Origin of the sequence: Rubellimicrobium arenae, from assembly GCF_017916275.1 — a bacterium.
GTDB classification, from domain to species: Bacteria; Pseudomonadota; Alphaproteobacteria; order Rhodobacterales; family Rhodobacteraceae; genus Rubellimicrobium; species Rubellimicrobium arenae.
The window spans coordinates 217,798-258,886 of record NZ_JAFMST010000008.1; the positions used below are offsets into that span (position 1 = coordinate 217,798).

Genomic DNA, 41,089 nt, shown 5'->3' on the forward strand with positions numbered 1-41,089 from the left:
AGAGCCACAGCCAGGGAGAGTACATCTTCGACTGGTCCTGGGCCAATGCCTGGGAACGGGCGGGCGGAAGCTACTATCCCAAGCTCCAGATCGCGGTGCCGTTCACGCCGGTGACCGGCCGGCGCTTCCTCTGCCGGCCCGGGCACGAGATGGCCGGGCGGTCGGCCATCCTGCAGGCGGCGGTCAAGATCGCGGCGGACAACGAGCTGTCCTCGGTCCACGTCACCTTCTGCACCGGGGAGGAGGCCGAGGCCGGCGAGGCCATGGGCCTTCTGCCGCGGGCCTCGCAGCAGTACCACTGGGAGGACAAAGGCTACGGCAGCTTCGACGGCTTCCTCGAGGCCCTGTCCTCGCGCAAGCGCAAGACCATCCGCAAGGAGCGGGCCGAGGCGCAGGGCTTCGGCGGCGAGATCGTCGCCCTGACGGGGGCCGGGATCGAACCGCGCCACTGGGACGCCATGTGGCGGTTCTACCAGGATACCGGCGCGCGGAAATGGGGCAGCCCCTATCTGACGCGCGCCTTCTTCGACCTTGCGGCCGAGCGGCTGGCGGACGACTGCCTCCTGTTCCTCGCGCTCCGGAACGGGCGGCCGGTGGCGGGCGCCTGGAACTTCTGGGGGCGCGACACGCTGTTCGGCCGCTACTGGGGCGCGACCGAGCACATCCCGATGATGCATTTCGAATTGTGCTACTATCAGGCCATCGACTGGGCGCTGGCGCACGGCCTGACCCGCGTGGAGGCCGGGGCGCAGGGCGAGCACAAGATCGCGCGCGGCTACCGCCCGGTGATGTGCCATTCGCTGCACTGGATCGGGGATGAGCGGTTCCGCGCCGCCATCGCGGATTTCCTGGACCGCGAACGCGAGGCCGTGGGAGAAGAGATCGAGGTGCTCACGGCCTTGGGTCCCTTCCGGCGCGAGGCCCATATCGAACAGGACTGATGCCATGGCGCTGACGCTCTACACCAACCCGATGTCCCGGGGCCGCATGGCCCGCTGGATGCTGGAGGAAGTGGGCGAACCCTACGAGGCCCGCATCCTCGACTATGGCCCGATGATGAAGGCGCCGGAGTACCGGGCCATCAACCCCATGGGGAAGGTTCCCGCGCTGGTCCACGACGGAATCGTGGTGACCGAGGTGCCGGCGATCCTGTCCTACCTGGCCGAAAGCTTTCCCCAGGCGGGGCTGATGCCCGAGGACCGGGCCGGCTTCTACCGCTGGATGTTCTTCGGGGCCGGTCCGCTGGAATATTCGGTGGCCAATGCGTCGATGGGCTTCGAGGTCCCCCGGGACCGGCGCGGCATGATGGGCTACGGATGCCTCGAGGATGTGGTCGCGACCCTGGCCGCCCATCTCGAGGGACGGAGCTACTTCTGCGGGGACCGCTTCTCGGTCGTGGACGTCTACGTGGGGTCCCAGATCGGGTTCGGGCTGCGCTTTGGCACGCTTCCGTCCGAGCCCGCGCTCGCAGCGTACTGGGAGGGGATCAAGGACAGGCCCGCCGCCGTCAAGGCGGCCGAGATCGACGATCGGCTGCTGGCGGAAAAGAAGGCCGAACATGCCTGACCTCCTCACCGCGGCGGAGCGGGAGGCGCTGCTGCCGCCTTTGGGCGAGACCGGCTGGGGCGCGGACCCGGCGACGGACTCGCTCAGGAAGATCTGGAAGTTCCGCAGCTTCTCGGAGGCATGGGCCTTCATGAGCCGGGTCGCGCTGCTTGCGGAAAAGCGCAACCACCATCCGGACTGGCGGAACGTCTACAACGTGGTGGACCTGCGGCTGACCACCCATGACGCGGGCGGGCTCACGCGGCTCGACACCGACATGGCGGTCGCGATCGACCGCTACGCCGGGGCCGCGGAGGTGCAGCGGGACCAGACGGAGGAGATCCGCTGCCTCTGCCAGGCGAGGCCCCGCTAGCCTCCCTCTCAGGCCATGGCGGCCAGCATTGCCTCGCCCGCCGTGGCCTCGCAGACGCCGGGGGCGGCTTCTTCGTTCCAGAGCTTCACCACGCCGTCCTCAATGAGCGCCGAGAACCGCTTGGCGCGGCGGTACAGCCCCACGGGCGGGGCCGTGAACAGCTGGTCCATGGCCTCGATCCACTCGCCCGAAGGATCCGCGAGCAGCGTGATCCCGGCCATGGTCGCGCCGGTCGCCTCCCCCCAGGCCTTCATGACCCAGGGGTCATTGACCGAGACCCCGACGATCTCGTCCACGCCGCGGGCGGTGAGCTTGGCCATGGCGCGCATGTAGCTGGGCACGTGGGCGGTGGAGCAAAGGCCCGTGAAGGCCCCCGGCACTCCGAAGAGCACCACGCGGCGTCCCGCAAAGAGGCGGCGGGTATCCACCGTTTCCGGTCCTTCGTTTCCCATCCGCATCAGAGTTCCCTCGGGCAGCCGCCCGCCCACCTCGATCGCCATGCCGAATTCCCCTTTTGCGATTGCGTGCGCAGCAAGGGACGATAGGGTGCCCGCCGTCAAGCGGGGAGGGCTGTGATGACCCATGTCGTGGTGGTGGGGGCCGGTCAGGCCGGACTGGCGCTCGTGGCGCGCCTGAGGGCGGATGGCTTCGAAGGCCAGATCACCCTGATCGGGGCCGAGCCGCATCCGCCCTACCAGCGCCCGCCCTTGTCCAAGGACTACCTCCTGGGCGAGCTGGAGCGCGAGCGGCTCTACCTGCGGCCCGAGAGCTTCTACGCCGAGCAGGGCATCGACCTGCGCCTGGGCGCGGAGGTGGCGGCCATCGACACCGGCCGGCAGGAGGTCAGCCTCGTGACCGGGGGCGTCGTCCCCTATGACGAGCTTGTGCTGACCACCGGCTCCGCGCCGCGCCGGCTGCCGGCGGCGATCGGCGGCGACCTGGACGGCGTGCTGACCATGCGCGACATCCGCGACGCCGACCGGCTCGCCCCCGAGCTGGTGGAAGGGCGGCGCGTCCTGGTCGTCGGCGGGGGTTATATCGGCCTGGAGGCGGCGGCGGTCTGCGCCAAGCGCGGGCTTTCGGTCACCCTGATCGAGATGGCACCGCGCATCCTGCAGCGGGTCGCCGCGCCCGAGACCTCGGACTACTTCCGCCGGCTCCACAGCGAGATGGGCGTGACCATCCGCGAAGGCGTCGGCCTGGACCGCCTCCTGGGCGAGGACGGGCATGTGCGCGGCGCGGCGCTGTCCACCGGGGAGGAAATCCCGGTCGACCTCGTGCTCGTGGGCGTGGGGATCGTGCCCAACGCCAAGCTGGCCGAAAGCGCCGGGATCGAGGTGGACAACGGCATCCGCACCGATGAGCTGGGGCGCACCTCGGTCCCGCATGTCTGGGCCGCGGGGGACTGCGCCTCCCTGCCCCATGGCGACGGGCGGATCCGCCTGGAAAGCGTGGGCAACGCCATCGACCAGGCCGAGGCGGTGGCCCGGAACATCATGGGCGCCAACGAGCCCTATGTGCCCCAGCCCTGGTTCTGGTCGGACCAGTACGACACCAAGCTGCAGATCGCCGGGCTCAACACCGGCTATGACCGGGTCTTCGTGCGGCAGGCCGGCGACGGCCCCGACGCGCCCCTCTCGCACTGGTATTACTGCGGCGAGAAGCTGGTCGCCGTGGATGCCATGAACGACAGCCGCGCCTACATGATCGGCAAGCGGCTCCTGGAGGCGGGCAAGTCGCCCCGGCCCGAGGTCGTGATCGACCCTGCGACGGATCTCAAGGCGCTCCTGAAGGCTTCGTGAGGCCGGGCGATTGCGGATCGTCGGCGGCATCAACCGGGGGCTCAGGCTCGCCGAGGTGGGCGGGGGCGACGCCGCGGCCCACCTGCGCCCCACGAGCGACCGTGTCCGCGAGGCGGTGTTCAACCTGCTTCTGGGCGGACGCTTCGGAGACCCCGTCGCGGGCGCCCGCGTGCTGGACCTGTTCGCCGGGACCGGGGCGCTGGCCCTGGAGGCACTGTCACGCGGCGCCGCCGAGGCGGTTCTGGTCGACGACGGCCGCGTGGCCGCCCGGCTGATCCGGGAGAACCTCCGCCTGGCCCGGCGCGAATCCCAGGCGCGGCTCCTGCCGGCGGACGCGGCCCGGCTGCCGGCCAACAGCGGAGAGCCCTTCTCCCTGGTCTTCCTGGATCCGCCCTACGGCAAGGGCCTTGGCCAGCAGGCTCTGGCGGCGGCAATGGCTGGGGACTGGATCGCCCCCGGCGCAATCGTGGTCTGGGAAGAGACGGCCCCGATGATGCCGCTGCCGGGGACCTCGCTGCTCGACCGCCGGAGCTATGGCGGCACGACCGTGACCCTGCTGCGCGCGGACCCTTAGGCCAAGGCGCGAAGTTGCCCGTCCACCTGCGCGGCCCAGTCGGCATCGGGGCTCCAACCCGCCAGTTCCGCCGCACGACGAAGACCACCGCCCAGGGCGGACAGCCGGGGCTCCTCTGGCGGACCCAGCTCTTCGCCCACCCCGGTGAGCAGGGTCCGGCTTCGGAAGGCGCTGCCTGCATGGCTCCACCGGAAGGGCTCTGACAAGCCTGCCTGCCGTGCGGCTGTCCGAGCCTGCCAGACAAGATCATCGGCGGCTTCGTTGAGGATGATCCGGGCTTCGACGAACCCCTCCTCGGCCAGGGCATCGACCTCCCTGGCAAGCCCGGCGATGGCCGCGCGCGCCGAACCGGGCTGGGCCATGAGCCAGGTGAGCGGCGCGAAAGCCCCCTGGGCGTGCTCCCCCAGCCGGGCGCTGAGCGCCTCGGCGAACCCCTCGCCCCGGGGCAGCCGGCCATCGAGGATGCGGGAGGCCACCAGCAGGGCTTCGCGGCCGATGGCGAAGGCCGATCCCTCGTCCCCGAACGCGTTGCCCCATCCACCCACCCGAGCCTGCCCCTGCGGACCACGCGCCACGGCCATGGAGCCGGTGCCGGAAAGGATCAGGACGCCGGAGTCCCCGCCGAAGGCCCCAAGATGCGCCAGGAACACGTCGTTCATGGCCTCGAAGGGCAGGCGGAGGAGGTCGTGCAGCAGGGCAAGAGCCGCCGCGTCATGGGCCGGCACCTCGCCATGGCCGGGAAGCCCGAGGACAGCGGCGGCCAACCCCCCGGGCACGGCAAGCGCCGAGGTCAGCACTTCGCGCAGGACCCCGTCCCAGCCGGGGCCGTCCTGCGGGTTGCAGCCCGCGCCCCGAGGCAGGATCGTGACCTCGCCGTGCTGGTTGGCAAGGGCGGCCGCCGTCTTGGTGCCCCCGCCGTCCATCGCGGCGACCCATTTCCCGTCGTCTGCCATCCCTGCTCCCGGCGCTTGGGCTGGGTCGGTCCGATACCGGCCCGTGCGCATTCCGAAGCTCGCGCGCGATCTCGGACCCGTGCGCCCCGTCAGCCCGCCTTGCCATCCTCCGGCCGGGCCTTGGGACGCTGGCGGGCCGCAGCGTCCAGTTCGACCGCCGTTTCCTTGGCGATGGCCAGCGGGGCGGACGACGTGGACAGGCGCTCCACCGGCACGAGGCTGGACGCATCCACCATCCGTGGGCGCGCCTCGGGCCGGATATGCGGCGGCTCGCCCCGCAGGAGGCGCGTGAACTCGACCGGACCGGCCTCGCCCGTCAGGCGGGCCCGGTAGATCGGGATCGATTCGGACACGCGCATGACGTAGGTCCGTGTCTCGGCAAAGGGGATGCTCTCGATCCAGTCCACCACGTCCACGTCGGCGTCCCGGATATCGCCGCGCTGCGACATCCATTGCCGAGGCCGGCCGGGGCCTGCGTTGTAACCCGCCGCGATCAGGACGGGAGAGGTGCCGAACATCTCCTCTAGGGTGGCGAGATAACGGGTCCCGAGCGCCGCATTGTACTTCCAGTCGGTCAGGCGCGCGCGCGAATAGCTCATGCCGAGCTGGCCCGCGACCTCGCGCGCCGTGGCCGGCATGAGTTGCATGAGGCCCTGCGCGCCCACTGGCGAGGCGACGCCGGCGTTGAACTCGGATTCCCGCCGGGCGATGGACAGGGCGAGGTCGGCCTCGACCGGCCAGTTGTCGCGGGCCATCGGGTGCAGCGGGAAATAGGCCACGGGCACCACGATGCCCCGTTCGGCCGCGGCCTTGCCGGCCAGCACCGCGAGGTAGGGCTCCTGCATCTCCTCGAGGAGGTTGCCAAGCTGGCCCACCCCGTTGCGGTCGAGCGTGCGGGCCAGTTGGAGCGTGAAGCGCAGCGCATCGTCCCGGTCGCCGGCCGACATCAGCAGCAGCATGGCCTGCGCCAGGTCGCCCGACATCGCGGGCGATCCGCGCCAGTCGCCGAAGTCCTCGCGTCCCGTCAGTCGGGGATCGAGCGACAGGCCCAGCTTCTCGGCGGCCAGCAGGCCGTAGAACGCGGTCTGGTTCTTGGCGGCGCGGTCGTAGGCCTCCCGGGCTTCGTCGGGGCGGGCCAGCACGTCCAGGGCCCGGCCCTGCCAGTAGGCGGAGCGGGAGCTGGAGATCGGCCCCGACACGGCCCGTTCGGAGGCGCGGAAATGCAGGAACGCGGTTTCGGGCCGGTCGAGGTAGCGCAGGGCCAGGTAGCCCGACAGCCACTCAAGATCGGCGTAGATGTCGCTGTGCTCGCTCAGCCGGTGGCGCGAGGCGATCTCGTAGGCCTCCTGCGGCTGTCCCTCGCGCATGAGCCAGCGGGCGATCTGCGCCCGCCAGGCGGCCCAGCGGAAGGGCTCGCCCAGGCTGTCGGCCGAGGCGGTCCGGCTGCGGAGGATGGCAAGGGCCTCCTCGTAGTCGCCCGCCTCGGCCAGATGGTTGTAACGGTCATAGGCCAGGCCAGGGTCGCCCCGCAGGCTGGCGGGAAGATCGGCCAGAAGGCTGTCGAGGTTGCCGCGCTGCCGGATCAGGGCGACGCGGGCGCGAACGAGCGCCCGACGCTCATCGGGAAGGAGCGCGAGCATCCGCTCGGCGTCGGAGGTGCGCCAGCGCCAGAGCATCGCGTCGGCCCGGGCCGCATGGAGCGGCGCGAGCCAGTCCGGAAAGGCCTCGAGCAGGATGGCTTGCCCCACCTCGTTGAGCGGCTGGGTCAGCCAGACCTTCTCGACGATGGCGCGGGCCTCGGCCTCGCGGCCCTTGGAGGTCAGGGCGCGGGCCAGGGCCCGGGTGCCGCGACCGGTCTCGGGCATGGCGTCGCCGAAATAGGCCAGCACCTCGTCCGGGGACGCGCCGGAGGGAATCGAGGTCTCGCCGTTCACCCGCAGGTCGTCGATGTCGGGCCAGTCGGGATGCGTCGTGATGAAGGTGGCGTATTCGTGGAACTCGCCCCCCGAGTCGCGCAGGGCCTGCCAGTCCAGGATCGTCTCGACGAGGGGTCCGCCCGCCTCGGCCGCGGCGAAGGCGCTCTCCCAGTCGCCGGACCGCGCTTCGTGCACCGCGTCGCGCAGGGCCGACACGGCGGTCGTTTCGGCCAGGGCCGCGCCCGCAGCCAGGGACACGGCCAGGACAGAGGCCGCGAGGCGGCGGACGGCCGTGGCCGAAAGGTCCGAGAATCGCATGAAGGCGCCAGATCCGGATGGAGGATTCAGGGAAAGTCCATCGCAGGGTCGCAGGCAGTTTGGCAACGGACAAGTCACTAACTTGGCAGTCGGCGGAAAAGCGTCTAGGGGTTCCCGCGCCGTGATGCCGGGGCAGCCCGCCCCACCTTGTCCGGTGAATCAACGGAAAGGACCGCCGAAATGTTCCAGGGCTCGCTTCCCGCCCTTGTCACACCGTTCCGCGACGGAAAGCTGGACCTGGATGCGCTGAAACGGCTGGTGGAATGGCAGATCGCGGAAGGATCGCACGGGCTCGTGCCCGTGGGCACCACCGGTGAGAGCCCCACCCTGAGCCATGAGGAACATGACTTCGTGGTCGAGACGGTGGTCCGGCTGGCGGCAGGCCGCGTCCCGGTGATCGCGGGCGCGGGCTCGAACAACACGATCGAGACGGTGCGCCTGGTCGAGGCCGCCAAGAGGGCGGGCGCGAACGCGGCGCTGGTCGTCACGCCCTATTACAACAAGCCCACGCAGGCCGGCATGATCGCCCATTTCTCGGCCGCCGCCGAAGTGGGCCTGCCCATCGTGATCTACAACATCCCCGGCCGATCGGTCGTGGACATGACGCCCGCGACGATGGGCGAACTGGCCAGGCACCCGATGATCGTCGGCGTCAAGGATGCGACCGGCGACCTGAGCCGCGTGCCCAAGACGCGCATCACCTGCGGCACGGAGTTCTGCCAGCTGTCCGGCGAGGATGCGACCGCCCTGGGCTTCAACGCCCACGGCGGGCGTGGCTGCATCAGCGTCACGGCCAACGTCGCCCCGCGCCTCTGCGCCGAGTTCCAGGAAGCGACCCTGCGCGGCGACTACGGGACGGCCCTGGAGTACCAGGACCGGCTCATGCCGCTGCACGAGGCCATCTTCATGGAGCCGGGCGTCGCCGGGGCGAAATACGCGCTATCCGTCCTGGGGCTCTGCTCCGAGGAGGTCCGCTCGCCGCTGCTGCCGCCGACCGACCGGGTCAAGGACGCGATCCGGGCGGCCATGCGCCACGCGGGCCTGATCAACTAGAACGGCGCGGGCGAGGTGATGCGCAGGCTCCGTCCCCCGTCGGGGTGGCGGACCTGGAGGCTTTCGGCGTGGAGCATCAACCGCTCGTAGTTCTCGCGTGCGGGGCCTTCGGCGTAGAAGGGATCGCCCAGGATCGGGTGGCCCAGCGCGGCCATGTGGACGCGCAGCTGGTGGGATCGCCCGGTCTCCGGGCTCAGCCGCACCCGGGTTTCGCCGTCGCCGCGCTTGAGAACCTTCCAATGGGTGACGGCGGGGCGACCGTCGGGGTGGATCATCTGCTTGGGCCGGTTGGGCCAGTCGACCATGATGGGACGGTCCACGGTCCCGGCCTTGTCGGTCATCTCGCCCCAAAGACGGGCGACATAGGCCTTCTTGGTGGTCCGCTCCTCGAACTGCCAGCCCAGGTGACGCTGTGCGAGAGGGGTCAGCGCGAAGACCATCACGCCCGACGTGTCGCGGTCAAGCCGATGAACAAGGAGCACGGTCGGGAACACCCTTCGCACCCTCTCGATCAGGCAGTCGGCCAGGTGCTCCCCTTTGCCGGGGACGGAAAGCAGGCCTGCAGGCTTGTCCACGAAGACCAGCTCGTGGTCGTCGTGAAGGATCTTGAGCGGGTCCTGGGGCGGGTTATAGGCGGCATCCATATGGCGCATCTGGCCGAGAGGGGCCCCGGTGGCAAGGGCGGTCGGGTTTCCCGAGGTCCGCCGTCAGGATGGCAGGTCAGTCCGGCCCGGCGCCAGGATAGGCCGAGGCACCCTCCGGCAGGTCGTAGTAATCCCCCTTGTCGGCCGTGAAGATGTGCAGGTCGGGCGCGCGGCCGGCGAGCTGGTCGAAAAGCCCGGCCTCGAGCGACAGGAGCCCGGAAGGGCCGTCGAAGGCGACCTTGGTGCCGCAGATGGGGCAGAAGCTCCGGACGGCGCCCCCGGGGCTCGTGAAGGTCGCGACCCTGCCCGCGATCCGGGCGACGCGATGGGGATCGTCGAAGCTGTGGGGCACATGGCCGGAGATCTTGCGGCATTGCGTGCAATGGCAGGCCGTGATCTCGCCCGGGGTCGGATCGAAGGTGACCGTCACCCCGCCGCAAAGGCACGAATCGTGCAGCGGCCCCGCCGGGGTCGGCGCCGGGTCGGGCACGTGGATGCCGGGGGGATCATGGAACCCCGTGGGCCCATCCACCGCGCCCAGGGCGAAGGCGATGCCTGGGCTGCCGTCGGCCTGCCAGAACAGGAACGCCCCGCAGACCGGGCAGAATCCCCGCCGGGCCGATTCGCTCGCGCGGAACCAGCGGACCTCGCCCTCGATCGACAGGTCGGCGGCGGGCAGGTTGGCCGAGGCCCAGAGCCCGCCCGACTGGCGGCGGCATTGGCCGCAATGGCAGATCGACGCATCGCCGGGCGCGGATCGCGTCTCGAACCGGACGGCGCCGCAATGACAGGCCCCTCTCACGCGAGTCGCCCGAAGGTGTCGGCCAGAATCGACCGGAGCGCCTGGACATCGGCCTCATCGAAGGCATCCGGCTGATCGCTGTCGATGTCGAACACGCCAAGGAGCCGCCCGGACCCATCCCACACGGGCAGGACGATCTCGCTTCGGGTGGAGGAGGAGCAGGCGATGTGCCCGGGAAAGGCCTCCACGTCGGGAACGAGCTGCACCTCTCCGGTGCGGGCGGCGGCTCCGCAGACTCCGCGATCGAAGGGAATCACCAGGCAGCCATGGCCGCCCTGGTAGGGCCCGATCTTCAAAAGGCGCGGCGCCACGAGGCGGTAGAATCCCGTCCAGTCGAAGCGGTCGTCGGCGTGATGCACCTCGCAGGCCAGCGTGGCCATCAGGGCGACCGCATCGTCCTCGCCTTCGGTCAGCGCGGCGATGCGTCGCCGCAGGTCGTCATAATCCGCGCGCATGGACTCCTCCGTCTTGGGAGCCGCATGACGCCCCGGCGCCGCGGCAAAGACAAGGGATCAGGAACGGCCGGCGCAGGGCGCCCTACCCTGCTCAGTTCATCTGCGCCTGAAGCTCGTAATGTCCGTCCTCGAACGGGCCGAAGAAATCCGGCAGGTCGGGATGATCCACCGGTTCGCCCGATGTGTCGGGCTCGAGGTTCTGCTCCGAGACATAGGCGAGGTAGGCCCCGTCCTCACGCTCCGCAAGGAGATGGTAGTAGGGCTGGTCGCGCCGCGGGCGGCTGCCCTCGGGGATGGCGTGATACCAGTCCTCGGTGTTCGAGAAGGTGGCATCGACGTCGAAGACGACGCCCCGGAACGGATGACTGCGATGACAGAGAACCTGGCCGATGGTGTATTTGGCGAACGTGGCCTGCATGGCTTTCCCCCTTGGTCTGGCTCGAATAAGGCCAACAGATGGCTCAAAAGTCCACAAATTTGCCTCAATCTCGCCCCTAAACAGTCGGTTTCCAGTAAATGGACAATTGGCGTGGAACCGCGGCCCGGTCGACATCCGGTCACGACCCCGTTCCCTGATCCGTCGGCTTGCGCTAGAATGGCCCCAACAACAGCGGGGACGACCCCGCGGTCGAGTCGAGGGACGTCGAGCAATGAGCAAGCAACTGCGCGCCTTGGCGCTTGTCCTACTCGTGGCCGCGTGCGGAGGCGAACGAGAGTATTCCGCACCGCGCGACCTGGACAACGCCTGCCGCATCCTGGACCAGCGTCCATCCTACCTGCGCGCCTTCCGGGCGACCGAACGGCGGTGGGGCGTGCCGGTGTCGGTGCAGATGGCCATCATCTACCAGGAATCCAAGTTCGTGGGGAACGCCCGCACCCCCCACCAATATGCGCTGGGCGTGATCCCGGTCGGCCGTCAGAGCTCGGCTTACGGCTACAGCCAGGCGCTCGACGGCACCTGGGCCGAATACCAGCGGGCGCGGGGGCGCGGCCGGCGGGACGACATCTTCGATGCGACCGACTTCATGGGCTGGTACATGGCCCAGACCACGGCCGAGCTGGGCATCCCGCTCAACGATACCACCAACCAGTATCTCGCCTATCACGAGGGGCGCACCGGCTACTCCAACCAGAGCTACCAGGACAAGGCCTGGCTCATGCGCGTGGCGCAGGACCTGGGGACCCGGGCGGCGATGTACGACGCGCAGCTCCATTCCTGCCGGCGCGCCTGACCCCCGGACCAAAGGCCGGTCCCCGTTCCCCTTTGGCCCGACGCGCGCCATAACGGCGGCATGACCGCCGCGATGACCAGCCCAGGCCTGCGCAATGGACTAAGCGCCCGCTGGGCGGGGCTGTCGCTGGCCACGCGCTTTGCCGCGGCGGCCGGCGTGGTCCTGGTCCTGGCGACCCTGGCCATCGGCGCCGTCGTGACGGCCCGCCTCGAAGAGGCGGTGGTCCGCAACTCGGCCAACGCGACGGCGCTCTACATGGACAGCGTCATCGCGCCGATCAGCCAGCAGCTGGCCGAATCCCCCGACCTGTCCCCCGGCGCCCGCCGCGCCCTCCATGAGATCTTCGCGAGCACGCCGCTCGGGGAGCGTGTGGTGTCCTTCAAGTTCTGGAGCGGCGACGGCACCGTCATCTGGGCCGAGAACGACGCCATCGTCGGCCGGACCTTTGGCCTGACCGACGACCTCCGCCGCGCCTGGGGCGGCGAGGTGGTGGCCTCCTTCGACGACCTGTCCGAGGAGGAAAGCTCGGCCGAGGCGGCCCTGGGGCTGCCGCTGCTGGAGATCTACTCGCCCATCCGCGAGGTCTGGTCGGGGCGGGTGATCGCGGTGGCCGAGTTCTACGAGGTCGCGCCCGAGTTGGCGGACGACCTGGCGGCGGCCCGGGCGGGGGCCTGGGGGGCGGTGGCGGCCACCACGCTGCTGCTGGGCTCGATCCTTTACGTCATCGTCCTGGGCGGCAGCCGCACGATCGAAGCGCAGCGTCGCGCGCTCGATCAAAGGCTCGAGGACCTGAGGGACCTGTCGGTCCGCAACCAGGAGCTTCGACTCCGGGTGCAGGCCGCCGCCGCGCGTGCGGCCGAACAGGCCGACCGGACCATGCGCGGAATCGGGGCGGACCTGCACGATGGTCCCGCGCAGCACCTGGCCTATGCCGCCCTGCGGCTGGACGCCCTGCGCGAACGGATGGGCCGGGAGGCCGAGGACGACCTGACCCGGATCTCCGGCGCGGTGAGCGAAGCCATGGCCGAGGTGCGCGCCCTGTCGCGGGGGCTCCAGCGGCCGGACATCGCGGACCAGCCGCTGGCTGCGATCGTCGAAGGCGCGGTGGAGGCGCACGAGACGCGGACCGGTCATGCCGTGGAGGTTCGGGTCACCGGGACGGAGCGGCCCGGCCTGCCCCCTGCGGTGAGGGTCTGCGTCTTTCGGTTCGTGCAGGAGGGACTGGGCAATGCGAGCCGCCATGCCGGCGGGACCGGGCTGGAGGTGGAGATGACCGCCTCGCCCACCAGGCTGGACCTGGCCGTGCGCGACCGCGGGCCGGGGTTGCCCGGCCAGTCCCGAAAAGGTGGGATGGGGCTTGCAGGCCTGCGCGACCGGGTGGAAAGCCTGGGCGGAACCTTCGTGGCCCGCACCCGCCCGGACAGCGGCACGGAGATCGCGATGACACTCGAGACCGGAGGACCGGCATGGACCTGATCCGCATCGTCGTGGCCGATGACCATCCGCTCTACCGTGAGGGCGTCACGCGCTCCCTGGCCGAATCGGGGCGCTTCTCGATCGTGGGCGAGGCGGCCTCCGGACCCGAGGCCGAGGCCCTGATCGCGCGCGAGCGGCCGGACGTGGCGCTGCTGGATATCTCCATGCCCGGCGGCGGGATCGAGACGCTGCGGCGGGTCATGGCGGCTGGACAACCGCCCAAGATCGCCATGCTCACGGTGTCCGAGGAGGACAGCGACGTGATGCAGGCGCTCAAGGCCGGGGCGCTCGGCTATATCCTCAAGGGCGTCGGCGCGCGCGAGCTGGTGGGGATCGTGGCGGATCTGGCGGAAGGACGGACCTACGTCGCCCCTTCGCTGGCGATGAAGGTCCTTGCCGCCATGAACGCCCCCCGCGCGCCGAAGGCCGCCACCCCGCTCGACGACCTGACCAAGCGCGAGGAGGACATCCTCCGCCGGGTGGCCGAGGGCAAGAGCAACAAGGAGGTCGCGCGGGAGCTCGACCTCCAGGAAAAGACCGTCAAGCACTACATGACGGCGATCCTCCAGAAGCTGCACGCCCGCAACCGGACCGAGGCGGCGCTGATCGCGCGCGAAGGCTGGCCCGAGCGCAAGTCCTAGCGGAGCGCGACCAGCCGGTCGAAGTCGGCGGCCGTGGCCAGACGACGAACCACCAGCCGCCGCTGGCGGTCGATGAGCTCGTAGCGGCCGTCGACGATCTGCTCGACCCAGCCGTCCGAGTAGCGGACCACGACATCCCGAGAGCTGGCCTGGGACGTCGTCCGGGACGCGCCGGATCCCTGCCCCGAACTGCGACCGGCCTCGCCCCGGCTGCCGCCCCTGCCGCCGGAGCCCTGGCCTTCACGGTCATCGTCGCCGCCGCCACGGTCGTCGTCGCGCCTGCTGTCCCCGTCCCGCTCCCCCGAGCTGTCGTGGTCGCCCCCACGCCCACGGCCACGACCTCGCCCCCGTTGGTCGCCACCGTCCTCGCCGTCGCGGGCCCAGGCGGCGCCAGGTGCCAGGAACCCACTCTCCCCCATCCCAAGACCCAGGGGTGACAGGCCTCCTGCCACGCCCCAGGCGAGAGCGGCCAAGATGCGGCGTCGGGTCGGAAACTGATCGAAGCTCATGTCGGCATGCCTTGGCAGCATCGGGCTTGGCTCAGACTAGCACCCGCATGGACGGGGCGCATGACGGACCAAAGTCCCCCGCGCGCCGGAGGACGGCAGGACCGACCAAGGTCCGGGACCTTCGCCGACGCAGGTCCTGCCATCGGAGGCCTGTTCGGCGGACCGGGGTCGGTGCCGGGACCGAGCGGATCGGAGGAAGGTGCAGCCATCGAACCAACCGATCGAAAGGATCACTTCGATGAAAACGCTCGTTCTTGGTGCTACCCTCGTCGCTCTGGTGATCGGGACCCTTCCCGCCTCGGCCGCCGTATTCGAGGCCGGGTCGCGGATCGCCGGAATGCAGGCCTTCGACGGTCCGGGCCACGGCGACAGCGTCGCGGAGCGCCGCGGCCGGGGCCGGGACGACCGGGGCGGCGACGACCGTCGCGGGGACCGGCGCGGCCGGGGCGCCGACGACGACCGCCGCGACGATTCCCGCAGCGGCGGACGGCATGGTGGACGGGCCCGCGTTCCGGGCGGTTCGGGCTGTGACGATGCCCATGACATCGCCGAACATCCCCAGTGCCGGGGCTGAGCGGGACCCGCTCCAGTCCCGTCCGCCTGAAATGAAAGGCCCCGGTCCTTGCGACCGGGGCTTTTGCGTCAGGGGCGCCCGGGGCTCACTGGCCCCAGGTCGACATCTCGGCCTGGATGTTGAAGGCGCGGTCGCCGATCTGCACGCCCATCTGCAGGTCGTTCAGGACCACGGTGGTCTGGCTGCCGCTGCCATCGGTGATCACCCACTGCCGCAACTCGGTGGGATTGGCCGTGAAGACCAGCTGGATCGACCCGTAGTCCGGATGCTGGGGATCCTGCGCCGTGACCGTGGTGGTGGTTCCGTCCGAACTGTGCCCCGTCACCATGCCCGCGCGCCCAAGGTCCACGTTGTCGGCAAGGATGATCGACAAGGGGGTCTCGCTCAGCGGAAAACGTTGCGGGCCTTCGTTGGACGCGGCGTCGAACACCGCGACCTGTCCCCCGCCCGCAAGAAAGAGCGACCGGTCCGGCGGGGCGTATTCAAAGCGGATGCGGCCCGGTCGCTTGATGTAGACCGAGCCGGTCGAGATGCTTCCGTCCGCATTGACCTGCGTGAACCCGCCCGCCGCGGTCCGGATCGAGTTGAGATAGTTCGAGATCTCCCCCAGCGAGAGCTCCTGGGCCGCAGCCGCCACGGGCGCAAGCGCGACAAGGGCGGCAATGGCAAGGCGGCGCATCATGTCGAGGTCCTTTCAAGGCACTTGGTCGTCGCGGTTCATATAGCGCCGTGCTGCCCGAAGCCCGAGCGACAAGCGATAACAACGGATCGAAAGGTGGTGACGTCAGCCGACGCTCGAACGCAAACGGCGCGCCGGGTGGGCGCGCCGTGCAGGACAGGACAGGATCGCGTCGCCTCAGTGCGGCTCGGGCACGAGGATCTCGCGCTTGCCGACGTGGTTCGCCGGGGTGACGACGCCCTGCTCCTCCATCTGCTCCACGAGGCGAGCGGCCTTGTTGTAGCCGATGGCCAGCTTGCGCTGGATGTAGCTGGTGGAGCACTTGCGGTCGCGCGCCACGATCTGCACCGCCATGTCGTAAAGGGCGTCCTCGGTCTCGTTGCCGGTGGGTGCGGCCGCGGCGCCGCCATCGCTTTCCTCCGCCGGCTCCTCGAGCACGGAGCCCACGTAGTCGGGCGGCCCGAAGGTCTTGAGGTAGGTCACGATCTCCTCGACCTCCTCGTCCGAGCAGAAGGGACCGTGGATGCGGGTGATGCGCCCGCCGCCCGCCATGTAGAGCATGTCGCCCTGCCCCAGGAGCTGCTCGGCCCCCTGTTCGCCTAGGATGGTGCGCGAATCGATCTTGGAGGTCACCTGGAAGGAGATCCGTGTCGGGAAGTTGGCCTTGATGGTGCCGGTGATGACGTCCACGGACGGGCGCTGCGTCGCCATGATCAGGTGGATGCCCGAAGCGCGCGCCATCTGCGCGAGGCGCTGGATGCAGGCCTCGATCTCCTTGCCCGCGACCATCATCAGGTCCGCCATCTCGTCCACGATGACCACGATGAAGGGCAGGATCTCGGGCATGAACTCCTCGGTCTCGAAGACCGGATCGCCCGTGTCGTCGTCAAAGCCGGTCTGGACGGTGCGCGAGAACATCTCGCCCCGTTCCAGCGCGTCGCGCACGCGGCCGTTGTAACCTTCGATGTTGCGGACGCCCATCTTGGACATCTTGCGGTAGCGCTCCTCCATCTCGCCCACAACCCATTTGAGGGCCACGACGGCCTTCTTGGGGTCGGTGACGACCGGCGACAGCAGATGCGGGATACCGTCGTAGACCGACAGCTCCAGCATCTTGGGGTCGATCATGATGAGCCGGCACTCCTCGGGGGTGAGCTTGTAAAGGAGCGACAGGATCATGGTGTTGATCGCGACCGACTTACCGGAGCCGGTGGTCCCCGCGATCAGAAGGTGGGGCATCTTGGCGAGGTTGGCCACGACCGGCTCGCCCCCGATGTCCTTGCCCAGCGCCAGCGGCAGCCGCGCCTGCGCGTCGTCGAACGCGTGGGAGGCCAGGATCTCGCGCAGGACGACCTTCTCGCGCCGGTCGTTGGGCAGCTCGATGCCGATCACGTTGCGGCCGGGCACCGTCGAGACGCGGGCCGACAGCGCCGACATGTTGCGGGCGATGTCGTCGGCAAGGCCGATCACGCGGCTGGCCTTGAGGCCCGGAGCGGGCTCCAGCTCGTACATGGTGACGACCGGTCCCGGGCGGACCGAGGTGATCTCGCCCTTGACGCCGAAGTCGTCGAGCACCTGCTCGAGCGAACGGGCGTTCTCGGACAGGGCCTCGTCCGGCAGGTGGTGGCGCTGCACCTCGGACGGGTCGGTCAGGAGATCGAGGGGCGGCGCAGCATAGGCGATGGCCGGCTGGGGCCGCGGCACGGGCCGGGGGGCAGGCGCAGCCACCCGGGGCGCCGGAGCCGGAATGGCCACGGGGGCCGGCCGGGCCACGACGGGTGCCGGGGCGGGGGAGATGAAGGCGTCCTCCTCGAGGAAGTCATCCTCGAACGCCTCGGGCTCGTCGATCACCACCGGGCTGGCCGGTGCAGGGGCTGCCATGCGGGGCGCGGGAGCCGGAGCCGGAGCCGGATCGGGCCTTTTCGGCATCGGGGGCTCGTCCTCACGAACCGGAGCCGCGGCTTCGGCCACGATGCGGCGGGGCGCCGGCGCGAGGTATTCCACCGGCTCGACGGGGTCGGCCGGGGGCGGAGCCTGCGTGCGGGCGCGGATCGCGTCGCCGATCCGGGCCTTGATCCGGTCGCCGTGGGTCTGATCCTCGGGCCCGGCGACGGGATCCGCCTCGCCCCGGGCGCGCCGCAGGAGGTTGCTGAGGAAGGCGGGCGCGAGCGACAGGGCCGAGGCCGCCGGGGCCGGGGCATGGTCCGGGGCCGGCATGGTCAGGAAGGCCGGGGCCGGCGGGATCGAAAGCTGGGCGGGGGTGGCCTCCTCCCAGATCGATTCGTCCTCCAGATCGTCGAATCCGGGCGCGGGCTCGGCCATGGCGCCGGCCTGCGAGGAGCCGAAGGGCGGCGGCATGATGAGCGTACGCGGCGTCGGGGTCGAGCCTGCGGGCTGGGTCCGCAGGATGGCCGCGCCGCGGGGGGTGCCCGGCATGAGCCGCTCTGTCGGCCCGGGCAGGAGCTGGGCCGCGCGCTCCTCCTCCTCGAGGCGCGCGCGCTCGGCGGCCGCGCGGGCGGCACGCTCGGCCATGGCGGTCCGGGTTCGGTGCAGGAAGGCCTCGTAAAGGTCGAGCCCATGAAGCAGGCCGCGGGCGCCGGTGCGCAGGGCCCAGGCGTAGCCCAGGACCGCCCCGAGCACGGCGCGGTGGCGGGCGATCCGGATCTCCTCCTTGGTGACGCCCAGCACGAACAGGCCGAGCGCAACGGCACCCGCCGTGACCAGAAGGGAGACGATCACGCTGCCCAGCGGCAGCACGGTCAGCAGGAAGCCCAGGGCGGTATCGCCGAAAAGCCCGCCCTGTCCGTAGCTCTGGGTCCAGCCGGCGCCCGACGGCAGGGTCGCGAAGGCCGCGGCCAGCGCAGCCACGAAGATCGGCGCGAAGACCGAGCGCGCCCGCTCCTCGGCACGGTGGGTAGCGAGGCGCGCGCCCCAGACCAGCAGAACCAGCGGGATGCCCCAGGACGCCCGGCCCACGATCATCATGAGGGGATGCGCGATGGAGGCCCCGAACCGCCCGAGCCAGTTGTGGGTCGGCGCATCCGAGGCCAGGAGCCAGTTCGGGTCGTCCGGCGAATAGCTGGCGAGCATCACCGTGGCGAGCAGCCCCAGGGCGATCAGGGTCAGCCCGAGAAGCTCCTTGCCGCGCTTTTCCAGAGCCGCCTGGGTCTCGCTGTCGAGAAGGGGCGCGCGATCGCGTGTCTGATAGGCCATGTCGCCTCCTCCTTAGGTGTAGAGCACGTCGCGGATCAGCCCGAGCCCGCGCCGCACGTCGTTGGCGCCGGCCACGAGGGCGACGCGGATGTAACCTTGGCCGGGATTTCCCTGCCCCGCATCCTTGGCGAGGTAGGCCCCAGGCAGCACGCGCACCCCGGCCGCCTGCCAGAGCTTCAGGGCCGCCGCCTCCCCGTCCTCGACCGGAAGCCAGAGGAAGAAGCCCGCCTGCGGCGGCGCATAGCCGGGCACATCGCCCAGCACCTCGTCGGCGATGCGGTACTTGTCCTGATAAAGCGCGCGGGACGCGGCCACATGGCCCTCATCCGACCAGGCGCGCTCGGCCACGCGCTGGAGCGGCAAAGGCAGCGGCGCGCCCGCGTAGGAGCGGAGCTGGCGCATCCGGGCGATGGCCTGCGGGCCGCCGGCGGCAAATCCGGAGCGCAGCCCGGCCAGGTTCGACCGCTTGGACAGCGAGTGGAAGGTCACAACGCGCTCGGCGTCGATCCCGAGGTCGCGGGCGACGGTCAGGACCCCCTCGGGCGGCGCATCGCGATACACCTCGGAGTAGCATTCGTCGGCCAGGACGAGGAAATCGTGCCGCTCGGCCAGGCGGAGGAGGCGGCTCCAGTAGTCCCGGTCGGCCACGGCCCCCTGGGGATTCGCGGGCGAGCAGATGTAGGCCATCGCCGTGCGGTCGAGGATCTCCTCGGGCAGGGCCTCGTAGTCGGGAAGGTGGCCCGTGGCCTGCGTGGCGGGGACGAAGACGGGCTCGGCCCCGACGGACAGGGCCGCCACCATGTAGACCTGATAGAAGGGGTTCGGGATGAGCACCACCGGGCGCTGGCCCTGCTTTGCCTCGGGGCAGAGGGCCATGGCGACGTTGTAGAGCCCTTCGCGCGTTCCATTGAGCGCGAGAAGCCGCTCGGTCCCGACCTCCACGTCGTAGCGGCGCCCCAGCCAGCCGGAGATGGCGGACAGAAGCTCGGGCGTGCCCTCGTTGGGGGGGTAGGAGGAGAAGCCGCCCAGGTTCGCGGCGATGACCTCGCCCACGAAGGGGGGCATGGGATGGGTCGGCTCGCCAATGGACATGGCAATGGGCTCGCCGCCGGGGGCGTGCGGGTCCAGGAGTTTCCGCAAACGCGGAAATGCATAGTCCGGTAGGTCCGAGAACCGCGCGGGAGCCGCCATCACTGCCTCATAATCCAGGGTCGTCGCGCGCCCCGGCTTGGCTGCAGAGTATCGTCCGGCAGACCGAGCTGTCCAGAAATCCAGCAGCGAATCAGCCGGGCGGAGCCGGGGTGCTGTGACATTTAGGCCAAGCTCGTTAACACGGCCTGCGCCAATCTTAAGAGATATCCGTCACGTGCGGGCAAGGTGCTCAGCATCACGCCGCAGGACGGACGCCCCGTGGGCACGGAGATCGAGGCGAGGCCCAGAAGGTTCGCCATCCGGGTGTTCCGAAGCGCCTTGAGATTCGTGACCCGGAACCGCTCGTGGTCGGCCTCCATCTCGGCGGCGACAGGGGGAAGGATCGGCGAGGTGGCGCACAGGATCGCGTCGAAGCCGGACATGGCCTCCCAGGCGCGGCGGCGGATGCGGCCCAGCTCGGCCATCGCGTTCAGGTAATCGGCGGCCAGGACGTCACGCCCGGCCCTCACCCGCGTCAGCACCGGCGCGAACACCCGGTCGGGCGTGGGCTCGATGAACTCGCGCCAGGAGGCCCAGGCTTCGGCGGCGTAGATCGTCGAGCCGATCTCATAGGCCCGGGGGAGGTCCGGCAGATCCAGATCCTCGACCTGGACGCCCGCCCGCCCGAGGACCCCTGCGGCCTCGGAAAGGGCCTGGGCGGGCTCGGGCTCCAGCTCGTCGCCGACCACGGTGCGCAGGAGGCCGATCCGGAGGCCGCCGAGCCGCGTGCCCGCCAGATCCGTCCGGGGACCGCCCAGCGCTTCCCAGATCAGCGCGGCATCCTCGACGCTGCGCGCCAGCGGCCCGACCGTGTCGAAGGACGGGCAGAGCGGCACCACGCCCTCGACGGACAGGCTGCCATGCGTCGGCTTGAAGCCGACCAGGTCGTTCCACGCGGCGGGCAGCCGGATGGAGCCGCCGGTGTCGGACCCGATCGCGCCCACCGCGAGGCCATAGGCCAGGGACGCCGCCGCCCCCGAGGAGGACCCGCCCGCCAGCCGCCCGGGGTCGTGCCGGTTGGGCGGCGTCGCGGTGACCGGGTTCAACCCCAGCCCCGAGAAGGCCAGCTCCGTCATGTGGGTCTTGCCGAGGCAGATGGTCCCGGCCAGGGTCGCCCTCTCGAGCACCACGGCATCCCGCGCGGGGGTGCGCCCGGCCAGCAGGGCGGTGCCGGCCTCGGTCCGCACCCCGGCGGTGTCGTACAGATCCTTCCAGGACAGGGGCACGCCGTCCAGCGGGCCGCGCCGCAGGCCGGCCCGGGCCCGGTCGCGCGCGGCCTGCGCCTCGGCCCGCGCGCGGTCGGGCGTGACCCGGGCATAGATCCGGTCGCGCAGCGGATGCCGGTCGATGGCCTCGAGGAGCGATTCGGTCGCCTCCACGGGATCGGCCCGCCCGTCCGCGATGGCGCGGCCCAGATCGGCCGCCGTTGCTGTGCTGAAATCCATTCGTCTGCCCCTTCTGGCCATCCGCGCCGCGGAACGGTTCGCTCCGTTGCGACGTTCGGCCCCGTCATTGTTCACGAGGAGACCGCCATGGCCAAGGCCCTGGGCTACGCCGCGAACCATTCCTTCAGCCGTCTCAAGCCCCAAGAGTTCGAGCGCGAGGAGCCCAGGGAGGGCGAGGTCGAGATCGAGGTCCTCTACTGCGGGGTATGCCATTCGGACATCCACCAGGTGAAGAACGAATGGGGCAACACGGTCTATCCCTGCATGCCCGGCCACGAGATCGTGGGGCGGGTGTCGCGGCTGGGGCCGGGGGCGAGCCGGCATGCGGTGGGCGACCTCGTGGGCGTGGGCTGCATGATCGACAGCTGCGGCCTGTGCGAGTCCTGCCTCCACGGCGACGAGAACTACTGCGAAGGGCCGAACAGCTGGCTGGCCACCTACAACGGCCCGATGATCCCCAAGGCCAAGGCGCCGGGCAAGGCCAACATGTACGGGCGGGACAACACCTTCGGGGGCTACTCGACCTCCATCGTGGTCAAGGAGTCGTTCGTCCTGCGGGTGCCCGAGGGGCTCGACCCGGCGGCGGCCGCGCCGATCCTGTGCGCCGGCGTCACGACCTGGTCTCCGCTGCGCCACTGGGGCGTGAAGGCCGGGGACCGGGTGGGCGTGATCGGCCTCGGGGGCCTTGGCCACATGGCGGTCAAGCTCGCCAAGGCGATGGGCGCGCAGGTCACGGCCTTCACCACGACCACCGAAAAGCTGGTGGAAGCCAGGAAACTGGACGCCGAAGGGCTGATGTGGAGCGACAAGGACGCCCTGAAGGCCCTGGAGGGGCAGTTCGACTTCATCCTGTCCACCGTGCCCGAGAAGCATGACCTCAACAGCTTCGTGCCGCTGCTGCGGCGGGACGGGGCGCTGGTGGTGGTGGGGGCTCTGGAGCCGCTCGCCCCTGTCAACAACATGGAGGTGGCGTTCCATCGCCGGACGCTGGCCGGGTCCCTGATCGGCTCGATCCGCGAAACACAGGAGGTGCTCGACTTCTGCGCCGAGCACGGGATCGCGCCCGACATCCAGGTCATCCCGATCCAGGAGGTCAACGCCGCCTACAAGGCGGTCGAGAAGGGGGACGTCCGCTTCCGCTACGTGATCGACATGGCTTCGCTCCGGCAGGAGATGGCCGGGGCCTGAAGCTCCGGCCCGCTGCGTGACAACCGGGACCGGCCGCGCCATATCAGCATCATGACCAGCGATTCTCCCCCTGCCCTGCCGGCGCATGACGTCCTGATCGTCGGGGGCGGCCTGGCCGGCCCGGCCCTGGCCCTTGCCCTCGCCCGCGAGGGGATGTCGGTCGCCCTGATCGACTCCCTGCCTGCGGTTGCGGGGAACCCGAGGTTCGATGGCCGGTCCTACGCCCTGGCGCTGGCGTCGCGCCGGCTCCTGACCAATCTGGGCGTCTGGGCGCGGCTCGCGAACCAGGCGCAACCCATGCTGGCCATCAAGGTGGCGGACGGGCGTCCGGGCGAGGCCCCCTCCCCTCTCCATCTGGCCTTCGACCACGCCGAGATCGAGGAAGGCCCCATGGGCCACATGGTCGAGGACCGGCATCTGCGCGCCGCCTTCGACGCCAGCCTCGCCGAGCAGGCGCGCGTCACCGTCCTGCGCGGGGCCGCCGTGGTGGCGCAGGAGGCCGGGCCGTCCTCGGTGTCCGTGACCCTCGCCGATGGACGGCACCTGCGGGGCTGCGTCCTTGTCGGGGCGGACGGACGTGAGAGCGGCACCGCCCGGCGCGCGGGGATCGGCCGGATGTCCTGGGGCTACGGCCAGACCGCCGTGACCTGCACCGTCGCCCACGAGCGTCCCCATCGCGGGACGGCCTTCCAGCTCTTCCTGCCCTCGGGGCCACTGGCCATCCTGCCGCTGATCGGCAACCGTTCCTCGATCGTGTGGAGCGAGAAGGATGAACGGGCCAAGGCCCTGATGGCCTTGACCGACGAGGAGTTCCTGACGGCGCTGCGGCCCGTCTTCGGCAGCTTCCTGGGCCACCTGTCCCTCGATGGGCCGCGCTTCTCGTACCCGTTGGGGCTGACGCTGGCCAAGAGCTTCATCTCCGCCCGCCTCGCGCTGGTCGGCGACGCCGCCCATGGGATGCACCCGATCGCCGGACAGGGCCTGAACGCGGGTCTTCGCGACGTGGCGGCCCTGGCCGATGTCCTCGCCGAGGCCCGCGCGCGCGGGGAGGATATCGGGGGCGCCCCGGTGCTCGATCGCTATGCCAAGTGGCGGCGGTTCGACACGGCCACGCTGGCCCTGGCCACGGACGGCTTCAACCGGCTCTTTTCCAACGACTCGCGCCCCCTCCGGATCGCGCGGGACCTGGGGCTTGGCCTCGTGAACCGCCTGCCGCCCCTCCGCCGCGCCTTCATCCGCGAGGCGGCGGGCCTGACCGGAGACCTGCCCAGCCTGATGCGCTAGTCGAGACCTCGCGCCTCGGAGGCGAGCATGATCGGGATGCCGTCCCGGATCGGGTAGGCCAGGTGCGCCGCGCGGCTGATGAGCTCCTGGCGCTCGGCATCGTAGACCAGCACGCCATGGGTCTGCGGGCAGACCAGCGCCTCGAGCATGCGAGGATCGAAACCGGGTGCCTTGGGCTCCGTGGCGGGGGTGGTCGGATCGGGGGTGTCGGTCACTGCATCACCTCGCCCGTCTCGCCGCCCCTGAGCGCGAACTCGATCAGCGTGATCAGGGTCTCGCGGCGGGTGGGCAGCGTCGGGGCTTCCAGAAGGGCCTGCTTGTCCTCGGGCGGAAAGGGACAAAGCATGGAGATCGAGTTGATCAAAAGTTCGTCCTCCGCCTCCCGGACGGCGTCCCAATCCGTGTTGAGACCCTGGTTCTGGAAGAACCGGTTGAGGAGGTCAAGGAACGGCGTCCGGTCAAGTCCCGGGTCCTTCTCGGACGCCCCCCGGTCGCGCTCGAACCCCGACCAGGACACCTCGCAACGCCGGTAGGGCGGGAAGCCCTCGATCTCGCGCACGACGCGGAATCGGGACACGCCGGACAGCGTGATCATGTAGCGCCCGTCCTCCGTCTCCGAGAAGGCGGTGAGCCGGCCCGCGCAGCCGATGCTGTGCAGCCGGTCAGCGCCGGTCGGAGTCTCGAAGGGCTGGATCATCCCGATCAGCCGCGCCTGCGTCTTCAGGATGTCGTCGATCATCGCCAGGTAGCGCGGCTCGAAGATATGGAGCGGGAGCCGCGCCCGGGGCAGGAGAAGCGCCCCGGGCAGGGGGAAGATCGCGATCGTCTCGGGCAGCTCAGCGGGCAATGACATAGGGCGCGATCTAGGACGCCTGCGCCTTAGGCAAAGATGAGGGAGGACAGTTTCCTGCGTCCCGCGAGCGCGATGGGGTCCTTGGCCGGCAGCGCGTCGAAGATCGTGAAGAGCTGCGTCTTGGCCGCGCCGTCGTTCCATTCCCGATCACGCCGGAAGATCTCCAGAAGCTGGTCCACCGCCTCCTGCACCTGGCCCGAGGCGTGAAGGGCCGTCGCCAGGTCGAAGCGGGCCTGGTGATCGTTCGGATCGGCCTGGACCCGGGCCTGGAGGTCGGTCACCGGCCCCGCCTTGGCGGCCTGCCGCGCGAGGCCGATCTGCGCGCGCACGGCCTCGAGCTCGGGCTTGGTGGAGATCGACGCGGGGGCGCCGTTCAGGATGGCTTCGGCCTGGTCCAGATCGTCGGCCAGGATCATCGCGCGCACCAGGCCCGCATAGGCGCGCGGGTTCTCCGGCTCTTCCTGCAGGATGGCGGCAAAGGTCTGGGCGGCGTCCACGGCCGCACCCTCCTCGAGCATCTGCTCGGCGGCCTCGATCGCCTCGCCGAGGCCATCGTCGCCGGCGAGCGCGGCCACCTGCTGGACGAACTGCTCGACCTGCGACGGGGGCAGCGCCCCCTGGAAGCCGGGCGAGGGCCTGCCCTGCCAGAACAGCCAGACATTCGGGATCGACTGCACGCCAAGCTGGCCCGCATAGGCCGGGTTCTTGTCCACGTCGATCTTCACGAGACGGACCTTGCCGTTCTGCTTGGCCACGGCCGCCTCGAGCGCCGGCCCGAGGGTCTTGCAGGGACCGCACCAGGTCGCCCAGAAATCGACGATGACGGGCACCTCGCGCGAGGCCTCGACAACGTCCTTCATGAAGCCCGCATCGGTGCCTTCGATGATGTCCCGCGCCTGCTCCGCCTGCGCCATGATGTCCCTCCTGATGGGTTTGGCCGATATATGTGTGTCTCCGGTCGGAAGGTGAAGGGGCGTTTGACCGGCCGCGGGCCGCAGCCTAGCCTGACCTCCACCCATGGAGGAGACACGAATGACCCGCACCCTGCTCTGTTTTGGCGACAGCAACACCCATGGCTCGCCGCCGATCGTCACGCGGGGAGAGGCCTACTGGCGCTTCGACGATCAGACGCGCTGGACGCGGGTGGCGGCGGGGCTCCTGCCCGACTGGGAGGTGTTCGAGGAAGGCCTTCCCGGCCGGACCGCGCAGTTCCCCGATCCGGTGATGGGATCGCACATGGACGGGCGCGAGGGGATCAAGATCGCGCTCCAGACGCACGGCCCCATCGACGCGATGACGATCATGCTGGGCACCAACGACACCAAGACCCGCTTCGGCGCCGATCCCGAACGGATCACGGCCGGCATCGCCGGGCTCCTCGACATCGCCATGAGCCTGGAGATGCAGGAACGCCATGGCGGCTTCGGCATCCTGCTGATCTGCCCGGCCCCCGTGCTGGAGCAGGGGCCGATCCGCTCCGAGTTCACCGGCGCCCGGGAGAAGTCGCTCCGGCTCCCGGCGCTCTACCGCGCGCTGGCCGAGGCCCGGGGCGTGGGCTTCCTCGACGCCGGGACGGTGATCGAGGTCAGCCCCACGGACGGCATCCACTTCGAGCCCGAGGCGCACAAGTCCCTGGGCGAGGCCGTGGCCGAGGCGATCCGCCGGCTCTGATCAGAGATCGAAGGTCGCAAGGACCGGGACGTGGTCCGAAGGCCCGTCCCATCCACGGACGTCGCGCAGGATGCGGCTTCCGTGGCTTGCCGCCACGAGGTCGCGGGTGGCCCAGACATGATCGAGGCGGCGGCCCCTGTCGGCGGTGTGCCAGTCGGCGGCGCGGTAGGACCACCACGAATAAAGCTTGCCCTGCGGCTGGTCGAGCCGCGTCACGTCCGCCCAGCCGCCAGCATCGCGGGCCTCCTCGAAGTGCTCGACCTCGATGGGGGTGTGGCTCACCACCTTGAGCATCTGCTTGTGGCTCCAGACGTCGTCCTCCAGCGGCGCGACGTTGAGATCGCCCACGAGGATCGCACGCCTGGGACGGTCGGCCCGGAAATGGTCCCGCAGGTGCGTGAAGAAGTCGAGCTTCTGGCCGAACTTCTCGTTCTGCTCGCGGTCCGGGATGTCCCCCCCGGCCGGGACGTAGACGTTGTGGATCACCGCCCCGCATTCCAGCCGGGCCGCGACGTGGCGGGCGTGGTTCAGGCCCGCGAAATCCACGGAGCCCGCATCCTCGATGGGCCGCCGGGAGAAGATCGCGACGCCGTTGTAGCCCTTCTGCCCCCGCATCACGACGTGGTGGTAGCCCAGGGCGGCAAAGGTCGCGACGGGGATCTTCTCGACCGGGCTCTTGCATTCCTGGAGGCAGAGGACGTCCGGCGCCTCCTCCTGCAGGAGGCGCGCCACCAGCCCTTCGCGCAGGCGGACGGAGTTGATGTTCCAGGTGGCGAGGGTGAGGGGCATGGGGATCTCCGCGGATGCACGCCGTCTTATCGGCAAGGCCGTCCGGAGGGAACCCGGCCGGTGCGTGGCGAACCCCAAGGGGGGCGTCTGCCCCGGGGTTCGCGACCCTCAGCTCGATGGCGGTCCCGGGCGCAGCGCCTCGGCCGATTGCCGCACGATGTCCGCGATCCGGGTGAGCTGCCGGGCCAGGGGACTCGTCCGGCGCCACACCATCCCGATCGTCCGCGCGGGCGGGGAGCCTTCGAACCGGGCGACCGACACCGGGGCCGAGCGCGTCTCCACCCCCACGGCCATCTCGGGGATCAGGGTCACGCCGATGCCCGCTCCCACCATCTGCACCAGGGTCGAGAGCGAGCTGCCGTCCAGCAGCTCGCGCGGGAGCGCCGACCGGGCATCGCAGAAGGACAGCGCCTGGTCGCGGAAGCAATGCCCCTCCTCCAGGAGCAGGAGGCGCATCTCGCGCAGCATCTCGGGATCGGGAACAGGCTTGCCCTCGTCCTCGCCCGGGCGCACCAGGACGAAGGCCTCGGAGAACAGCGCCACCTCGGTCAGGGACGGCTCCGACACGGGAAGGGCCACGATGGCGGTGTCCAGCCGCCCTTCGGCCAGTTCGTCCAGCAGCCGGGAGGTCACCGTCTCGCGCACATGGATGTCGAGATCGGCATGCGTCCGCGTCAGGTTGCCGATGATCGAAGGAAGCAGATACGGCGCGATCGTGGGGATGACGCCGATCCGCAGCCGCCCGGACAACCGGTCGCCCGAGGCGCGGGCCAGGTCGCCCAACTCATCCAGCGATCGCAGGATGTCGCGCACGCGGGGCACCAGCGCCTCGCCCAGGGCGGTGAGCCGCACCTGCCGGGCGCCACGTTCCACCAGCCTCGATCCCAGGGTCTCCTCCAGGTCCCGGATCTGCATGGACAGGGCCGGTTGCGAGATGGCGCAAGCCTCGGCTGCGCGGCCGAAGTGACCATGACGGGCCACGGCGTCGAAATAGCGGAGCTGCTTGAATGTGAAGTTCGTCATAAGAATATCTTATCAAGACGATCAGAACATCCAACTCGAACTGATGGAACCGATCTGCTATCGGGTCTGCAACCGAGCGGGCCGTCGTCGATCGACCACGCGCGCCAGCTTGGAATCAGGATCAGACCATCAAGGATCGAGGGACGATATGGACGGAAATGGTGTGGGCGAGGTCGGCAAGTGCCCGGTGATGCACGGGACGCCCAAGCGCGCGACCTTCGGAGGCCGGACCAACCGTGACTGGTGGCCCAACGCGCTCAACCTCAAGGTCCTGCACCAGCACACCGCCCTGGGCAATCCGATGGACCCGGCCTTCGACTACGCCCAGGAGTTCCAGAAGCTGGACCTCGGGGCGGTGAAACAGGACCTCCGCGCCCTGATGACGGAATCGCAGGCCTGGTGGCCGGCGGACTGGGGCCACTACGGGCCGCTGTTCATCCGCATGGCCTGGCACAGCGCCGGCACCTACCGCACCGCCGACGGCCGAGGCGGCGCCTCCTCGGGCACGCAGCGCTTCGCGCCGCTGAACTCCTGGCCGGACAACGGCAACCTCGACAAGGCCCGCCGCCTGCTCTGGCCGATCAAGCGCAAGTACGGCAACCGCCTGTCCTGGGCCGACCTGATGATCCTGGCCGGCAACGTCGCCCTGGAATCGATGGGATTCAAGACCTTCGGCTTCGGCGGGGGCCGCGTGGACGTCTGGGAGCCCGAGGAGGACATCTACTGGGGCGACGAGGGCGAATGGCTCGCCACCAGCGAAAAGGAGCACAGCCGCTATTCGGGTGAGCGCCAGCTGGCCAACCCGCTGGCCGCCGTGCAGATGGGCCTGATCTACGTGAACCCCGAAGGACCGGACGGGAACCCCGACCCGGTCGCCTCGGGCCGCGACATCCGCGAGACCTTTGCCCGCATGGCCATGAACGACGAGGAAACCGTCGCCCTGGTCGCCGGCGGCCACACCTTCGGCAAGGCGCACGGCAACGGCCCCGCCGCCGCCGTGGGACCCGAGCCCGAGGCCGCGCCGATTCAGGCCATGGGCCTGGGCTGGCTGTCCTCGCACGGGACCGGCAACGGCTACGACACCATCACCTCGGGCATCGAGGGCGCCTGGAAGCCCAATCCCACGACCTGGGACATGGGCTACTTCGACGTGCTCTTCGGGTATGAATGGGAGTTGGTGAAGTCCCCCGCCGGCGCCAAGCAGTGGGTCGCCAAGGACGTCCGGCCCGAGCACATGATCCCCGACGCGCACGACCCGTCCAGGATGCATCGCCCGATGATGACGACGGCAGACCTCGCGATGCGCTTCGACCCGATCTATGGGCCGATCTCGCAGCGCTACCACCAAGATCCGGAACTCTTCGCCGACGCCTTTGCCCGCGCCTGGTTCAAGCTGACCCACCGCGACATGGGACCGAAGCGGCTCTACCTCGGCTCCGAGGTTCCGGCCGAGGACCTGATCTGGCAGGACCCGATCCCCGCCGTGGATCATGTCCTGGTCGATGCGGCCGACATCCGTGACCTCAAGGCGCGGATCCTTGCCTCCGGCCTGCCCGTCTCGGACCTCGTCGCCACGGCCTGGGCCTCGGCTTCGACCTTCCGGGGTTCGGACAAGCGGGGCGGCGCGAACGGCGCTCGCATCCGCCTGGCTCCGCAGAAGGACTGGGAGGTCAACCAGCCCGCCCGGCTGGCGCAGATCCTGGCCGTGCTCGAGGGCATCCAGGCCGACTTCAACGCCCGCGCCACGGACGGCAAGAAGGTGTCCCTGGCCGACCTGATCGTGCTGGCTGGCACCGCGGCCGTGGAACAGGCGGCCAAGGCAGCGGGCTTCGACGTGGAGGTGCCCTTCGCACCGGGCCGCATGGACGCGACCCAGGAACAGACGGACGCCCATTCCTTCGAGCCGCTGGAGCCGCAGGCCGACGGGTTCCGCAACTACCTGAGCCAGGTCTTCAGCCACTCCGCCGAGGAGATGCTGGTCGATCGGGCCCAGCTCCTGACTCTGACCGCGCCCGAGATGACGGTCTTGGTGGGGGGCCTCCGGGCGCTGGACGCGAACCACAACCGGGTGCCCCATGGCGTCCTGACCAAGCGTCCGGGTGTGCTGACGAACGACTTCTTCGTCAACCTGCTCGACATGGACACGGCCTGGACGCCGGTGTCCGAGGCGGCGCAGGTCTTCGAGGGACGCGACCGCGCCACGGGCGATGTCAAATGGACCGCGACGCGCGCCGACCTGGTCTTCGGGTCGAACTCGCAACTGCGGGCACTGGCCGAGGTCTATGCCCAGGACGACAATGCCCCCAAGTTCGTGGCCGACTTCGTCAAGGCCTGGACCAAGGTCATGAACCTCGACCGCTTCGACCTGGCCTGATCGCCTTTCCCACGACATGGAGCGGCCCCGCCCCCAACAGGGCGGGGCCGTTTCATCTGGTGGAATGGCCTTGGCCCTGAAGGCCTCCGCCGGACGCCACGATCGGCCCGAGGACCGGGAGGGAGCTTCGCTCACCTCACGGGGCGGACATGACGGTCGTCGATCAATAGATGTTGTATTGGGAATAAGAGCACAGGTCGAAGGTGTCGGTTTCCTGATACCCGGATTCCCACTGGATCAGCACGTCGTAATAGCAGTTCGATACGTTATGGATGATCACGTCCAGCCCCTGCCCCGGATAAAGGACGTTCGAGCCCAGGAGATCCTGCTCCCAGTTCGAGTTGCTCGTCGGGGAGGAATAGATCCGGTACACGGTCGCGCCGGACTGGTTCTGAAAACGGATCGAGTAGGTCTGGGCGTCGGCCGGAAGGGCGGCGGCGGCGCCGAGGGCAAGGGCGGTCGCGAAAGCGGCGAAGCGGCTCATTGAAATCTCCTGGAACTAAATGCGTTGCAATGACCCTGTTTTATCCTCTGCCAGCCCCATTCGTCAGGTGAGGAAATCCGGAACCCGGGCCTGAACATCCCGCTTTGGCCCCGGACATGCAAAAGGCGCCGGACCTTTCGGCCGGCGCCCCGGATCGGATCAGGAAATGTGGCGTCAGGCGGGGCTGAGCGTATAGCTCGCCGTGTCGCAGATGTTGACGCGGTCGATCATCTCCGAGCCATCCTCGAAGACGAAGCGGAGGTCGCGGTCGCATTGCTGGTCGCCGTTCGAGATGTCGACGGTGCCGCTCTCGCCGGAGGCGAGCACGTTGGCCACGAGCAGGTCATCGCCCCAGGAGCCTTCGTCGGCGGGCGAGGTGTAGAACTCCATCAGGGTCAGACCGCTGTCGTTGACGAGTTGGAAGCTCACGTCCTGCGCCATCGCGGGCGCGGCCAAGGCGGCGATCACAAGGGCGGAAGCCAGGCGAGTCGAAAGCATCGTCGGTCCTTTGGGGTCCACGGCCCCGTCGGGGGACGCGCCATGCGCCCCTCGCCCTGTCATATACGTAAACCGGCCGGCCATTGCACCGCCACAACAACCCCGCCGTGCAAAAAAATCCGCACCGCAGAAAAAAGGCCCGGGACGAAGCCCGGGCCAAGTCCAACAGGGAGGGATGATGGCCTTGCCCCGCCATCGGGGGACATAGATGCAACTAGGCAGGAGGCCCCGGGTTCCCGCACGTCAACTAAAAAGTGTGGGATCAGGCGACGAGGCGATAGCCCCCCGCTTCGGTCACCAGCAGCCGGGCGTTCGAGGGGTCGGGCTCGATCTTCTGGCGGAGCCGGTAGATATGGGTTTCCAGCGTGTGGGTAGTCACGCCGGCGTTGTAGCCCCAGACCTCGTGCAGGAGCACGTCGCGCGGCACCACGCCGTCCTGCGCGCGGTAGAGGAACTTGAGGATGTTGGTCTCCTTCTCGGTGAGCCGCACCTTCTTCTCGTCCTCGGTGAGGAGGAGCTTCTGGGCGGGCCGGAAGGTGTAGGGGCCAAGCTGGAACACCGCGTCCTCGGACTGCTCATGGGTGCGCAGCTGCGCGCGGAGCCGGGCCAGAAGGACTGGGAACTTGAAGGGCTTGGTCACATAGTCGTTTGCGCCGGCGTCCAGCCCCAGGATCGTGTCGCTGTCCGAGTCGTGCCCCGTCAGCATGACGATCGGGCATTTCACGCCCTGCTTCCGCATGACCCGCGCCAGCTCCCGCCCGTCGGTATCGGGCAGGCCCACGTCGAGGATCACGAGGTCGAAAAGCCCCGCCTTGGTCTTCGTCAGGGCGTCCTGCCCCGTGGCGGCTTCGAAGACGTCGAAATCCTCGGTCATCACGAGCTGCTCGGACAGCGCCTCGCGCAGGTCGTCATCGTCGTCCACCAGGAGAATCTTCTTGAGCTGCGCCATTGCGCCCTCCGCTACGATCACTGTCGATCACGGGTCGAAGATGGGAAGTAAGCACCGCAAAACCAATGCTTTGCAAGATTTCTCACGGCCATGTGTCGGGGCGGGGCCTAATGTTTCAATCCGCGCCCGCCCGGAGTATCGAAGGGAACCATGACCCACGATCCCCTTGCCTTCGATGACGCCGAACGGCTTGCCCGCGCACGCTCCGACCTGAGGATCGGCCTCCCCGTCCTCCTGACCGGGCCGGACGGCACCGCATTCGCCCTGGCCGCGGAGACCGCGACGGCCCGCCGCCTCGATGGGCTGCGCCGCCTGGGGGAGGTCACGCTGGCGCTCACCGCCCGGCGTGCCGAGACCCTGCGCGCCCGCGCCTATGACGGTGACCTGGCCCGCGTGCGGGTGCCGTCGGACGCGGACCTCACCTGGGTCCAGGCCAGCGCCGACCCGGCCGAGGACCTCGTTTCCCCGATGAAGGGCCCGTTCGCGACCCTGCGCGGGACCGAAGGGGTGCCCCCGATGCTCGCCCGTGCGGCGATCCGGCTGGCCAAGTCGGCCCGCCTGCTGCCGGCCGCGCTGCTCGTATCCGCCGACGGCCCCTTGCCCGAGGGCGTCGCGCGCGTTCCCGCCGCGCTGGCGCTCGATGTCCCTCTGGCTCCGCTGTCCAAGGTCGTCTCGGCGCGCGTGCCCCTGGCGGTCTCGCAGGCCGGGCGGGTCCATGTCTTCCGCTCCCCCCTCGACGAGGCCGAGCACGTCGCGGTCGAGATCGGGAGCCCGCCGCGGGACGCCCCGGTGCTCGCCCGGCTCCATTCGGCCTGCTTCACGGGGGATCTGCTGGGAAGCCTGAAATGCGACTGCGGCCCCCAGCTCCATGCCGCGCTGGAACGCATGGCCACGGACGGGGCCGGGGTGCTCCTTTACCTCGACCAGGAGGGGCGCGGGATCGGGCTTGCCAACAAGATGCGGGCCTATTCCCTGCAGGATCAGGGCTTTGACACGGTGGAGGCCAACCACCGCCTGGGCTTCGAGGACGACGAGCGCGACTTCCGCGTGGGGGCGCAGATCCTGCGCGCGCTCGGGTTCTCCTCGGTGCGGCTCCTGACCAACAACCCGCGCAAGGTGGCCCTGATGGAAGAGGCGGGCGTCCGGGTGACGGAGCGGGTGCCCCTGCGGGTCGGGCTCAACGACCACAACGCCGCCTACCTGGCCACCAAGGCCGCCAAGTCGGGGCACCTGCTGTGAGGGCGACGCGGGACGACCTCGTCGTGACGCCCCGGGGCGTGCGGTTCAGGGGGCGGATCCTGCCATGCACCCGGGGACGGCGAGGGCTCACCTCGGACAAGCGCGAGGGGGACGGCTGCACCCCGCGCGGCGCGCATGCGATCAAGGGGGTGCTCTACCGGCCCGACCGACTGCGCCGGCCCACGCCCGGAGCCTGTCCGATCCACCCGGGCGACCTTTGGTCCGACGATCCGGCGGACCCCTGCTACAATTCCAAGGTCCACGCGCCCCATGCCCTGTCGCATGAACGCCTGCGACGGCCGGACCCCCTCTATGATCTCGTGCTGGTGACCGGCTGGAACACGGCCCCCGCCATCCCCGGCCGGGGCTCGGCGATCTTCATCCACCGCTGGCGACGTCCCGGAGCCCCGACGACCGGGTGCATCGCGCTGTCCGCCCGGGATCTGCTCTGGATCGCGCGGCGGCTCACGCGCCGGTCGCGGCTGGTGGTGCGCTAGCCCGCGCGCCGAAGATCGCCGAACCGACGCGGACATGCGTGGCGCCCTCGGCGATCGCCGCCTCGAAGTCCCCGCTCATCCCCATCGACAACCCGTCGAGCCCGTTGTGCCCGGCCATGTCGCGCAGCATCCTGAAATGCGGGACCGGGTCCTCGCCCTCGGGGGGGATGCACATGAGTCCCCGGACCGGAAGATCCAGCGCCCGCGCCCGCGCCACGAGCGCATCGGCCTCCTCGGGCAGGCAGCCGGCCTTCTGCGGCTCGCGGCCGGTGTTCACCTGCACGAACACCTCCGGCGACCTGCCCCGTTCCTGCGCGAGCCGCGCAAGCGTTTCGGCCAGGCGCAGCCGGTCGAGCGTGTGGATCGCGCCGAACAACTCCACCGCCGCGCGCGCCTTGTTGGTCTGGAGCGGGCCGATGAGATGCAGGCCGACGCCGGCGAACTCGGCGCGTAGAGGCTCCCACCTCGCCTGGGCCTCCTGGACGCGGTTCTCGCCGAAGATGCGCTGCCCGGCCGCCAGAACCGCGCGGACGCGCTCCTCGGGCTGGACCTTGGAGACCGCGATCAGCGTGACCGACCCGGGGGTCCGGGCGGCCCGCGCCTCGGCGGCGGAAAGGCGATCCCGGATCGCCTCCAGTCCCAGTGTTTCCATGCCGTCCGTCCTTGTTCTGCGGACGAGCGTCCCCCTGGCCGGGGCCAGCCGCGCGTCCTAGCTGGTCAATCACGGCGCATCGCATTACACGCCCACTGGCCGCTTTCCACCTGTGTGGCTCGGCTGCATCAATTTTGTGGCTGGCCTCCCTCACAAGTCCGAGACTGTTGAATGTGGCCCCTCAAGGGCGCAAACACGCATCAATGCTAGTTGGTCTGGCATTCTCGGGAATGCACAACACGAGGGAAACCATGAAGAGCATCCTGTTGGCCACGGCGTCGATCTTGGCCTTCGCGGGCGCCGCGGCTGCCGATGTCACGTTCGGCGGCACCGCCACCCTGGGCTTCAACGACGATAACGGCATCGAGCCCCGCGACACGCAAACCCAGGTCGCGCGGGATGACGACGGCAATGTGATCACTGACGCCGACGGCAATCCGGTCCTCGAGGAAGTTGCCGACGATGGCTTCTTCTGGGAAGTCGACCTCGGCGTGACGCTGACGCAAGAGCTGAACAACGGCCTCACCGCCGCTGCCAGCTTCACGCTGAACGTCACGGATGAGGACGCCGACGAAGGCGGCGACGGCAGCTCGGTGGACGTCGATGACGACTTCCTCCTCTCGCTGACCACCGAGAACGGCGGTCTGTTCTTCGGCGACATCACCTTCGCCGCCGAAAGCAAGTGGGACGCTGCTGGCAACATGCTGGCTGACGACTTCTCGGAAGCCGATGGCGAAACCGTCCTGCGCGGCGACACCATCTATCGCGGCATCGACGCCTCGGTCTCGGCCGTCATCGCCGACGAAGGCAACGACACCCCCGACGACGACAGCTTCGATCAGTTCTCGTTCGGCGCCAAGGGCGTGATCTCCCGGTTCACCTACTCGATCGCGTACCAAGAAGAGTCGGAATCGGCTGACAGCGGCCAAAACAACGGCACTGCCGACGCCGGTTACGACCCGGTCGACGAGAATGACGACTTCGACGTGTCCGAAGTGTTCGGTATCTCGGCTGGCACCACCTTCGGTGGCCTCGACGCTCAAGTCGCCTATGCCAAGAACTACACCCAAGACGCTGACTCGCTCGGCTTCGAAGTGACCTACCCGGTCGGCCCCGTCACCCTCGGCGCCTACTACGTGCTCGAGAACGACGACAACTACGACGATCTGAAGAACTCGGCCGGGATCTCGGCTGACTATGCTTCGGGCCCGCTCGCTGTTTCGGCCTTCTATGAAATCGAAGACGACGGCAACGACTTCGACAATGCCGAGTCCGATACCGACTTCGAAAACGACGGCGACGACGACGACGAAGACTCCAACTACGGCCTCGAAGTCGCCTACGACTCCGGCGCCGGCATCGAAGTCTACGCCGGCTACATCCAAGAGGATGGCGGCTACGTCGGCGTCGAGTACGACCTGGGCAACGGCGCCGAGCTGATCGCCTCCTACGCCGACGAGGACGAGGAAGGTGCTCGCGAGTACGAAGCCGGCACCACGGTTGCGGTCTCGCTCGAGTTCTGATCCCTCCCGGGACCGAACGAAATTGGGGGGCGGTCCTTCGGGACCGCCCCTTCTTCTTTTCCCGGACTGGACAAGCGATACCCGCTCGGCCATGACCGGAGCCGCCTCCAGATGCCCGAAGGAATGTCCATGTCCCGCTACGATGCCCCCACGATCGAAGCCCGTTGGCAGGCGGCCTGGGAGGAGGCGGGCTGCTTCCGTGCCAAGGCCGACCCCGAGAAGCCGAAATACTATGTGCTGGAGATGTTCCCCTACCCGTCGGGACGCATCCACATGGGGCACGTCCGCAACTACACCATGGGCGACGTCGTCGCGCGCCACCGTCGCGCCACCGGGCACGCGGTCCTGCATCCGATGGGATGGGACGCCTTCGGCCTCCCGGCCGAGAACGCGGCCATGGCCTCGGGCGGGCATCCGAAGGACTGGACCTACCAGAACATCGCCGACATGCGCGGGCAGATGAAGCCCTTGGGCTTCTCCATCGACTGGAGCCGGGAGTTCGCGACCTGCGACCCCGAATACTACGGGCAGCAGCAGGCTCTGTTCCTGGATATGCTGGACGCGGGTCTGGTGACGCGCAAGGCCGCGGTGGTGAACTGGGACCCCGTGGAGATGACCGTGCTCGCCAACGAGCAGGTGGTGGACGGCAAGGGCTGGCGCTCCGGCGCCGACGTCGAGCGGCGCGAGCTGACCCAATGGTTCTTCAAGATTTCCGATATGGCCGGGGATCTGCTGGACGCCCTTGATGGGCTGGACGACTGGCCCGCCAAGGTGAAGCTGATGCAGGCCAACTGGATCGGCCGCTCGCGCGGGCTGGAACTGTCCTTCCCGCTGACGGAGCCCGCGCAGGGCTTTGACGCGATCCCGGTCTACACCACCCGTCCCGACACCCTGCTGGGGGCGAGCTTCGTCGCCGTCTCGCCGGACCACCCGCTGGCCAAGGCACTGAGCCAGTCGCGGCCCGAGATCGCGGCCTATTGCGAGGAGGCGCGCAAGGGCGGCACCACCGAGGAGGCCATCGAGACGGCCGAGAAGACAGGGATCGACACCGGCCTGCGTGTGCGGCACCCGCTCGACGACTCGTGGGAGCTGCCGGTCTGGATCGCCAACTTCATCCTGATGGATTACGGCACCGGCGCGATCTTCGGCTGCCCGGCGCATGACCAGCGCGATCTGGACTTCGCGCGCAAGTTCCGCCTGCCAGTCGTGTCGACCTTCGTCCCCGCCGCCGGCGAGCATGTGCGCCCCGAGGAAGGGGCCGACGCCTTCACGCCCCAGAAGACCGAGTCCGTCCGGTACGTGAAGCTTTTCGCCGGCGAGGAGTTGCAGACCTCCGATCAGGGTGTCGAGGCGGCCATCGCCTTTGCGGAACGTGCGGGCTGGGGCAAGGGCGTCACCCGCTTCCGCCTGCGCGACTGGCTGCTCTCGCGCCAGCGCTACTGGGGCTGCCCGATCCCGATCGTCCACTGCCCGGCCTGCGGCGCGGTGCCGGTGCCGCGGGACCAGTTGCCCGTGCGCCTGCCCGAGGATGTGACCTTCGACCGTCCGGGCAATCCGCTCGACCGCCATCCGACCTGGGGCAAGACCCCCTGCCCCAGCTGCGGCCAGGAGGCCCGTCGCGAGACGGACACGATGGACACCTTCGTGGATTCGTCCTGGTACTACGCCCGCTTCACCGCCCCGCACGCCGTCACGCCCACCGAGCGGGACGAAGCCGCCTACTGGATGAACGTGGACCAGTACATCGGCGGCATCGAGCACGCGATCCTGCACCTGCTCTATTCCCGGTTCTTCGCACGGGCCATGGTCAAGACCGGCCACCTGCCCGGCAGCGCGCAGGAGCCGTTCGATGCCCTGTTCACGCAGGGCATGGTGACGCACGAGATCTACCAGACCCGGGACGAGAGCGGCCGGCCCGTCTACCATTTCCCCGAGGAGGTGGAGGGCGGCAAGCTCAAGGCCACGGGCGAGCCGGTCGAGATCATTCCCTCGGCCAAGATGTCGAAGTCCAAGAAGAACGTCGTGGACCCGATGCACATCGTGGCGACCTACGGCGCCGACACCGCGCGCTGGTTCGTGCTGTCCGACTCCCCGCCCGAACGGGACGTGGAATGGACAGCGGCTGGCGCGGAAGCCGCTTACAAGCATCTGTCGCGCGTCTGGCGGCTGGCCCAGGAGGCCGCCCAGTCTGAAGCTGCCGCCAATTCGGCGGCCGACGCAGCACTGGAGCGGGCGATGCACAAGACGATCCACGACGTCTCCCAGGGGATTGAGAGCTTCGGCTTCAACGCCGCCCTCGCAAAGCTCTACGGCTTCACCAACATGCTGGCGAAGTCCGAAGCCGGAGCGGAGAGCCGGCGTGCGGCGGCGCGCGCCCTTGTCCAGCTCATGGCTCCGATGACGCCGCATCTGGCCGAAGAGCTGTGGTCCCTGCTCGGCGGAGAGGGGCTGGTGGCCCAGGCGCCCTGGCCCAAGGCCGACCCGGCCCTGCTGATCGAGGACAGCATCACGCTCCCCATCCAGGTCAACGGCAAGCGTCGGGGCGAGATCAACGTGCCCCGCGACCTTGCGGTTGCCGAGATCGAGCGGCTGGCCCTTGAAGCCGTGGCGCGAACCCTGGAGGGGGCGGCCCCCAAGAAGGTGATCGTGGTCCCCGGGCGGATCGTCAACGTTGTGGCCTGACGCGCCCAGCCGCCGGACGATCCTGCTGGCGCCGCTGGCTCTGGCAGCCTGCGGCTTTACGCCGGTCTATGCACCCGGTGGCTCCGGCGACCGGTTGCGGGGCCGCGTGGCCTTTGATCTGCCCGACACCCCGGATGGCTACCGCCTGCGCTCGCGGCTCGAGGACCGGCTGGGTCGCCCCGAAGCCGTCGAAGCCACGCTCGCCGTGGTGCCCGAGGTCGAGACCAAGTCGGCGGCCGTGACGCCGGACGGGGCGATCACGCGCTACAACCTTGAGGGCCGGGCCAGTTGGCGGCTCCTCGAGGCGGCGTCGCAGGCGACGCTGGCCGAAGGCGAGGCCACGGCCTTCACCGGTTATTCTGCGACAGGTTCCATCGTTGCCACCCGCGCAGCCGAGGAGGACGCCCGTCGGCGGCTGATGATCCTGCTGGCGGATGAGGTGGTGACGCGGCTTCTTCTGCTTCCGCCAGGATCGATCAGGTGAAGCTGTCCACTCGCGACGCCAAGGCCTTCCTGCGGCGGCCCGATCCGGCCGCGGCCGGGGTGCTGATCTCCGGCGACGATGGCGCACGGGTCGCACAGGCCCGCGCGGATCTGATCGCCACGCTGATCGGTCCCCAGGGCGAGGCCGAGATGCGGCTGGATCGCATTGCCGCCGGCGATCTACGGCGGGACGGCGCCCTGCTCCTGGATGCCGTGAAGGCGGTCGGCTTCTTCCCAGGCCCCAGGGTGGTGCTCGTGGAGGATGCCACCGATGGGATCGCTCCGGCGCTGGTCAGCGCGCTGGAAGCCTGGACGCCCGATGACGCCCGCGTGGTCGTGACGGGCACGAGCCTGACCGCCAAGGGGGCCCTGAGGAAGCTGTTCGAAGGCAGCAAGGTGGCCGTGGCCATCACGCTGTACGATGATCCCCCGACGGATGGCGAGGTCCTGGAGATGCTGCGTGACGCGGGCCTGACCCGCGTCGATCCCGATGCGCGCGATCAGGTGCTGGGCTTGGCGCAATCGCTGCCCCCAGGGGATTTCCGTGGCCTTCTGGAGCGCCTTTCGCTGTTCCAGCTTGATTCGGAGGCACCGCTCAGCGGCGCGACCGTGGCCGCGCTGGCGCCACAGACGGAAGACGCTGAGGTGGACGACCTGCTGGCCGCCATCACGGAGGGGCGCCGGGACATGGTGGCCCCGCTGCTTGCGCGGCTGGCGGCGCAGGGGGTCGGGCCGGTAACGGTCACCATCCAGGCGCTCCGGCATATTCGGGCGCTGCTCACGGTGGCGAGCGATCCGGGAGGCGTTCAGTCCGGCTTGGCCGCCCTGCGCCCACCGGTTGGAGGGCCGCGGCGGCAGGCGTTGGCCCGTGCGGCGGAGTCCTGGCGTCGGGAGCGGATCGAGGACGCGCTGCGTCTTTTGGTGGAGTTGGACCTGACGCTCAGGTCCGGCGGGCCGACGCCGGATCATGCCGTTCTCGAACGTGCCCTGATGCGGCTGGCCAGTTGAGGGACCCGCACCGCCGTAGGCGGTGCGGGCCGAAACAAAGATCAATCGTTCTCGGTCGAGTCGTCGTCTTCGTCGGCCGCAACGGCCAGGGCGACCAGGCCGCCGAGCAGCGCGAGCGGCAGAAGGATGCCGAAGGTCGAACGGGGAGCGGTCGGCTCCACGACGGTCACGGGAGCCACAGGCTCGGGCGCGGCCACGACGGGGGCGAAACCACCGGCAACAGCTTGGCTGGCCAGGGTCGCCGTCGCAACGGCGAGAACGAGGGACTTGAGGTGCTTCATAGGACTGCTCCTTGGGTTGTGCACGGCGCGAGCCGTCCTCACGACCATGGCACTCTGACGTGAATGAAACAAGGCAGGCCCGGGGGCCTGCCTTGCATGATTTCCGCACAGTGTGGCGGAAGAGACGATCAATCGTTCTCGGTCGAGTCGTCGTCTTCGTCGGCCGCAACGGCCAGGGCGACCAGGCCGCCGAGCAGCGCGAGCGGCAGAAGGATG

The 41,089-nt window shown here is 69.6% G+C and carries 42 protein-coding genes (1 of these 42 cut by a window edge); 20 read left to right on the forward strand and 22 right to left on the reverse strand.

Translation table 11 applies throughout. The features are described from left to right. The 3 genes in view from J3P31_RS14650 to J3P31_RS14660 are tightly spaced (at most 4 nt apart) and all read left to right on the forward strand, a layout consistent with a single transcriptional unit that may run on beyond the window. Positions 1–941, forward strand: the 3' portion of a protein-coding gene (locus tag J3P31_RS14650; protein WP_210529223.1) for a GNAT family N-acetyltransferase. It extends 241 nt beyond the left edge of the window; the window shows 941 of its 1,182 coding nt (coding positions 242–1,182); its start codon lies off the left edge, out of view; it ends in the stop codon at positions 939–941. A 4-nt stretch (positions 942–945) separates the two neighbouring features. Then, on the forward strand, positions 946–1,566 hold the full coding sequence (locus J3P31_RS14655) for a glutathione S-transferase family protein (RefSeq protein ID WP_210529224.1): 621 nt from the start codon (positions 946–948) through the stop codon (positions 1,564–1,566). Next, complete coding sequence (locus J3P31_RS14660; protein ID WP_210529225.1) at positions 1,559–1,918, forward strand: 4a-hydroxytetrahydrobiopterin dehydratase; 360 nt, start codon at positions 1,559–1,561, stop codon at positions 1,916–1,918. Before J3P31_RS14655 ends, J3P31_RS14660 begins: the two co-directional genes overlap by 8 nt. An 8-nt stretch (positions 1,919–1,926) precedes the next feature. On the opposite strand, the gene J3P31_RS14665 is transcribed toward J3P31_RS14660, so the two are convergent. Further along, positions 1,927–2,418 carry a peroxiredoxin gene (locus J3P31_RS14665; RefSeq protein WP_210529226.1) on the reverse strand — a complete coding sequence of 164 codons (492 nt, stop codon included), beginning with the start codon at positions 2,416–2,418 and terminating at the stop codon, positions 1,927–1,929. Positions 2,419–2,493: 75 nt separating this feature from the next. On the opposite strand from J3P31_RS14665, the gene J3P31_RS14670 reads away from it, so the two are divergent. Together J3P31_RS14670 and J3P31_RS14675 are read left to right on the forward strand one after the other, a co-directional pair. After that, positions 2,494–3,720, forward strand: a complete 1,227-nt coding sequence (locus tag J3P31_RS14670) for an NAD(P)/FAD-dependent oxidoreductase (RefSeq protein ID WP_210529227.1) — start codon at positions 2,494–2,496, stop codon at positions 3,718–3,720. A 10-nt stretch (positions 3,721–3,730) separates the two neighbouring features. Next, complete coding sequence (locus tag J3P31_RS14675) at positions 3,731–4,294, forward strand: RsmD family RNA methyltransferase (protein WP_210529228.1); 564 nt, start codon at positions 3,731–3,733, stop codon at positions 4,292–4,294. Here the strand turns inward: J3P31_RS14675 and J3P31_RS14680 are convergent. Together J3P31_RS14680 and J3P31_RS14685 are read right to left on the reverse strand one after the other, a co-directional pair. Beyond that, positions 4,291–5,247 carry an N-acetylglucosamine kinase gene (locus J3P31_RS14680; RefSeq protein ID WP_210529229.1) on the reverse strand — a complete coding sequence of 319 codons (957 nt, stop codon included), beginning with the start codon at positions 5,245–5,247 and terminating at the stop codon, positions 4,291–4,293. The two genes, J3P31_RS14675 and J3P31_RS14680, sit on opposite strands and share 4 nt — an antisense overlap. A gap of 89 nt (positions 5,248–5,336) precedes the next feature. Next, entirely contained in the window at positions 5,337–7,481 is a 2,145-nt protein-coding gene (locus J3P31_RS14685) for a lytic transglycosylase domain-containing protein (protein ID WP_210529230.1), read from the reverse strand. 180 nt (positions 7,482–7,661) lie between these two features. On the opposite strand from J3P31_RS14685, the gene dapA reads away from it, so the two are divergent. Next, positions 7,662–8,534: a 4-hydroxy-tetrahydrodipicolinate synthase gene (gene dapA, locus J3P31_RS14690; RefSeq protein ID WP_210529231.1), complete on the forward strand. Its 873-nt coding sequence runs from the start codon at positions 7,662–7,664 to the stop codon at positions 8,532–8,534. Here dapA and J3P31_RS14695 read toward each other — a convergent pair. The 4 genes from J3P31_RS14695 to hspQ form a co-directional block, all read right to left on the reverse strand. Further along, positions 8,531–9,178, reverse strand: a complete 648-nt coding sequence (locus J3P31_RS14695; RefSeq protein WP_210529232.1) for an RluA family pseudouridine synthase — start codon at positions 9,176–9,178, stop codon at positions 8,531–8,533. The genes dapA and J3P31_RS14695 overlap by 4 nt on opposite strands. 76 nt (positions 9,179–9,254) lie before the next feature. Beyond that, on the reverse strand, positions 9,255–9,980 hold the full coding sequence (locus tag J3P31_RS21875; RefSeq protein ID WP_210529233.1) for a GFA family protein: 726 nt from the start codon (positions 9,978–9,980) through the stop codon (positions 9,255–9,257). Beyond that, positions 9,977–10,435 (reverse strand): GAF domain-containing protein, encoded by a 459-nt coding sequence (locus tag J3P31_RS14705; protein WP_210529234.1) that lies wholly within the window; start codon positions 10,433–10,435, stop codon positions 9,977–9,979. Before J3P31_RS14705 ends, J3P31_RS21875 begins: the two co-directional genes overlap by 4 nt. 91 nt (positions 10,436–10,526) lie before the next feature. Beyond that, the gene (gene hspQ, locus J3P31_RS14710; RefSeq protein ID WP_210529235.1) at positions 10,527–10,853 is read right to left on the reverse strand and encodes a heat shock protein HspQ; all 327 of its coding nucleotides are present in this window, start codon (positions 10,851–10,853) and stop codon (positions 10,527–10,529) included. A gap of 232 nt (positions 10,854–11,085) precedes the next feature. Between hspQ and J3P31_RS14715 the strand changes: the two genes are divergently transcribed. The 3 genes from J3P31_RS14715 to J3P31_RS14725 all read left to right on the forward strand — a co-directional run bounded on the left by J3P31_RS14715 (position 11,086) and on the right by J3P31_RS14725 (position 13,784). Then, on the forward strand, positions 11,086–11,667 hold the full coding sequence (locus tag J3P31_RS14715; protein WP_210529236.1) for a transglycosylase SLT domain-containing protein: 582 nt from the start codon (positions 11,086–11,088) through the stop codon (positions 11,665–11,667). A gap of 72 nt (positions 11,668–11,739) precedes the next feature. Next, on the forward strand, positions 11,740–13,143 hold the full coding sequence (locus J3P31_RS14720; RefSeq protein ID WP_210529237.1) for a sensor histidine kinase: 1,404 nt from the start codon (positions 11,740–11,742) through the stop codon (positions 13,141–13,143). Further along, entirely contained in the window at positions 13,134–13,784 is a 651-nt protein-coding gene (locus tag J3P31_RS14725; RefSeq protein ID WP_210529238.1) for a response regulator, read from the forward strand. Before J3P31_RS14720 ends, J3P31_RS14725 begins: the two co-directional genes overlap by 10 nt. On the opposite strand, the gene J3P31_RS14730 is transcribed toward J3P31_RS14725, so the two are convergent. Then, positions 13,781–14,293, reverse strand: coding sequence for a hypothetical protein (locus tag J3P31_RS14730; protein ID WP_210529239.1), 513 nt, complete (start codon positions 14,291–14,293; stop codon positions 13,781–13,783). The two genes, J3P31_RS14725 and J3P31_RS14730, sit on opposite strands and share 4 nt — an antisense overlap. Before the next feature lie 238 nt (positions 14,294–14,531). Between J3P31_RS14730 and J3P31_RS14735 the strand changes: the two genes are divergently transcribed. Continuing rightward, positions 14,532–14,867 (forward strand): hypothetical protein, encoded by a 336-nt coding sequence (locus tag J3P31_RS14735; protein WP_210529240.1) that lies wholly within the window; start codon positions 14,532–14,534, stop codon positions 14,865–14,867. 85 nt (positions 14,868–14,952) lie between these two features. Here J3P31_RS14735 and J3P31_RS14740 read toward each other — a convergent pair whose 3' ends face one another. From J3P31_RS14740 to J3P31_RS14755, 4 genes are all read right to left on the reverse strand, one after another. Further along, entirely contained in the window at positions 14,953–15,549 is a 597-nt protein-coding gene (locus tag J3P31_RS14740; protein WP_438270300.1) for a LolA family protein, read from the reverse strand. Between the two features lie 174 nt (positions 15,550–15,723). Continuing rightward, complete coding sequence (locus J3P31_RS14745; protein WP_210529241.1) at positions 15,724–18,759, reverse strand: DNA translocase FtsK; 3,036 nt, start codon at positions 18,757–18,759, stop codon at positions 15,724–15,726. Between the two features lie 12 nt (positions 18,760–18,771). Then, positions 18,772–19,950, reverse strand: coding sequence for an aminotransferase class I/II-fold pyridoxal phosphate-dependent enzyme (locus J3P31_RS14750; protein ID WP_210529242.1), 1,179 nt, complete (start codon positions 19,948–19,950; stop codon positions 18,772–18,774). A 122-nt stretch (positions 19,951–20,072) separates the two neighbouring features. Next, positions 20,073–21,395 carry an amidase gene (locus J3P31_RS14755; RefSeq protein WP_210529243.1) on the reverse strand — a complete coding sequence of 441 codons (1,323 nt, stop codon included), beginning with the start codon at positions 21,393–21,395 and terminating at the stop codon, positions 20,073–20,075. Between the two features lie 87 nt (positions 21,396–21,482). On the opposite strand from J3P31_RS14755, the gene J3P31_RS14760 reads away from it, so the two are divergent. Together J3P31_RS14760 and J3P31_RS14765 are read left to right on the forward strand one after the other, a co-directional pair. Beyond that, positions 21,483–22,583: an NAD(P)-dependent alcohol dehydrogenase gene (locus tag J3P31_RS14760; RefSeq protein ID WP_210529244.1), complete on the forward strand. Its 1,101-nt coding sequence runs from the start codon at positions 21,483–21,485 to the stop codon at positions 22,581–22,583. A 51-nt stretch (positions 22,584–22,634) separates the two neighbouring features. Continuing rightward, positions 22,635–23,867, forward strand: a complete 1,233-nt coding sequence (locus J3P31_RS14765; RefSeq protein ID WP_210529245.1) for an FAD-dependent monooxygenase — start codon at positions 22,635–22,637, stop codon at positions 23,865–23,867. Here the strand turns inward: J3P31_RS14765 and J3P31_RS14770 are convergent. The 3 genes from J3P31_RS14770 to J3P31_RS14780 all read right to left on the reverse strand — a co-directional run bounded on the left by J3P31_RS14770 (position 23,864) and on the right by J3P31_RS14780 (position 25,634). Then, positions 23,864–24,016: a Trm112 family protein gene (locus J3P31_RS14770; RefSeq protein WP_210529318.1), complete on the reverse strand. Its 153-nt coding sequence runs from the start codon at positions 24,014–24,016 to the stop codon at positions 23,864–23,866. The two genes, J3P31_RS14765 and J3P31_RS14770, sit on opposite strands and share 4 nt — an antisense overlap. A 62-nt stretch (positions 24,017–24,078) precedes the next feature. Next, positions 24,079–24,720 (reverse strand): LON peptidase substrate-binding domain-containing protein, encoded by a 642-nt coding sequence (locus J3P31_RS14775; protein WP_210529246.1) that lies wholly within the window; start codon positions 24,718–24,720, stop codon positions 24,079–24,081. 26 nt (positions 24,721–24,746) lie between these two features. Beyond that, complete coding sequence (locus J3P31_RS14780; RefSeq protein WP_210529247.1) at positions 24,747–25,634, reverse strand: thioredoxin family protein; 888 nt, start codon at positions 25,632–25,634, stop codon at positions 24,747–24,749. Between the two features lie 118 nt (positions 25,635–25,752). Between J3P31_RS14780 and J3P31_RS14785 the strand changes: the two genes are divergently transcribed. Next, a complete protein-coding gene (locus tag J3P31_RS14785) occupies positions 25,753–26,391 on the forward strand; it encodes an SGNH/GDSL hydrolase family protein (protein ID WP_210529248.1) in 639 nt (212 codons plus the stop codon). Here J3P31_RS14785 and J3P31_RS14790 read toward each other — a convergent pair whose 3' ends face one another. Then, complete coding sequence (locus J3P31_RS14790) at positions 26,392–27,180, reverse strand: exodeoxyribonuclease III (RefSeq protein WP_210529249.1); 789 nt, start codon at positions 27,178–27,180, stop codon at positions 26,392–26,394. It lies immediately after the preceding gene. Between the two features lie 108 nt (positions 27,181–27,288). Continuing rightward, on the reverse strand, positions 27,289–28,203 hold the full coding sequence (locus J3P31_RS14795) for a hydrogen peroxide-inducible genes activator (RefSeq protein ID WP_210529250.1): 915 nt from the start codon (positions 28,201–28,203) through the stop codon (positions 27,289–27,291). Between the two features lie 148 nt (positions 28,204–28,351). On the opposite strand from J3P31_RS14795, the gene katG reads away from it, so the two are divergent. Next, complete coding sequence (gene katG / locus J3P31_RS14800) at positions 28,352–30,577, forward strand: catalase/peroxidase HPI (RefSeq protein ID WP_210529251.1); 2,226 nt, start codon at positions 28,352–28,354, stop codon at positions 30,575–30,577. Positions 30,578–30,740: 163 nt separating this feature from the next. Here the strand turns inward: katG and J3P31_RS14805 are convergent, their stop codons facing one another. From J3P31_RS14805 to J3P31_RS14815, 3 genes are all read right to left on the reverse strand, one after another. Further along, on the reverse strand, positions 30,741–31,061 hold the full coding sequence (locus tag J3P31_RS14805; protein WP_210529252.1) for a hypothetical protein: 321 nt from the start codon (positions 31,059–31,061) through the stop codon (positions 30,741–30,743). Positions 31,062–31,235: 174 nt separating this feature from the next. Beyond that, the gene (locus J3P31_RS14810; protein WP_210529253.1) at positions 31,236–31,559 is read right to left on the reverse strand and encodes a hypothetical protein; all 324 of its coding nucleotides are present in this window, start codon (positions 31,557–31,559) and stop codon (positions 31,236–31,238) included. A 262-nt stretch (positions 31,560–31,821) separates the two neighbouring features. Beyond that, on the reverse strand, positions 31,822–32,508 hold the full coding sequence (locus J3P31_RS14815) for a response regulator transcription factor (RefSeq protein ID WP_210529254.1): 687 nt from the start codon (positions 32,506–32,508) through the stop codon (positions 31,822–31,824). A gap of 150 nt (positions 32,509–32,658) precedes the next feature. Between J3P31_RS14815 and ribA the strand changes: the two genes are divergently transcribed. Further along, entirely contained in the window at positions 32,659–33,747 is a 1,089-nt protein-coding gene (gene ribA, locus J3P31_RS14820; protein WP_210529255.1) for a GTP cyclohydrolase II, read from the forward strand. After that, entirely contained in the window at positions 33,744–34,244 is a 501-nt protein-coding gene (locus J3P31_RS14825) for a L,D-transpeptidase family protein (protein WP_210529256.1), read from the forward strand. Before ribA ends, J3P31_RS14825 begins: the two co-directional genes overlap by 4 nt. Here J3P31_RS14825 and J3P31_RS14830 read toward each other — a convergent pair. Next, positions 34,213–34,896 (reverse strand): YggS family pyridoxal phosphate-dependent enzyme, encoded by a 684-nt coding sequence (locus J3P31_RS14830; protein ID WP_210529257.1) that lies wholly within the window; start codon positions 34,894–34,896, stop codon positions 34,213–34,215. The genes J3P31_RS14825 and J3P31_RS14830 overlap by 32 nt on opposite strands. Positions 34,897–35,147: 251 nt before the next feature. Between J3P31_RS14830 and J3P31_RS14835 the strand changes: the two genes are divergently transcribed. The 4 genes from J3P31_RS14835 to J3P31_RS14850 all read left to right on the forward strand — a co-directional run bounded on the left by J3P31_RS14835 (position 35,148) and on the right by J3P31_RS14850 (position 40,592). Further along, complete coding sequence (locus J3P31_RS14835; RefSeq protein ID WP_210529258.1) at positions 35,148–36,419, forward strand: porin; 1,272 nt, start codon at positions 35,148–35,150, stop codon at positions 36,417–36,419. A gap of 129 nt (positions 36,420–36,548) precedes the next feature. Beyond that, positions 36,549–39,101 (forward strand): leucine--tRNA ligase, encoded by a 2,553-nt coding sequence (leuS, locus tag J3P31_RS14840; RefSeq protein WP_210529259.1) that lies wholly within the window; start codon positions 36,549–36,551, stop codon positions 39,099–39,101. Beyond that, positions 39,091–39,585, forward strand: a complete 495-nt coding sequence (gene lptE, locus J3P31_RS14845) for an LPS assembly lipoprotein LptE (protein WP_210529260.1) — start codon at positions 39,091–39,093, stop codon at positions 39,583–39,585. The genes leuS and lptE overlap by 11 nt, the downstream gene beginning before the upstream one ends. Beyond that, a complete protein-coding gene (locus J3P31_RS14850) occupies positions 39,582–40,592 on the forward strand; it encodes a DNA polymerase III subunit delta (protein WP_210529261.1) in 1,011 nt (336 codons plus the stop codon). Before lptE ends, J3P31_RS14850 begins: the two co-directional genes overlap by 4 nt. Positions 40,593–40,633: 41 nt before the next feature. On the opposite strand, the gene J3P31_RS14855 is transcribed toward J3P31_RS14850, so the two are convergent. Next, on the reverse strand, positions 40,634–40,873 hold the full coding sequence (locus J3P31_RS14855) for a hypothetical protein (protein WP_210529262.1): 240 nt from the start codon (positions 40,871–40,873) through the stop codon (positions 40,634–40,636). Positions 40,874–41,089: the final 216 nt, after the last annotated feature.

Coding starts and splice junctions, on each gene's coding strand:
- J3P31_RS14655 (WP_210529224.1), top strand. CDS start 946: ATGGCGCTGACGCTCTACACCAACCCGATGTCCCGGGGCCGCATGGCC.
- J3P31_RS14660 (WP_210529225.1), top strand. CDS start 1,559: ATGCCTGACCTCCTCACCGCGGCGGAGCGGGAGGCGCTGCTGCCGCCT.
- J3P31_RS14665 (WP_210529226.1), bottom strand. CDS start 2,418: ATGGCGATCGAGGTGGGCGGGCGGCTGCCCGAGGGAACTCTGATGCGG.
- J3P31_RS14670 (WP_210529227.1), top strand. CDS start 2,494: ATGACCCATGTCGTGGTGGTGGGGGCCGGTCAGGCCGGACTGGCGCTC.
- J3P31_RS14680 (WP_210529229.1), bottom strand. CDS start 5,247: ATGGCAGACGACGGGAAATGGGTCGCCGCGATGGACGGCGGGGGCACC.
- J3P31_RS14685 (WP_210529230.1), bottom strand. CDS start 7,481: ATGCGATTCTCGGACCTTTCGGCCACGGCCGTCCGCCGCCTCGCGGCC.
- dapA (WP_210529231.1), top strand. CDS start 7,662: ATGTTCCAGGGCTCGCTTCCCGCCCTTGTCACACCGTTCCGCGACGGA.
- J3P31_RS14695 (WP_210529232.1), bottom strand. CDS start 9,178: ATGGATGCCGCCTATAACCCGCCCCAGGACCCGCTCAAGATCCTTCAC.
- J3P31_RS14705 (WP_210529234.1), bottom strand. CDS start 10,435: ATGCGCGCGGATTATGACGACCTGCGGCGACGCATCGCCGCGCTGACC.
- hspQ (WP_210529235.1), bottom strand. CDS start 10,853: ATGCAGGCCACGTTCGCCAAATACACCATCGGCCAGGTTCTCTGTCAT.
- J3P31_RS14715 (WP_210529236.1), top strand. CDS start 11,086: ATGAGCAAGCAACTGCGCGCCTTGGCGCTTGTCCTACTCGTGGCCGCG.
- J3P31_RS14720 (WP_210529237.1), top strand. CDS start 11,740: ATGACCAGCCCAGGCCTGCGCAATGGACTAAGCGCCCGCTGGGCGGGG.
- J3P31_RS14725 (WP_210529238.1), top strand. CDS start 13,134: ATGGACCTGATCCGCATCGTCGTGGCCGATGACCATCCGCTCTACCGT.
- J3P31_RS14730 (WP_210529239.1), bottom strand. CDS start 14,293: ATGAGCTTCGATCAGTTTCCGACCCGACGCCGCATCTTGGCCGCTCTC.
- J3P31_RS14735 (WP_210529240.1), top strand. CDS start 14,532: ATGAAAACGCTCGTTCTTGGTGCTACCCTCGTCGCTCTGGTGATCGGG.
- J3P31_RS14740 (WP_438270300.1), bottom strand. CDS start 15,549: ATGATGCGCCGCCTTGCCATTGCCGCCCTTGTCGCGCTTGCGCCCGTG.
- J3P31_RS14745 (WP_210529241.1), bottom strand. CDS start 18,759: ATGGCCTATCAGACACGCGATCGCGCGCCCCTTCTCGACAGCGAGACC.
- J3P31_RS14750 (WP_210529242.1), bottom strand. CDS start 19,950: ATGGCGGCTCCCGCGCGGTTCTCGGACCTACCGGACTATGCATTTCCG.
- J3P31_RS14755 (WP_210529243.1), bottom strand. CDS start 21,395: ATGGATTTCAGCACAGCAACGGCGGCCGATCTGGGCCGCGCCATCGCG.
- J3P31_RS14760 (WP_210529244.1), top strand. CDS start 21,483: ATGGCCAAGGCCCTGGGCTACGCCGCGAACCATTCCTTCAGCCGTCTC.
- J3P31_RS14765 (WP_210529245.1), top strand. CDS start 22,635: ATGACCAGCGATTCTCCCCCTGCCCTGCCGGCGCATGACGTCCTGATC.
- J3P31_RS14770 (WP_210529318.1), bottom strand. CDS start 24,016: ATGCTCGAGGCGCTGGTCTGCCCGCAGACCCATGGCGTGCTGGTCTAC.
- J3P31_RS14775 (WP_210529246.1), bottom strand. CDS start 24,720: ATGTCATTGCCCGCTGAGCTGCCCGAGACGATCGCGATCTTCCCCCTG.
- J3P31_RS14780 (WP_210529247.1), bottom strand. CDS start 25,634: ATGGCGCAGGCGGAGCAGGCGCGGGACATCATCGAAGGCACCGATGCG.
- J3P31_RS14785 (WP_210529248.1), top strand. CDS start 25,753: ATGACCCGCACCCTGCTCTGTTTTGGCGACAGCAACACCCATGGCTCG.
- J3P31_RS14790 (WP_210529249.1), bottom strand. CDS start 27,180: ATGCCCCTCACCCTCGCCACCTGGAACATCAACTCCGTCCGCCTGCGC.
- J3P31_RS14795 (WP_210529250.1), bottom strand. CDS start 28,203: ATGACGAACTTCACATTCAAGCAGCTCCGCTATTTCGACGCCGTGGCC.
- katG (WP_210529251.1), top strand. CDS start 28,352: ATGGACGGAAATGGTGTGGGCGAGGTCGGCAAGTGCCCGGTGATGCAC.
- J3P31_RS14805 (WP_210529252.1), bottom strand. CDS start 31,061: ATGAGCCGCTTCGCCGCTTTCGCGACCGCCCTTGCCCTCGGCGCCGCC.
- J3P31_RS14810 (WP_210529253.1), bottom strand. CDS start 31,559: ATGCTTTCGACTCGCCTGGCTTCCGCCCTTGTGATCGCCGCCTTGGCC.
- J3P31_RS14815 (WP_210529254.1), bottom strand. CDS start 32,508: ATGGCGCAGCTCAAGAAGATTCTCCTGGTGGACGACGATGACGACCTG.
- ribA (WP_210529255.1), top strand. CDS start 32,659: ATGACCCACGATCCCCTTGCCTTCGATGACGCCGAACGGCTTGCCCGC.
- J3P31_RS14830 (WP_210529257.1), bottom strand. CDS start 34,896: ATGGAAACACTGGGACTGGAGGCGATCCGGGATCGCCTTTCCGCCGCC.
- J3P31_RS14835 (WP_210529258.1), top strand. CDS start 35,148: ATGAAGAGCATCCTGTTGGCCACGGCGTCGATCTTGGCCTTCGCGGGC.
- leuS (WP_210529259.1), top strand. CDS start 36,549: ATGTCCCGCTACGATGCCCCCACGATCGAAGCCCGTTGGCAGGCGGCC.
- J3P31_RS14855 (WP_210529262.1), bottom strand. CDS start 40,873: ATGAAGCACCTCAAGTCCCTCGTTCTCGCCGTTGCGACGGCGACCCTG.